Origin of the sequence: Streptomyces sp. NPDC079141, assembly GCF_040686775.1 — a bacterium.
Classification (GTDB): domain Bacteria; phylum Actinomycetota; class Actinomycetes; order Streptomycetales; family Streptomycetaceae; genus Streptomyces.
The window spans coordinates 170,801-216,855 of the sequence record NZ_JBFBLP010000017.1 but is presented as its reverse complement, the minus strand read 5'-3'; the positions used below and the strand labels follow the sequence as shown (position 1 = coordinate 216,855).

Sequence of the window (46,055 nt, the reverse complement as noted above, 5' to 3'; positions counted from 1 at the left end):
CCCTGGGCCTCCATGACCGCCAGCGGAGCGAAGTTCTCCGAGGCGATCATTTCGAGCGTGGACTGCTGACGGTCCAGCTCGGCGTCGACCGCGGCCGCGATCTCGGGATCGAGCTCGTGCAGGGACGTGTTCAGGACGGACATGCGTCTACGACTCCTCAGCCGGCGGTGAAGGCGGTGTACTCGTCGGCGGAGAGCAGCTCGGCCGGCTCCTCCACCACGCGTACCTTGAACAGCCAGCCGCCCTCGAAGGGGGCGGAGTTCACCAGTGACGGGTCGTTGACGACGTCCTCGTTGACCTCGGTGACCTCGCCGTTGACCGGCGAGTACAGGTCGGAGACCGACTTGGTCGACTCCAGCTCACCGCAGGACTCGCCCGCGGTCACCGAGTCGCCGACCTCCGGGAGCTGGACGAAGACGACATCGCCGAGCGCGTTGGCCGCGTGCTCAGTGATGCCGACCGTCGAGACGCCGTCCTCGGCGCCCGACAGCCACTCGTGCTCCTTGCTGTAGCGCAGCTGCTGGGGGTTGCTCATGGCCTGAATTCTCCTGTACGCGGGGGAGTGCTGATGAATGGGGGACTGCTGGAGGCGTGCGTGAGCAGCGGAAATGTGCGCAGCGTCACGCGCCGCGGCTACTTCTGACGCTTGTAGAAGGGCAGCGCCACGACCTCGTACGGCTCGTGGCTGCCCCGGATGTCGACGCCGACCCCGGCCGTGCCCGGCGCGGCATGCGCGGCGTCGACGTAGGCCATGGCGATCGGCTTGCCCAGCGTGGGGGAGGGGGCGCCGGAGGTGACCTCGCCGATGACCTCGCCGCCCGCGACGACCTGGTAGCCGGCGCGCGGGACGCGGCGGCCCTCGGCGACCAGGCCGACCAGGACACGCGGCGGGTTGGTCTCCGCGCGGGCGGCGGCCTCGGCGAGCGCCTCGCGCCCGACGAAGTCGCCCTCCTTCTCGAACTTCACGACGCGGCCGAGACCGGCGTCGAAGGGGGTGAGCCCGGTGGTCAGCTCGTGCCCGTACAGCGGCATGCCCGCCTCCAGGCGCAGCGTGTCCCGGCAGGACAGTCCGCAGGGGACCAGGCCGACGCCCTCGCCGGCCTTGGTGAGGGCCTGCCACAGCTCGACCGCGTGCTCGGGCTTCACGAACAGCTCGAAGCCGTCCTCGCCGGTGTAGCCGGTGCGGGCGATCAGCGCGGGGACGCCGGCGACCGTGCCCGGCAGGCCGGCGTAGTACTTCAGGCCGTCGAGGTCGGCGTCGGTGAGGGAGGCGAGGATCCCGGGGGACTCGGGGCCCTGCACGGCGATCAGCGCGTACGCGTCCCGGTCGTCGCGGACCTCGGCGTCGAAGCCGTCGGCGCGCTCGGTGAGTGCGTCCAGCACGACCTGGGCGTTGGAGGCGTTGGCGACGACCATGTACTCGGTCTCGGCGAGCCGGTAGACGATCAGGTCGTCGAGGATGCCGCCGTCGGCCCGGCAGATCATGGTGTAGCGGGCGCGGCCGACGCCGACGGAGGCGATGTTGCCGACCAGGGCGTGGTTCAGCAGGGCCGCGGCCTGCGGGCCGGTGACCGTGATCTCGCCCATGTGGGAGAGGTCGAAGAGACCGGCCTTGGTGCGCACGGCGTTGTGCTCGTCGCGCTCGGAGCCGTAGCGCAGCGGCATGTCCCAGCCGGCGAAGTCGGTCATCGTCGCGCCCAGCGAACGATGCAGGGCATCGAGGGCGGTACGGCGGGGTTCGGTACTGCTCATCGGACGGTCGTCTCCCAAGGCATGACGGGCGAGGTCGTTCCTCCCCATCTGTCATCGGAACCTGAGAGGTTCGTCATGACCGCGCGGGGGCATGACTTGCACCTTGGGTGGGACCACCGGAAGGGCGGCCCGCTTTTCAGATGTGCCTCGCCCGCGCGGTAACGGGGCCTGAGAGATTCAAGGGAGGGACTTGCTCCTTCGGCGCCCCAGCCGAGGGCTGGGAACTCTCCCGCGCGGATTCAAGCGGCCGGTATGCAGTTGGCGGGCACATCATTGCACGCCCGGCCCGATCACGGCAGACCGCATCTGTAACCGGCTTGTGGCGGTACGCGAACAAAAACGCTAGGCATTCGGCATTACCTTCTCTTTACGCTCAATGGGCAGGTGCTCAACCTGACCCAGGGGAGGACGATCACGGTGAACAGGACCACGGCGTACGCGACCACCACGGGCATCGCGGTGCCCAGGCAGCCCGCCGCCCCCGCGCTGGAGGCGCGCCCGGCCCCGGTCGTCCGGGACCTGCGCGCCCGCGACGGCCGCAGCCCGCACGCCCTCCTCTTCGGCCCCGAGGACCTCGTCGTGATCACGGGACTGCCCGGCAGCGGCAAGTCCACGCTGATGCGCCGGGCCGTGCACGGCATCCGCATCGACTCCCAGGACACCCGCGACCGCTGGGACGCCCGTATGCCGGGCCTCCTGCCGTACGCGCTCTACCGCCCGCTCGTCCGCCTCGCCCACTACGCCGGCCTGCGCCGAGCCCTGCGCAGTGGCAAGGGCGTCGTCGTGCACGACTGCGGCACGCAGGCCTGGGTGCGCGCCTGGCTGGCCCGCGAGGCCCGCCGCCGCGGCGGCACCCTGCACCTGCTCCTCCTCGACGTCACCCCGGACCAGGCCCTGGACGGCCAGCGCAAGCGCGGCCGAGGAGTCTCCCGCTACGCCTTCCTCCGCCACCGCAGGGCAGCCGACCACCTCCTGCAATCAGTCGAGAAGGGCAACCTGCCCACAGGCTGCGGCTCGGCAGTCCTACTGGACCGCTCCGCGGCGGGCGTGCTGCGCCGGATCGGCTTCACGGGCTGACTCCGGCCTGGGCTGCCGTGCCGCGGTGGGTCGCTTTCGTCGGCTGGCCCGGCTTTGGCTTCGTGCTGCGTTCGGCGGTCCTGTTGGAGCGGTCTGCGGCAGATCGGTTTCACGGGCTGACCCGGTCTGGGCTGCTGTGCTGCGGCGGATTGGCTTGACGGGCTGACTCCGGTCTCGGCCGGCGTGCTGTGCGGGTTCGGTTTCGCGGGCTGCCCCGGGCTTCTCCGCCGTGCTGCGGCTCGGCGGTGCTGTTGGACAGTTCCGCGGCGGGTCGGCTTACGGGCGGGCTCCGGCCTCGGCCGGCGCGCCGTGCTGGATCAGCCTTACGGGGCGGCCCGGCCCTTGTCCGCCGCGCCGCCCCGCATCGGCTTCGCCGGCCGTCCCCGGCCCGGCCGCCGTACGCGTTAGCCTTTTCAGCCACATCAGTGGTTCACGGCAGGCGGTCAGACAGATGGACTTCCCGGCGGATCTCCCCGCGGACTTTCCGGCGCAGGCGCACCCCCATCCGCACGGTGGATGGCCCGGCAACGAGCTGGAGGAGGTGCTCTCCGCCTCGCTCGGCGTGCCCTCGGCCGGGGGCCGGATCATCGAGGTGCTCGGCCGCAGCTTCGTGTGGGTGCCGCTGCCGGCCGGTGGCGGTCCGGACAGTGGTCCGCTGGATCTGCCCACGCTGATGATCGAGGGCCAGGCCTTTGTGCCGGTCTTCAGTTCCGAGGAGCAGTTCCGCCAGGTCGCCGGCGCGCACATGGCGTACACGATCGCCCCGGCCGTGGAGTTCGCGCGCGGTCTGCCCCCGCAGGTCGGCATCGCGGTGAACCCGGACGGCGTGGTCGGTGTCCCGCTCCCGCCCGCGGCCGTCGCCGAGCTGTGCCGGGTGGGTCGTACCCCGCTGGACGGCCCCGCGAGCGGTGGTCGGGTCCGCCTGTACGAGCCGGACTGGCAGGACGACCCGGTGGACTTCCTCGCCGCGGCCTCGGCCGAGTTCGCCGCCACCGGCGTGGTCACCACGGCCCGCCGCTGCCTGGCGGCCATCGAGACGGCCGACCCGGTCATGTTCGTAGGCGTGGAACTCTCCAACTGGGAGGGCGACCTGCGCACTCTCCCCATGGACGCCCTGGGCAGGGCCCTGGGCAAGGTCCCCACCAAGTGGCCGGTCAACCTGATCCTCCTGGACATGGCGGCCCAGGATCCGGTGGCCGAATGGATGCGCCGAAAGGTACGGCCCTTCTATACCCAGGGTCAGTAACTTCAGGGGCGCGGGGAACTGCGCGAGAAGCCACCACGCGGCCGCACTCGCGAGACCACGGCAAGTCCCGAGCTCGCAGGCGGCCTTAAGCTAGGGTCACGGCTCGGTCGACGAAGAGATGAGGGGCGGTACAGGTGAGCGCCAGCGGCATCGCGGCCGGGCAGGTCGAGCACATGCTGCGCCAGGTCACGCCCGGGCGGTACGACGCCTACGAGGCGTTGCTGCGCGCGCTCGCGACCCCGTCCTCCGGCCAGGTCTGGATGCTGCTGTGGCACGGCCAGGCGGGCTCCCCGGACGCCCAGTACGGGAACATGGAGGTCGACGGCTACGGCTACGCCCCCTGTGTCACCTCCGCGCAGGAACTTTCCGCCAGCGGCTGGAACCGCTCGTACGAGGTCGTCGACGGAGTCGATGTCGCCCGCACCCTCTACCCCGACCACTTCGGCCTGTGGCTGAACCCGCACGCCCCGGGCGGCGGCGTCGGCATCCCGTGGCTCGACCTGCGCCGCATCGCCACAGGCCTGGACCGCCAGCCCGCGGGCCCGCTGCGCCTGTCGGAACCCGGCATCGAGATCCCGCAGTTCTACGGCCTGCTCACGCAGAACGCCCACCGCACCCCGGCCCTGCGCGCCCTGCGCCGCGCCTGGGTGCAGCCCGCGCTGGGGGCGCCGTATCTCGCCATCGGCCTGGATGTGTACGACACCAGCCCGCCCGCCGTGGACTCGGTACGGGCGATGATGCAGCAGTCGATCGGCGCGGTGCCGGACGGCCTGCCGGTGTCGACGGTGGCGATGTCCGACGAGTACGACCCCGTCGCGCTGTGGATGCGGGCCAACGCCCGCCCGTTCTACGACCGTGAGGCGCACGCGGCGCAGGCACCCGCCGCCGGCTACGGGTACCCGCCGGCCCGATACTGACCGAGTGACGGGCCGCCGCCGCCCCTTCACGCACCCGACACATTTCTGCGCGCGTAGATGACGCCGAAGGTCACCGAACGCCCGATGTGTCCGAACTCCCCCACGTCCGGCGTTCGTTGCCCGCTGTTCGGATAACGGAATCCCCAGTGCATCATCACGGTTGCGCATACTTTCTTCGCCAGACCTGGCGGGTGATCGTGACGACGCTGAAGACTCCCGAGTCAGACACGGGATCGGTCGATCCTGTGATCGAGTGCAAGTCGACAAAGCCGTAATCCACGGCGGGTTAAGGCCGGTCACCACCGGCGAGAGGGGTCAGGTCACTGTGACCGCACCGATCGAGACCACCGGAGCGCAAGCCGAGGCGCAGCCCGAGGCTGTCCTTGCCGGCGCCGAGAAGGGGCAGATCGAGGGCCGTTCCCTGGGGCAGATCGCCTGGTCCCGATTCAAGAAGGACAAGGTCGCCGTGGCCGGCGGCATCATCGTGATCCTGCTGGTGCTGCTCGCGATCCTGTCCCGCCCCATCCAGGCCCTGTTCGGCCTCGACCCCAACGCCTTCAACCAGGACCTGATCGACCCCAACACCTCGCTGCCCACCGGGGACTTCGGCGGGATGAGCGTGGACCACCCGCTGGGTGTCGAGCCCAAGTTCGGGCGGGACATCGCCACCCGCATCCTGGAGGGCTCCTGGGTGTCGCTGGTCGTGGCGTTCGGGGCCACGATCCTGTCCAACACGATCGGCACGGTCCTCGGTGTGATGGCCGGCTACTACGGAGGGCGGGTGGACACGATCATCAGCCGTCTGATGGACACCTTCCTCGCCTTCCCGCTGCTGCTGTTCGCGATCGCCATCTCCGCGACGCTCCAGGGCGGTGCCTTCGGCCTGGAGGGCCTGCCGCTGCACATCAGCGTGCTGATCTTCATCATCGGCTTCTTCAACTGGCCGTATCTGGGCCGCATCGTCCGCGGTCAGACCCTGGCCCTCAAGGAGCGCGAGTTCATCGACGCCTCCCGGGGCATGGGCGCCAAGGGACCGTACATCCTCTTCCGGGAGCTGCTCCCGAACCTGGTCGGCCCGATCATCGTCTACTCGACGCTGCTCATCCCGACGAACATCCTTTTCGAGGCCAGCCTGAGCTTCCTCGGCGTCGGCATCCAGCCCCCGCAGGCGTCGTGGGGCGGCATGCTCAGCGAGGCGGTCAACTTCTACAAGGTCGATCCGCAGTTCATGATCGTGCCGGGCCTCGCCATCTTCGTCACCGTCCTGGCGTTCAACCTGCTCGGCGACGGACTCCGTGACGCTCTCGACCCGCGCAGTAGCCGCTGACATGCGGCCGCGTCGAGAGCCCATCAAGTTTCCAACTATGGAGGGGAAGCAGACCATCATGCGAAGGTCAGCGCTGGCCGCCATCGCGGCCATCGGCACTGTCAGCCTGGTGCTTACGGGTTGCAGCAAGGCCGATGACAACAACGACAATGGCGACGGCAAGGAAAAGTCGGCCGGTGCCAACGCCGCGACCAAGGGTGTCGTCAACGCCTCCGACGCGAAGGGGGGCACGGTCACCTACGAGTACTCGGACGTGCCGGACTCCTTCGACCCGGGTAACACGTACTACGCGTACATGTACAACCTCAGCCGGCTGTACGCCCGCCCGCTGATGACCTTCAAGCCCGCTGCCGGCGACGCCGGCAACGAGCTGGTCCCGGACCTCGCGGCCGCGCCGGGCGAGTCCAGCGACGGCGGCAAGACCTGGACGTACAAGCTGCGTGAGGGCCTCAAGTACGAGGACGGCACGCCGATCACGTCCAAGGACGTCAAGTACGCCGTCGAGCGCTCGAACTTCGCGCGTGACGTGCTCTCCCTCGGCCCCAACTACTTCCAGCAGTTCCTTGAGGGCGGCGAGAAGTACAAGGGCCCGTACAAGGACAAGAAGGGCCTGGCGTCGATCGAGACGCCGGACGACACCACGATCGTCTTCAAGCTCAACCGCGCCTTCCAGGAGTTCGACTACCTGGTCGCCACCCCGCAGACGGCTCCGGTGCCGGAGGCCAAGGACACCGGCGTCGACTACGTCAAGGACATCGTGTCCTCGGGCTCGTACAAGTTCGAGAGCTACGCGGAGGGCAAGGAAGCCGTCCTCGTCCGCAACGAGAACTGGGACGCCGCGACCGACCCGCTGCGCAAGCAGTACCCGGACAAGATCGTCGTCAAGCTGAAGGTCAACGCCGAGACGATCGACCAGGACGTCCGGGCCGGCAAGGCGATCGACCTCGGTGGCACCGGTGTCCAGGCCGCGACGCAGGCGGAGGTCGTCAACGACCCCGACCTCAAGGCCAACACCGACAACACCTTCGGTGGCCGTCTGGTCTACATGGCGATCAACACCAAGCTTGCGCCGTTCGACAAGCTGGAGTGCCGCAAGGCCGTGCAGTACGCGGTCGACAAGACCTCGGTGCAGACCGCGCTCGGTGGCCCGATCCGCGGTGACATCGCCACCACGGTCCTGCCGCCGGACATCCCGGGCTACCAGAAGTCCGACCTGTACGCCACCACGGACAACAAGGGTGACGTCGCCAAGGCCAAGGAGCAGCTGAAGGCCTGCGGCAAGAGCTCGATCAAGACCAACATCTCGGCGCGCAGCGACCGCCCGCAGGAGATCGCCGCGGCCACCGCCATCATCAACTCGCTGAAGGCGGCGGGCATCGACGCCACCCTCAAGCAGTACCCGTCGGGCAAGTACTTCACCGACTCCGCGGGTGTGCCGACGTTCAACAAGAAGCAGAACATCGGTCTGCACATGATGCAGTGGGGTTCCGACTGGCCCTCCGGCTACGGCTTCGAGCAGCAGATCCTGCACGGTGACGCGATCGGCGAGTCCGGCAACACCAACCTGTCGCAGCTCGACAACGCCGACGTCAACTCCATGCTGGAGGAGGCGATCGGTGACGAGGACCAGAGCAAGCGCGAGTCGCTCTACGCCGAGGTCGACAAGAAGACGATGGAGGAGGCGGCCCTCGTTCCGCTGACCTACTTCAAGGTCCTGCTGTACCGCCCGGCCGGCTTCACCAACCTGGTCTCGACGGCGGCCTTCAGCGGTCAGTACGACTACCTCAACATCGGCACGACCAAGAAGTAGCCCCGGAAGGCAGGTGAAGGCATTGATGCCCGCGGGCTTCGCGGCCCGCGGGCATCAGCGCCGATCCCCGTGATCTCGTATATCCTCCGCCGGACGGTCGCGGCAGTGATCCTGCTGCTGGTCGTCACCGCGGTCACCTTCGCGATTTTCTTCCTGCTGCCCCGGCTCGCCGGCCAGACGGCCGACCAGCTGGCCCAGCAGTACATCGGGAAGAGCCCCTCGAAGGCCGACATCGCAGCGGTCAAGCAGAACCTCGGTCTCGACCAGCCCGTATACGTCCAGTACTGGGACTTCATCAAGGGGATCGTCTCCGGCGCCACCTATGACCTCGGCCCCACCACGGCGCAGTGCAACGCGCCCTGCTTCGGCTACTCCTTCAAGACCCACGTCGAGGTCTGGCCGCAGCTCACCGACCGGATGCCGGTGACCATCTCGCTGGCCGCCGGTGCCGCCGTCATGTGGCTGCTGGGCGGTGTGACGGCGGGCGTGATCTCCGCGCTCAAGCCGCGGTCGTTCGCCGACCGGACGTTCATGGGCATCGCCCTGGCCGGTGTTTCGCTGCCCATGTTCTTCACGGGCCAGCTCGCGCTGTTCCTCTTCACCTTCAAGTGGCCGATCTTCGGCCGTGAGTACGTCCCCTTCTTCGAGAACCCCTCGCAGTGGGCCAACACACTGTTCCCGGCGTGGTGTTCACTCGCCCTGCTGTACTCCGCCATCTACGCCCGGCTCACCCGCTCGGGCATGCTGGAGACGATGAGCGAGGACTTCATCCGCACGGCCCGCGCCAAGGGCCTGCGCGAGCGGAACGTCGTGGCCAAGCACGGACTGCGGGCCGCGCTGACCCCGATCATCACCGTCTTCGGCATGGACCTCGGACTGCTGCTGGGCGGTGCCGTGATCACCGAGACGGTCTTCTCCCTGCACGGCATCGGTGAGTACGCGGTGCAGTCCATCCGGGACAACGACCTGCCCCCGATCCTCGGCGTCACCCTGCTCGCCGCCTTCTTCGTCGTGATCGCAAACTTCCTGGTGGACCTGCTGTACGCCGCCGCCGACCCGCGGGTGAGGCTCTCGTGACCGAACTCTCCAAGACCGGTGCCGCAGTGGGGGAGCCCGTCAAGGCCCCCTCCGACGCGCCCACCGCGTTCCTCGAAGTCCGCGACCTCAAGGTGCACTTCCCGACCGACGACGGCCTGGTCAAGTCCGTCGACGGGCTCAGCTTCCAGCTGGAGAAGGGCAAGACCCTCTGCATCGTGGGCGAGTCGGGCTCCGGCAAGTCCGTCACCTCGCTTGCGGTCATGGGCCTGCACCGGCTCGGCGCGCGCGGCAAGCACGTCCAGATGTCCGGCGAGATCTGGCTGGACGGCAAGGAGCTGGTCTCCGCCGACCCGGACGAGGTGCGCCGGCTGCGCGGCCGCGAGATGGCGATGATCTTCCAGGATCCGCTGTCCGCGATGCACCCGTACTACACGATCGGCAACCAGATCGTGGAGGCGTACCGCGTCCACCACGACGTCAGCAAGAAGGTCGCGCGCAAGCGGGCCATCGAGATGCTCGACCGGGTCGGCATCCCCGAGCCCGCCAAGCGTGTCGACGGCTACCCGCACGAGTTCTCCGGCGGTATGCGCCAGCGCGCGATGATCGCCATGGCGCTGGTCAACAACCCCGAACTGCTCATCGCGGACGAGCCGACGACCGCCCTGGACGTGACCGTCCAGGCGCAGATCCTCGACCTCATCCGGGACCTGCAGAAGGAGTTCGGCTCCGCGGTCGTCCTCATCACCCACGACCTCGGCGTGGTCGCCGAGATCGCCGACGACGTCCTGGTGATGTACGGCGGCCGGTGCGTGGAGCGCGGGTCCGTCGACGATGTCTTCGAGCGGCCGCAGCACCCCTACACCTGGGGCCTGCTCGGCTCGATGCCGCGCATCGACCGCGAGACCTCCGACCGGCTCATCCCGGTCAAGGGCCAGCCGCCGAGCCTCATCAACGTCCCCTCGGGCTGCGCCTTCCACCCCCGCTGCCCGTACGCGGACGTCCCCAAGGGCAATGTCACCCGCACCGTGCGCCCCGAGCTGACCCAGGTCGGCACCGGACACTTCTCCGCCTGCCACCTCTCGCCCGAGGACCGGACGCGGATCTGGACCGAAGAGATTGCGCCGAAGCTGTGAGCGAAACGAAGAAATCGGACGTGACCGTCCCGGCGCAGGCGTCGGCTCCCGCTGACGAGCGCGAGGTGCTGCTCAAGGTCGAGGGCCTGCAGAAGCACTTCCCGATCCGCAAGGGCGTGCTCCAGCGTCAGGTCGGCGCGGTCAAGGCCGTCGACGGCATCGACTTCGAGGTGCGCAAGGGCGAGACCCTGGGCGTGGTCGGCGAGTCGGGCTGCGGCAAGTCGACGATGGGCCGGGTCATCACCCGTCTCCAGGACCCGACGGGCGGCTCGATCCACTTCGAGGGCAAGGACATCACCCGGCTGAACACGGCCGGGATGCGCCCGCTGCGGCGGGACATCCAGATGATCTTCCAGGACCCGTACGGCTCCCTGAACCCCCGGCACACCATCGGCTCGATCGTCTCGGCGCCCTTCCGGCTCCAGGGCGTCGAGCCCGAGGGCGGGGTGAAGAAGGAGGTCCAGCGGCTGCTGTCGCTCGTCGGTCTGAGCCCCGAGCACTACAACCGCTACCCGCACGAGTTCTCCGGCGGTCAGCGCCAGCGCATCGGCATCGCCCGCGCGCTCGCGCTGAAGCCGAAGCTGGTCGTGGCGGACGAGCCGGTCTCCGCCCTCGACGTGTCGATCCAGGCGCAGGTCGTGAACCTGATGGACGACCTCCAGAAGGAGCTCGGCCTCACCTACGTGATCATCGCGCACGACCTCTCCGTCGTCCGCCATGTCTCGGACCGCATCGCGGTGATGTACCTCGGCAAGATCGTCGAGCTCGCCGACCGCACCTCGCTGTACGAGTCCCCGATGCACCCGTACACCAAGGCCCTGATGTCGGCCGTGCCGGTGCCGGACCCCAAGCGCCGGGGCGCCAAGAGCGAGCGCATCCTGCTCCGCGGTGACGTGCCCTCGCCGATCGCGCCGCCGAGCGGGTGCCGTTTCCACACGCGGTGCTGGAAGGCGACGGAGATCTGCAAGACCACCGAGCCGCCGCTGCTGGAGCTGCGGCCCGGCCAGCGGGTGGCCTGCCACCACCCGGAGAACTTCGAGGACCAGGCCCCGCAGGACACGGTGCTGCTGACCGCCGCGAAGGCGGCGGCGGAGCTGGTGGCCGACGAGGTCCTGGCGGAGTCGGCGGAGACGTCGGCGGCAGTGGCCGCGGAGGTGGAGGCGGCTGCGGAGGCCGCGGAGTCGGCTGACGAGGCCGGCGAGTTCGAAGCCACTGCTGAGGAGGCCGGCGAGCCCGAGGCCACCGCTGAGGAGGCCACCTCTGAGGAGGCTGCCGAGGCTGAGGCCACCCCCGAGGAGGCTGCCGAGGCCGAGTCGACCTCTGACGAGACCACCGACAAGCAGGCCTAGTACCCCAAGCCTGACCGAGCCCCCGCCTTGCAATGTAAGGCGGGGGCTCGTCGGCAGGTGAGAATGTCAGGGTGTTCCAGCAACTCTTCACCCCGTCCGTCCAGCACACGCTCGACCTGATCGGCATTTTCGTCTTCGCCATCTCCGGCGCCCTGCTGGCCGTCCGGAAGAACTTCGACATCTTCGGCATCGCCGTCCTCGCCGAGGTCACCGCGCTGGGCGGAGGGCTGTTCCGTGACCTGATCATCGGCGCCGTACCGCCCGCCGCCTTCACGGACCTGGGGTACTTCATGACCCCCATGTGCGCCGCTCTCCTCGTCTTCTTCCTCCACCCGCAGGTGGAGCGCATCCAGGTCGGCGTGAACGTCTTCGACGCGGCCGGCCTCGGCCTCTTCTGCGTCACCGGCACGACCAAGGCGTACGACTACGGCCTCGGCCTCACCGCCTCCGCGGCCCTCGGCCTCGCGACCGCCGTGGGCGGCGGTGTGCTGCGCGACGTACTCGCCAACGAGGTGCCGTCGCTGCTGCGCTGGGACCGCGACCTGTACGCGGTCCCGGCGATCGTCGGCGCCGCGATGGTCGTCGTATGCATCCGGTTCGACATCCTGAACCCGGTCACGAGCGGACTCGCGGTGGTCACGGCCTTCGTGCTGCGGCTGTTCGCGATGAAGTTCCACTGGCGGGCGCCGCGGGCGTGGAACCGGCGGTCGACGGTACGGGAGGAGTAGCGCGGCATCGGGGTCCGGGAAAAGCTACCGCTTAGTAGTTACTTGTTGTACCGTTCACCCATGCCAGAAGCAGCCTCCGCGCCTGCCACCCGGGCCACGATCGGCGACAGCGAGTTCGACCGCGACACCGCGCTCACCCGGCGCGAGCCCGGCGTCTACGACATCGACCTCTCCGCCGGCTGGACGATCATCAGTGCCGTCAACGGCGGCTACCTGCTGGCAGTCCTCGGCCGCGCGCTCGCGGACGCCCTGCCGCACGCCGACCCCTTCACCATCTCGGCGCACTACCTCACGGCGTCCCAGCCCGGCCCCGCGGTCGTCCGCACGGACGTCGTCCGCACCGGCCGCACCCTGTCGACCGGCCAGGCCTCACTGTTCCAGTACGACGACCAGGGCCGGGAGGTCGAGCGCATCCGCGTCCTCGCCTCCTACGGCGACCTGGACGCCCTCCCCGACGATGTGCGCACGACCGCAGAGCCGCCCGCCATCCCGCCGATGGAGGCGTGTTTCGGCCCCGAGGACGGACCCGCGCCGGTTCCCGGCAGCTCGGCCATCACCGACCGCCTGATGATCAAGCTCGACCCCGCCACCTTGGGCTGGGCCCTCGGCGCCCCCTCCGGCAAGGGTGAGATGCGGGCCTGGTTCGGTCTGGCGGACGGCCGCGACGCCGACCCCTTCTCCCTGCTCCTGGCGGTCGACGCCCTCCCGCCCACGGCCTTCGAACTCGGCATCAAGGGCTGGGTCCCGACCGTGGAACTGACCGTCCACGTCCGCTGCCGCCCCGCCCCCGGCCCCCTGAGGGTCTCGATCACCACCCGCAACCTGGCCGGCGGCTTCCTGGAGGAGGACGCGGAGGTCTGGGACAGCGAGGACCGCTTGGTGGCGCAGTCGAGGCAATTGGCAAGGGTCCGTCTGGGCTGACTGCACGGGGACGCAGGCCAGGGGCGGCAGGCCCGGCGGCAGGGCCGACGGCGGGGGTCAGTCCAGCCAGTGATGGCGGCCGATGCTGATCAGGCGCATCCGGCGGGTCGCGATCCGGACGACGTGTGCGCGCTCCTCCTCCGTGGCCTCCAGCGCGTCCAGGAACAGTGAGGCCGTCATCAGCATCTGGTCGACGTAGAGGTTGGCCAGCATCAGCAGGTCGTCGTCGCTCCAGCCGGCGGACACGGGGTCCTTGGCGAGCTCGTGCTTCACCTCCTCGCCGAAACGGGCGAGTTGGCCCTGGATGGCCTGCCGCACCGGCTGGACCCCGCCGTGCCGCTCACGCGCGATGAACCGGACGTGGGCCGGATACCTCGCCACATGACCGGAGATCAACTCGACGGCGCGCGCTATGCGTTCGTCCGGGTCGCCGTCCGCGGACACGGTGATCCGGATCATCGGGTGCAGGCTGCCGAGCGCCTCCTCGACCAGGGCGACGCCGAGGTCCGCGGTCGAGCGGAAGTGGCGGTAGAAGGCCGTGGGGGCGACGCCGACGGCGCGGGTGACCTCGCGCAGGCCCAGGCTGCTCAGGCTCTGCTCCTCCAGCAGGGTCAACGCCGCGTCCAGGAGCGCCTGTCGGGTCTTCTGCTTCTGGGCCTGCCGGATACCGAGGGTGTGACTCATGCCATGCAGTTAACAACTGTTCTCTGGAATTGAAAAGCCGTAAGGCGCGCTAGACTCAGAAGTCAGTGAACAAGTGTTACTACAACCGTTCACCGAAACGTAACGAGACGCATCTCGGAGGGGGATCCCATCCCATGCTGTTCCTCGTCGCCGCACTTCTGCTGCTGGGCGTCGTCATGGGCACCGTGGCCCACGCACCGCTCGGCTTCACCGCCATCGCCGCCGTCGTGATCGCCGCCTGGCTGGGCATCTTCGCGCTCCGCGAGCGCCACGCCCGCCGCCACTGACCTCTTCCAGGGAGTTGACCCACCATGCAACTCACCGCACCCACCACCCCCCGCACCGTCACCCGCGACGCCGACGGCATGGCCGTCGCCTCCTTCATCCTCGGCCTCGTGGGCCTCCTCGTCCTCAACGTCTTCCTCGGCCCGATCGCCGTGACCCTGGCAGCCGTGTCCCTGTGGCGCGGCACGACCCGCCGTGGCCGCGCGTACCTGGGCCTGGGCCTGGGAGTCGCCGACCTGCTGGTGCTGCTGGCGTTCATGCAGGCGGACGGCACCGTGTCCTGGAGCTTCTGAGCCCGCGTCGGCTCACCCGGCGCATCACCACGGCACCCCACCACCGACGTCAACTGCACACAGGACGCCCGTACCCGGGCCGGCCATGCAGCCCCGTAGAATCGGGCTCACCATGGCTTACCTCGACCACGCCGCGACGACTCCGATGCTCCCGGAGGCGGCAGAGGCACTCACCGCGCTCCTCACCGTCACCGGCAACGCCTCCTCCCTCCACGCGGCCGGCCGGCAGGCCCGCCGCACTGTCGAGGAGTCCCGCGAAGCCCTCGCGGAAGCGCTCGGCGCCCGCCCGAGCGAGGTCGTGTTCACCTCCGGCGGCACCGAGGCCGACAACCTCGCTGTCAAGGGCCTGTACTGGTCCCGACGCGACGCCGACCCGGCCCGCACCCGGGTCCTGGCGTCCCCGGTCGAGCACCACGCCGTCCTCGACGCCGTCCACTGGCTCGGCGAACACGAGGGCGCCACGGTCGAGTACCTCCCGGTCGACGAGTACGGCCGCGTCCACCCGGACGCTCTGCGCGAGGCCATCGCCCGCAACCCCGACGACGTCGCCCTGGCCACCGTCATGTGGGCCAACAACGAGATCGGCACGATCCTGCCGGTCCGCGAACTCGCCGACGTCGCCGCCGAGTTCGGCATCCCGCTGCACGCCGACGCCGTCCAGGCCTTCGGTCAGATCCCCGTCGACTTCGCCGCCTCCGGCCTCGCCGCCATGACCGTCTCCGGCCACAAGATCGGCGGCCCGTACGGCATCGGCGCGCTGATCCTCGGCCGCGACCACACCCCCGTACCCGTGCTGCACGGCGGCGGCCAGGAGCGCCAGGTCCGCTCCGGCACCCTCGACGTCCCCGCCGTCGCCTCCTTCGCGGTCGCCGGCCGGCTCGCCGCCGAACAGCGCGAGTGGTTCGCGCGCGAGATCGGCGCCCTGCGCGACGACCTGATCACGGCCGTCCAAGCCGCGGTCCCGGACGCGATCCTCGGCGGCGACCCCGTGGACCGCCTGCCGGCCAACGCCCACTTCATGTTCCCCGGCTGCGAGGGCGACTCCCTGCTGCTCCTGCTGGACGCCCAGGGCATCGAGTGCTCCACCGGCTCCGCCTGCACCGCGGGCATCGCCCAGCCCAGCCACGTCCTCCTCGCCACCGGCACCGACCCGAACCTGGCCCGCGGCACCCTGCGCTTCTCCCTCGGGCACACCTCCACGGAGGCCGATGTGGAAGCGGTCGCGAAGGCGATCGGCCCGGCGGTCGAGCGGGCCCGCGCGGCGGGCCTGACGTAGCTCACGCCACCGCGGTGCGCTCCCGCCGTACGAGCTTCATGTACCGGTCCCAGTCCCAGTGCTCGCCGGGGTCCGTGTGGTCCGTGCCCGGGACCTCCACATGGCCGATGATGTGCTCGCGGTCGACGGGTATGTCGTAGCGGGCGCATATCCGGGCCGTGAGCCGTGCCGAGGCGGCGTACATCTCGTCGGTGAAGTCCTCGGGACGGTCCACGAAGCCCTCGTGCTCGATGCCGACGCTCCGCTCGTTGTAGTCGCGGTTGCCCGCGTGGTACGCCACGTCCAGCTCGCGGATCATCTGCGCGATGTGCCCGTCCTTGCCGACGATGTAGTGCGAGGCCGCGCCGTGCCCCGGGTCCTGGAACACCTTCACCGCGCTGTCGAAGCTGCCCTGGGTGACATGGATGACCACCATGTCGATGCCGTAGTCGTCGGGCCGGTCGGCCCGACGCCAGTTCGCGTCCGACGCCGCCAGCCACCGGGCGCCCGCGTAGTCGACCTCGCCCTCCTTGCGCGGTTTCTCCACGCCCGGCAGCCGCCACCACAGCCGCCCCAGCTCGTCGCGCGCCAGCACGGCCGTGCCCACGGCCGCCGCCGCGCCGCCGACCAGCAGCGCCCGCCGTCCGATGCGCCGGTCGCTGTCCTTGGATGCCTTTCTCGCCCCCATGTGATCGTCAACGGATACTCGTGGGCTCCGGTTCCCGCGGACCCGTACTCTTGAAGGGCTATGACTGACACCCCGCAGCGCCCCCTTCGTGTACTCGCCGCCATGTCCGGAGGCGTGGACTCCGCCGTTGCCGCCGCTCGCGCCGCGGAAGCCGGCCACGACGTGACCGGCGTCCACCTGGCGCTCTCCGCGAACCCGCAGTCGTTCCGCACGGGCGCGCGCGGCTGCTGCACCATCGAGGACTCGCGCGACGCCCGCCGCGCCGCGGACGTCATCGGCATCCCCTTCTACGTGTGGGACCTCGCCGACCGCTTCCGCGAGGACGTCGTCGAGGACTTCGTCGCCGAGTACGAGGCCGGCCGCACTCCGAACCCCTGTCTGCGCTGCAACGAGAAGATCAAGTTCGCCGCGCTCCTGGACAAGGCGCTCGCCCTCGGCTTCGACGCCGTCTGCACCGGTCACTACGCGAAGGTGATCGTGGGCGAGGACGGTAGCCGCGAGCTGCACCGCGCCTCCGACATGGCCAAGGACCAGTCGTACGTCCTCGGCGTGCTGGACGACAAGCAGCTCGCCCACGCCCTGTTCCCGCTCGGCGACACGGTCACCACCAAGGAGGAGATCCGCGCGGAGGCCGAGCGCAGGGGACTCGCGGTGGCCAAGAAGCCCGACTCCCACGACATCTGCTTCATCGCCGACGGCGACACCCAGGGCTTCCTGGCCAAGCGGCTCGGCAAGGCCGAGGGCGACATCGTCGACGAGTCCGGCGCCAAGCTGGGCACGCACGAGGGCGCCTACGGCTTCACCATCGGCCAGCGCAAGGGCCTGCGCATCGGCACCCCGGCCGCCGACGGCAAGCCGCGCTACGTCCTCGACATCTCCCCGGTCGACAACACCGTCACGGTCGGCCCGGCCGCCGCCCTCGACGTCACCGCCCTGCGGGCCATCAAGCCCCGCTGGTGCGGCGCCGCCCCCACCGGCCCCGGCACCTACACCGCCCAGCTGCGCGCCCACGGCGGCGAGACCGAGGTGACGGCGGAACTGGTGGACGGGGAGCTCCAGGTGTCCTTCTCGGAGCCGGTTCGCGGCGTGGCCCCCGGCCAGGCGATCGTGCTGTACGACGGCACGCGTGTGGTCGGCTCGGCGACGATCTCGGCCACTACGCGCGCGACGGCCGGCGTGGCCTGAACACCTAGGCCCCGAAGAACTCCGCCAGGACCGGCCCCAGGACCTGCGGCTCCACCATGTGCGTCTGACCCTCCAGCACCCGGTACGTGCCTTCGGGCGCCGACTCCGCCACCATGCGCGCCGCCTCGCGCATCCAGGCCGGGCTCGCGCCGCCCGCGACGGCCAGCACCGGGACCGTGACCGACGCCAGCCGGGCCCGGGGCACCCCGCCGTCGCCGAGCACGGCCGCGTCGTGGGCGAGGCTCGGCGCGATGGTCTCCATGCCGGCCCACATGGGGGAGGTGCGGGCGCCGCGGATCATCTCCTCGGCCAGGCCCGTGAGCCGCAGGAACAGCTCGACCGCGTCACCGTTCCGCCCCTGACCGAGCGCCTCGGTCAGCCGCCCGGTGTACTCGGCCCACGCCGCCTTCCCACCCTCGTACACGCTGAACGGCGTCTCGTACACGGCCACCTGACGCACCGCCAGCCCGCTCGCCGCCGCCTCCAGCGCCAGCGCGCCGCCCGACGAGACGCCGCACAACGCCGCCTCGCCGCCCGCCGCGTCGATCAGCGCCGCGAGGTCCTCGACCTCGCGGGCGACCTCGTACGGCTCGGTCTCACCGCTTCCGCCGCGGCCACGGCGGTCGTACGTCACGGCGGTGAACCGGTCCGCGAGTACCTCGGCCAGGGGCGCCAGAGTGGCGCCCGTCGACATCGCGCCGCTGACGAGGATGACCGCGGGCCCGTGCCCGACGCGCTCGTACGCGAGAGAGGTGCCGTCACGCGAAATGGTCTTGTGTCCCATGCCCGTACAGACTGCCACCGGGCGGCGGACTAATCGGTCACAACACTTCTACTTCGTAGAAGCAGAGGTGGTCCTTGATCTCGGCCACGTCCGGCTTCGGGTCGGGATACGACCACACCAGGTCCGTGGCGTCCGGCAGCGACCAGTAGGAGGCCGTGCCCTTGAAGGGGCAGTACGTATGCGTGTCGGAGGGGGTCAGCAGGTCGAGTCGTACGTCCTCGGCCGGGATGTAGTAGCGCACGGGACAGCCGGTCTCCCGCAGGACGAGCGGCCGTTCGCTCTCCGCCAGGACGGCGCCCCCGTGGACGACCCGTACGCGCTGCGTGCCCTGCTCGATTGTGATCGTGTGTCCATCAGCCATACCGGAAGAGCGCTCACGGGTCCCCGGTTCTTCCCGCGTACGGTGGCTCCATGCGAATCTGCGTCTTCCTCTCCGCGGCCGATCTCGACGAGCGCTACACCCGCCCCGCGCGCGAGTTCGCGAAACTGCTGGGCAAGGGCGGTCACACGCTGGTGTGGGGCGGCTCCGACGTCGGCCTGATGAAGGTCGTCGCCGACGGCGTGCAGGAGGCGGGCGGCCGGCTCGTCGGCGTCTCCGTGGAGTTCCTGGCCGCCAAGGTCCGCCCGGGCGTCGACGAGATGGTGATCGCGAAGGACCTCGCCGAGCGCAAGAGGCTGCTCCTGGAGAAGGCCGACGCCGTGGTGATCATGGTGGGCGGTACCGGCACCCTCGACGAGGCGACGGAGATCCTGGAACTGAAGAAGCACGGCCACACCGACAAGCCGGTGGTCCTGCTCAACACGGCGGGCTTCTACGACGGTCTCCAGGAGCAGTTCCGTCGCATGGAGGACGAGGGATTCCTGCCCCGGCCGCTGGCCGACCTGGTGTTCTTCGCGGAGGAGCCGGCGGGGGCGCTGGCGTACCTGGAGGAGAGCCGCGGCCTGGAGTGATGCGACCATGGCGGGCATGGCTACTCATGTGATCACCGGGGCCGGTTCCGGCATCGGCGCGGCCGTGGCCCGCCGGCTGCACGCGCGCGGGGACGAGCTCGTGCTGCACGCGCGCGACGCCGGGCGTGCGAAGGAGCTGGCGGCGGAGTTCCCGGGGGCGAAGACCCTGGTCGGCGATCTTGCCGATCCCGACAAGCTGTCCTGGGCCTTCTCCCACCAGTCGCTGCCGGACCGGGTGGACTCCCTGCTGCACATCGCCGGTGTGGTGGACCTGGGCCCGGTCGGCGACCTGACCCCCAAGTCCTGGCGCCACCAGCTGAACGTCAACCTGATCTCGCCTGCCGAGTTGACCCGTCACTTCCTGCCGCAACTCCGGGCCGCCCGTGGGCACGTGGTCTTCGTGAACTCGGGTGCCGGTCTCAACGCCCACGCGGACTGGTCGGCGTACGCCGCGTCCAAGCACGGTCTGAAGGCCCTCGCGGACTCGCTCCGCCACGAGGAGCACGCCAACGGCGTCCGCGTCACCTCCGTCTACCCCGGGCGTACGGCCAGCCCCATGCAGGCCAAGGTCCACCAGCAGGAGGGCAAGGAGTACGACGCCTCCCGCTGGATCGACCCGGAGTCGGTCGCGACGACCATCCTCATGGCGATCGACCTCCCGAGGGACGCGGAAATCAACGACGTGACGGTGCGGCCGGGCCGCTGACGTGTGTGTTTCGCCCCCGCCGCCCCTACCCATTCCCGTCCCCTGGGGGCTGCGCCCCCAGACCCCCGCTTCGGCCCTGAACGGGCCTCGTCCTCAAACGCCGGACGGGCTGAATTGCCTGGACCGGCGTTCAGAAAATTCAGCCCTCCGGCGTTTGAGGAGCGGGGGTCCAGGGGGCAGCGCCCCCTGGGCGGGGTCGAAGGGGCGGCAGCCCCTGGAGGACGGGAACGGGTAGGGGCGGCGGGGGCGAGAAAAGTTCCGCCACCCACACCTACGTAGGCTTCCCCACGTGAACGCAAACTTCGCCCCCGCCACCGGCATCGGGTCCATGCCCGGTGGCGACGCCCGTGAGGCCGCCAAGACCGTGACCGGCAGCTTCGAGGACTTCCCGCACCTCGCCGAGCTCCCCGCCCGCGGCCCCGGCGCCGACATGATCGGCCGCACCGCAGGCATGCTCGTAGAGCTGTACGCGCGCGTGGAGCCCAGTGGATGGCGGATCGGCGACCGCCCGGGCCGGGACACCAAGCGCGCGAGGTCCTGGCTCGGCGAGGACCTCGACGCGCTGGAGGAGTTCACCCAGGGCTACGAGGGCCAGGTGAAGGTGCAGGCCGTGGGCCCGTGGACCCTCGCCGCCGCACTCGAACTGAGGAACGGCGAGTCCGCCCTCTCCGACCCCGGCGCCTGCCGCGACCTCGCCGCCTCCCTCGCCGAAGGCCTGCGCCAGCATCTCGCGGAGGTCCAGCACCGCATCCCCGGCGCCCAACTCGTCCTCCAGCTCGACGAGCCCTCCCTCATCGCCGTACTGCGCGGCCAGGTCAGGACCGCCAGCGGCTACCGCACCCACGGCGCCGTGGACCGCCAGCTCGTCGAGGCAACGCTCCGCGATGTCATCGGGGTTCACGGCGACGGTCCGGTCGTGGTCCACTCGTGCGCACCGGACGTCCCGTTCGCGCTCCTGAGGAGGGCGGGCGCGACTGCGGTCTCCTTCGACTTCTCGCTCCTCACCGAGCGTGACGACGACGTGATCGGAGAGGCGGTGGAAGCGGGCACCCGGCTCTTCGCAGGTGTCGTCCCGGGCACGGACGGCCGATTGTCAGACCCTGCCGGTAGCGTCATGGGTGTCAGGACGCTGTGGCGCAGGCTGGGGCTGTCTCCGGGGCTTCTCGCGGAGGCGGTAACGGTCACCCCGGCATGCGGACTCGCGGGGGCCTCCCCGGAGTACGCGCGCCGGGCTCTCGCCCACTGCGCCCGGGCGGCGAGATCCCTCGCGGACAACCCTGAGTAACGGGAGGACAACACGGTGGCCGGCGACAAGCAGGCGGAGACGACGGTGCCCGTCGAGGCACGGGAGCAGCACGCGCAGCTCGCTGAGCAGATCGAGGAGCACCGCTTCCGGTACTACGTGAAGGACGCTCCGGTCGTCAGCGACGCGGAGTTCGACAAGCTGCTGCGGTCCCTCGAAGCGCTGGAGGAGGAGCACCCCGAGCTGCGCACCCCCGAGTCGCCGACCCAGAAGGTCGCGGGGGCGTACGAGACGGAGTTCACGGCGGTCGAGCACCGCCAGCGCATGCTGTCGCTGGACAACGCCTTCGACGACCTGGAGCTGGCGGCCTGGGCCGAGCGCGTCCACAAGGACGTCGGCGCCTCCGCCTACCACTTCCTGTGCGAGCTCAAGGTCGACGGCCTCGCGGTGAACCTGACGTACGAGCACGGACGGCTCACGCGCGCGGCGACCCGCGGCGACGGCCGCACCGGCGAGGACATCACCCCCAATGTCCGTACGATCGCGGAGATTCCGGACCGTCTGAAGGGCGACCGCATCCCGGACCTCGTGGAGATCCGCGGTGAGGTCTACTTCCCGATGGAGAAGTTCGAGGAGCTCAACGCCCGTCTGGTCGGGGCCGGCGACAAGCCGTTCGCCAACCCGCGCAACGCGGCGGCCGGTTCGCTGCGCCAGAAGGACCCGCGCGTCACCGCCACCCGCCCGCTGCACATGGTCGTCCACGGCATCGGGGCCCTGGAGGGCTTCGACGGCATGACGCGCCTGTCCCAGGCGTATGACCTCCTCAAGACCTGGGGCCTGCCCACCGCCGCGTACAACAAGGTGGTCGGCGACCTCGACGGCGTACGGCAGTTCATCGCGTACTACGGCGAGAACCGCCACTCCGTGGAGCACGAGATCGACGGCGTGGTCGTCAAGCTCGACGAGATCCCGCTCCAGGGCCGCCTCGGCTCCACCTCCCGCGCCCCGCGCTGGGCGATCGCGTACAAGTACGCGCCGGAGGAGGTCAACACCAAGCTGGTCAACATCCGCGTGGGCGTGGGCCGTACGGGCCGGGTCACGCCGTACGCGCAGGTCGAGCCGGTGACGGTGGCGGGCTCGGAGGTCGAGTTCGCGACCCTGCACAACCAGGACGTGGTCAAGGCCAAGGGTGTCCTGATCGGCGACACCGTGGTGCTGCGCAAGGCCGGTGACGTCATCCCGGAGATCCTCGGCCCCGTGGTCGACCTGCGCGACGGCAGCGAGCGCGAGTTCGTGATGCCGGCCGAGTGCCCCGAGTGCGGTACGGCGCTCAGGCCCATGAAGGAGGGCGACGTCGACCTGCGTTGCCCGAACGCCCGCACCTGTCCGGCCCAGTTGCGCGAGCGCCTGTTCTACCTCGCGGGCCGCAAGTCGCTGGACATCGAGCACTTCGGCTACGTCGCCGCGGCCGCCCTCACCAAGCCGCTGGAGCCCGAGGACCCGCCACTGGCCGACGAGGGCGACCTGTTCGACCTCACCATCGAGCAGCTGCTGCCCATCAAGGCGTACGTCCTCGACCAGGACAGCGGTCTGCCCAAGCGGGACCCGAAGACCGGCGAGGAGAAGATCGCCACGGTCTTCGCCAACCAGCAGGGCGAGCCCAAGAAGAACGCGGTTGCCATGCTGGAGAACATCCGGGCGGCCAAGGAGCGTCCGCTCGCCCGCGTCCTCACCGGTCTGTCGATCCGTCATGTCGGTCCGGTCGCGGCCGAGGCGCTGGCCCGGGAGTTCCGGTCCATCGAGCGCATCGAACAGGCGACCGAGGAAGAGCTCACCGCGGTCGACGGCGTGGGCGCGATCGTCGCCGAGGCGCTCAAGGAGTGGTTCGCCGAGGAGTGGCACCAGGAGATCATCCGTAAGTGGAAGGCCGCCGGCGTCCGCATGGAGGAGCAGGGCTCCGGCGAGGACGAGGGGCCGCGCCCGCTCGAAGGCCTCACCGTCGTCGTGACCGGAACCCTGGAGCACTTCACCCGGGACGGCGCCAAGGAGGCGCTGCAGACCCGTGGAGCGAAAGTGACCGGTTCGGTTTCGAAGAAGACGTCCTTCGTGGTTGTGGGTGACAATCCTGGATCGAAGTACGACAAGGCGATGCAGCTCAAGGTGCCTGTTCTGAACGAGGACGGCTTCACGGTCCTGCTGGAACAGGGGCCCGAGGCGGCGGCCGAAGTCGCTCTTCCGACCGAGGAGTAGTGAGCAGTGGCGGTTGAAGGCCACCCGATCGGCGCATACCAGATGCATACGGGTGGCCGGGGCGCATTCGGGCAACCGTCGACGACCGCTGCCCGTGGAAGCCTTCTGCGGCCTACTGTTGAGATGTGCGCCTGCCGTGCCCAGCTGCGGTTGGGGCATTCCCTTGCTCTTGATGAGCTGGGGGAAGGGTTTTCCAACGCGGTGCCGTTGAAGGTTGTCGGGCATCGGGCCGCGTGGCGTGGGCACCGCCGGCTGTGAGAGGGACGGGAATGGAACCGACCGAGAGCGCCGCCCCGGACTCACGGCTGCGCCTGCGCCGGGTCACCGGCGCATGGCGGGCGTGGTCCGGGCGGTCCGCCGGGCGTCCGGGCGCGGAGGGGCGTACCACCGGACCGCTGAGCGGACCGCTCACCGGGGCGGACGGCCGAGGCGTCGCGCAGCTCACCGCCAACCACGTGCCCGGCCTGACGGGCCCCGAGGCGGAACACCACCTGTCCTGGCCGGCGCTGCCCGCCGCGGTCGTCGCGGCGGCCGGCTTCGTCCTGGGCGCCGGCTTCTACCGGGCCTTCGCCGGCGACCACGCCCTCTTCCCGTCCGGCACCGTCGGCTGGTCGCTGGCCGTGCTCACCGGCATCATCGTCGGCCACCTGGTCGCCCTCGGCCGCGCCCGCTGGTGGGGCGGCACCGGCTCCGGCGCCGCCCTCACCCTCGCCGTACTGATGCTGTACGGCTGGGTGCCCGCAGGCATGGTCAGCCTCACCGTCGTCGTCCTGGTCGGCATAGCCCGCCGCCACCGCTGGCGGCAGGGCGTCCTGCACGGCTCGGTGGACATCCTCGGCATCGCCGCCGGCGCCCTCGTCCTGGCCGCCTTCGGCCGGGTTCCGTCCGTCGAGGACCCCTGGGACCCCGGCACCTGGACGCTCTACACCGTCCCCGAGGTGGTGCTGGTCGCCTCCGCCTACCTCCTGGTCACCCGCACCCTGCTGTGGTACCTGCACGCCCCCCGCGCAGGTGGCCGGCTGCCCACCGTCGCCCGCACCGCCCTGGCCAGACAGGGCCTGGTCGCGGTCGCGCTGCTCGGCATCGCCCCGCTGGTCTGCGTGGTCGCCTTCGCCCAACCGGTGCTGCTGCCGCTGTTCTCCATCCCGCTGATCGCCCTCGACTCCACCCTGTGGATAGCCCGGGCCCGCGCCGAGGAGCAGCTGCGTGATCCGCTGACCGGGCTCCCCAACCGGCAGTGGCTGCTGGAACGCATCTGGACCGCCCTCGACGACGCCGAACGCATCGGCGCCCGGTCCGCCCTGATGCTGATCGACCTGGACCGTTTCCGCTCCGTCAACGACACCCTCGGACACCTGGCCGGTGACCGGCTGCTGTTGCAGATAGCGGACCGGCTGCGCGTGGCGCTGCCGAGGGGCGCGGAGGCCGCGCGCCTGGGCGGTGACGAGTTCGCCGTCTTACTGCCGGTGGCCGACTCCACCACCTCCGCGACCCGGGTCGCCCGCAACCTGGTCGCCGACCTCAGCTCCCCGCTCGACCTCGACGGCCTCACCCTGGTCCTGGAGGCCAGCGCCGGCGTCGCCGTCTTCCCGGACCACGCCCTGGACGCCGAGGGCATGCTGCGCCGCGCGGACGTGGCGATGTACCAGGCGAAGCGCGACCGCACCGGCGTCGAGGTCTACGAGTCCAAGCGGGACTCCAACACCCCCGACCGGCTGGGACTGCTGGGGGACCTCAGAAGGGCCCTCGACGCGCACGAGGTACAGCTGCACTACCAGCCCAAGGTCCGATTCGACGGCCAGGTGGCCGGCCTCGAAGCACTGGTGCGCTGGGTGCATCCCGAGCGCGGCAAGGTGCCGCCGGACGAGTTCATAGCCATCGCCGAGTCCTCCGGGCTGATGCCCCACCTCACCGAGTACGTGCTGGAGACGGCGCTCGGCCAGGTCGCCCGCTGGCGGGCCCAGGGCCTGCACGTGCCGGTGGCCGTCAATGTCTCCCCGCGCGACGTGCACACCCCCGGCTTCGCCGGTTCCGTCGCCGCCCGGCTGGCCCGCCACGGCGTCCCCGCCGGCTCGCTCCAGCTGGAGATAACCGAACACGTCCTGCTGGAGGACCCGCAGCGCGCCGCCGACACCCTCGCCGGGCTGACCGGGCACGGCGTGAAGATGTCCCTGGACGACTTCGGCACCGGCTACTCCTCCCTCGTCCATCTGCGGCGCCTGCCCGTCAGCGAGCTGAAGATCGACCGCTCGTTCGTGGCCCGGCTGGCCGTCGACGCCGAGGACGCGGAGATCGTGCGCTGCACCGTGGACCTCGCGCACTCGCTGGGCCTCCTCGTGGTCGCCGAGGGCGTCGAGGACGACGAGACCTGGGAGCGGCTGCGCGACCTCGGCTGCGACGCCGTACAGGGCTGGCTCGTCGCGGCGGCCATGCCGGCGGAGGAGACCACGGCCTGGCTGCGGGCGCGGGGCTCCCGCGGCTGGCAGCGCCCGGCAGCGGCCCTGCCGGCGGCGGCCGCGGACGACCCCGGCCGGGTCGGCTAGGACCGCCTGAGATCATTCACCCCTGAGTCATGTCTCCAGGGGGTCCGGAAGTGTCGCTGTTCATACCGACGTTCGAAGAGACCGTGGTCGTCCGGGACGCGGACGCCGAGCTCATCGAGGCGGGTCCCGTCGCCGCGAAGCTGCTGGCCGACAGCAGCGCGTCCGGCGGTGCGCTGTCCGCCGTGCGCGTCACCCTCGGCGAAGGAGCCGACGGCGCCCGCCCGCATCTGCACCACCACTCCGCAGAGATGTTCTTCCTGCTCGACGGCGAGGCACAGCTCCTGTCCGGGGACGACGTCGTCACCGCCGAGCGCGGCGACCTCGTCATCGTCCCGCCCGGCAGACCGCACGCCTTCGCCGCCGCCCCCGGCTCCACCGCCGACCTCCTCGTCGTCATCACCCCGGGCGTCGAACGCTTCGAGTACTTCCGCCATCTGCGGCGCATCCGCCTCGGCGAGGTCACCCCGGAGAGCCTGCTGGAGGTGCAGGAGCTCTACGACAACCACTTCCTGAGCAGCGAGGTCTGGGACACCCGCCGCTAAGGCTCCGGGAAACCGTTTCACGGGCATGGGCCCCCGCCCCATAGGATTGGGGCTAGTCGTCACATTCCCGTCTGCCGCGCGACGCCCGGCACGCACGCTCGCCGCGTTGCCCGCCCTTCGGGCGGACGACGGGAATGCGACGACTAGCCCCGGCCCCAAACCACACACACTCACCCCAGAGGATCGCTGCATGCCTGGCATCACGCGCGAGGAGGTCGCCCACCTCGCCCGGCTGGCGCGTCTGGAGCTGAAGCCCGAAGAGCTTGATCACTTCGCCGGCCAGCTGGACGACATCATCGGCGCGGTGGCCCGCGTCAGCGAGGTCGCCGACCAAGACGTACCGCCGACCTCCCACCCGCTTCCGCTGACGAACGTCATGCGGGCGGACGAGGTCCGTCCGTCGCTCACCCCCGAGCAGGCGCTCTCCAGCGCCCCGGCCCAGGAGCAGCAGCGTTTCAAGGTGCCGCAGATCCTGGGGGAGGACTAACAGCCATGACGGACATCATCAAGCTCACGGCCGCCGAGACCGCCGCGAAGATCGCCTCCGGCGAGCTCACGGCCGTCGAGGTCACCGAGGCCCACCTGGCCCGTATCGAGGCCGTCGACGAGAAGGTCCACGCCTTCCTGCACGTCGACCGCGAGGGCGCCCTCGCGCAGGCCCGCGCCGTCGACGAGAAGCGCGAGCGCGGCGAGAAGCTCGGCCCGCTGGCCGGCGTCCCGCTCGCGCTCAAGGACATCTTCACCACCGAGGGCGTGCCCACGACCGTCGGTTCGAAGATCCTTGAGGGCTGGATCCCGCCGTACGACGCGACCCTCACCAAGAAGCTGAAGGCCGCCGACGTCGTCATCCTCGGCAAGACCAACATGGACGAGTTCGCCATGGGGTCGTCGACGGAGAACAGCGCCTACGGGCCGACCGGCAACCCCTGGGACCTGACCAAGATCCCCGGCGGTTCCGGCGGTGGGTCGAGCGCCGCGCTCGCCTCCTTCCAGGCGCCGCTCGCCATCGGCACCGACACCGGCGGCTCCATCCGCCAGCCGGCCTCCGTGACCGGCACGGTCGGTGTGAAGCCGACGTACGGCGCCGTGTCCCGTTACGGCATGGTGGCGTTCTCCAGCTCCCTCGACCAGGGCGGCCCCTGTGCCCGTACGGTCCTGGACGCGGCGCTGCTGCACGAGGTCATCGCCGGGCACGACCCGATGGACTCCACGTCCATCGACGCCCCGGTCCCGCCGGTCGTCGAGGCCGCCCGCAACGGCAGCGTCGAGGGCATGCGCGTCGGCGTCGTCAAGCAGTTCCGTGGCGAGGGCTACCAGGCCGGCGTCATCCAGCGGTTCGACGAGTCCGTCGAGCTGCTGAAGGAGCTGGGCGCCGAGATCGTCGAGCTGGACTGCCCGTCCTTCGACCTCGCCCTGTCGGCGTACTACCTGATCGCCCCCTCGGAGTGCTCCTCCAACCTCGCCCGCTTCGACGGCCTGCGCTACGGCCTGCGGACCGGCGACGACGGCACGCACTCCGCCGAGGAGGTCACCTCGCTCACCCGTGAGGCGGGCTTCGGCCCCGAGGTCAAGCGCCGCATCATGCTCGGCACGTACGCCCTGAGCTCCGGCTACTACGACGCGTACTACGGCAGCGCCCAGAAGGTCCGCACGCTCATCACGCGCGACTTCGAGAAGGCCTTCGAGCAGGTCGACGTCATCGTCTCGCCGACGACGCCGACCACCGCCTTCCCGATCGGCGAGCGTGCCGACGACCCGATGGCGATGTACCTGGCCGACCTGTGCACCATCCCGACCAACCTGGCGGGCAACGCGGCCATGTCGCTGCCCTGCGGTCTCGCCCCGGAGGACAACCTTCCGGTGGGCCTGCAGATCATCGCCCCGGCGTTGAAGGACGACAGGCTCTACAAGGTCGGCGCAGCCGTCGAGGCCGCCTTCGTGGAAAAGTGGGGGCACCCGCTTCTTGAGGAGGCTCCGTCGCTGTGAGCAAGCTGTCCAAGGCCAAGGACTTCAAGAAGTCCAAGTCCGGTACGTACCTGTCGATTGCGACCACCGCGTTCGGCGCGATTGGTGTCGCCAAGCAGATCAAGAAGGCCCGTGCCGAGCAGGACACGCTGCGGCTGATCGACGCCACCGTCTCCGCGGTCGCGATCGTCACCGGCCTCGCCATCCTGTACCGCGAACTGAAGCGGCTGGGCGACGACGACGTCCTGCTGGGCTGAGAGGGAAGTTTCACCGTGACCACCACGACCGACCTGGTGTCGTACGAGGACGCGCTGGCGTCGTACGACCCCGTCATGGGCCTTGAGGTCCATGTCGAACTCGGCACCAAGACCAAGATGTTCTGCGGCTGTTCGACCGCTCTCGGTCAGGACGCCAACACGCAGACCTGTCCCGTCTGCCTCGGCCTGCCCGGCGCGCTCCCGGTCGTCAACGCGACCGGCGTCGAGTCGGCGATCAAGATCGGTCTCGCGCTGAACTGCGAGATCGCCGAGTGGTGCCGCTTCGCCCGGAAGAACTACTTCTATCCGGACATGCCGAAGAACTTCCAGACCTCCCAGTACGACGAGCCGATCGCCTTCAACGGCTACCTCGACGTACAGCTGGAGGACGGCGAGACCTTCCGCGTCCAGATCGAGCGCGCCCACATGGAGGAGGACACCGGCAAGTCGACGCACGTCGGCGGCGCCACGGGCCGAATCCACGGCGCGCAGCACTCCCTGCTCGACTACAACCGCGCCGGCATCCCGCTCATCGAGATCGTCACCAAGCCGATCGAGGGTGCGGGCGAGCGTGCTCCCGAGGTCGCGCGGGCCTACGTCCGTGAGCTGCGCGAACTCATCAAGGCGCTCGGCGTCTCCGAGGCCCGTATGGAGATGGGCCAGATGCGCTGCGACGTGAACCTGTCGCTGCGCCCGAACGGCACCGAGAAGTTCGGCACGCGTTCGGAGACGAAGAACGTCAACTCGCTGCGTTCCGTGGAGCGTGCGGCCCGCTTCGAGATCATGCGGCACGCGGCCGTGCTGTCGTCCGGCGGCACGATCATCCAGGAGACCCGCCACTTCCACGAGGACACGGGGTCGACGACCTCGGGCCGAGTGAAGGAGGAGGCCGAGGACTACCGGTACTTCCCGGAGCCCGACCTCGTCCCGGTGGCGCCCTCGCGTGAGTGGGTCGAGCAGATCCGCGCGGCGCTGCCCGAGATGCCGCTGGCCCGTCGCACCCGGCTGCTGGCCGAGTGGGGCATCTCCGCCACCGACATGCAGGCGATCCTCAACGCCGGTGCGCTGGACCCGATCGTCGCCACGATCGACGCCGGTGCCGACGCGGCCTCCGCCCGCAAGTGGTGGATGGGCGAGCTGGCGCGCAGCGCCAACGAGTCCGGGACCTCGCTCGACGAGCTGGCCATCACGCCGGCCCAGGTCGCCCGGGTCACCGAGCTCGTCTCGAAGGGCGACCTCAACGACAAGCTGGCCCGCCAGGTCATCGAGGGCGTGCTCGCGGGCGAAGGCACCCCGGACGAGGTCGTCGACAAGCGCGGTCTGAAGGTCGTCTCCGACGAGGGTGCCCTGGGTGCCGCCGTTGACGAGGCCATCGCCGGCAACCCGGGTATCGCCGACAAGATCCGCTCCGGCAAGGTCGCCGCGGCCGGTGCCCTGGTCGGCGCGGTCATGAAGGCCACCCGCGGCCAGGCCGACGCGGCCCGCGTCAAGGAGCTGATCCTGGAGAAGCTCGGCGTCAGCGAGGGCTGAGGCAGGACCGAGAACGGCCCCGGAGGTGCGTACCTCCGGGGCCGTTCTCGTACGTCCTTACCTACGGCGCCCTACGAGTCGTACGAAACCCAGCGCGCGGCCCTCGTCGGTGCGCACCATCTCGCCGACCTCGCGGGACATCGTCCGGTGGAACTCCTCCGGACTCTCCTCGGCGACCACCTCGCACCACAGCAGCCAGTCCCGCCAGCCGTCGTCCAGCCACTCGGCCGTCTCGACGTCGACGGCCCCGCTGCGCGTCCACTGGCGTCGCCACCAGTCGGCGGAGTGGAACGCCCAGAAATCGGGGTCCCAGAAGGGTTTGAGGTGCTCGGGAGGTTCGGCCCCCGTCACCTCCTCCCGCAGCGCGGGCACGACGACGCCGATCCGCCCGCCGGGCTTGAGCAGCCGGGTCAGGGTGGGCAGATAGAGGTCGTTCGTGCCGAAGTACTGGTACGCGTCGATGCTCACGATCGCGTCGAAGCTCGCCTCGGCGAAGGGCAGGTCGTGCGCCTCGGCGTGCACGGGCAGCACCCGGTCGGCGAAACCGGACTCGGCGATGCGCCGGGCGTTGTCGTCGGGTGCGATCCACAGGTCGGCCGCGGTGACCTGGGCGTCGTACTCCCTGGCGAGGAAGACCGAGGTCATTGCCCGGCCGCAGCCGAGGTCGAGGACGCGTGCGCCGGGGCGCAGTTCCTCCAGGCCCAGGGCGGGGGCCAGCCACTCCAGCAGCCACAGGGCGTTGGGGCCCATCTGGTTGTCGACGACCCAGCGGGCGTCGTAGCCGTTGCTGCGCGGGTAGCGGGGGTGGATCAGGCGCTCATCGAGGCCTTGGTGCGGGGTGCTCGGGTTGATGTCTGGCATGGGTGAACGGGCTCCTTGAGTCCTTGACGGCGGACATGGGTACGCAGGAGCTCGGTCGGACCTTCAAACAATGCACCTCATCCGGTCGGTGTCCGGTCGGCGAACCTTCGCAGCCAACCACCCCGCACCAGGCCCCCGCATCCGTTTTTCTCAGCGGAACCCGCTACGCTCGCCCGCCATGAGTGGACGCGCTGATTCCGACACCCCCGCGGACATAGCCGAGGTGCACGAGGCGCGCCGGGCCCGCTGGACCGCGGTCACGACCGGGGCGCTGCTGACCCTCGCCGGACTCGCCGCCTCGACACTGCGCGCCACCGGCTCGGCGCCGGTGCTCGTCCCCGCCGCGTACGCCCTCGGTGCCGCGGTCTGCGCCCTCGCGGCCGTCCTCGGCTCCCGCGGCCGTACCCGGCGGGCCCTGTGGCTGCTGATAGCCGGGGTGACGGTGATGGCGGTCGGAGACCAGTTCGACTGAGGTGACAGTGCGGCCGTTACTGTCCTGTGATCTGCCTCGCACTCCTGTGAATAAGCCCACGAACGTCTTAAAGGATCACTTTCACCTGTAAGAGTGGTCCTCGCATTGCTCATGCGTTCTTTGCGGGCTGTTCACCTCATGAACGACTGTTCCCGGCCAAAGATCCATAAATCGCCATCCCTGGGAGCATGTTCGTGGCAGCACTCGCACGCTGGTGTGTCCAGCGCCGCCTCGTCGCCGTTCTGCTGTGGCTCCTCGCCTTCGGCGGGGTGACCGCGGCCGCCGCCGTCGCCGGATCGGCGTACTCGAACGACTACGAGGTCCCCGGCACCGAGTCGGGCCGCGCCACCCAGCTGCTCCAGGACGGCTTCCCGGGCCTCGGCGGCGACAGCGACACGGTCGTCTGGCACACCGACTCCGGCACCGTCCGCGCCGCCGACGTGCAGCAGACGATGAACCGCACCCTGGAGGAGATCGCCGACCTGCCCGGCGTCGCCGCGGTGTCGGGCCCCTACGACGACCAGGGCGCCGCCCAGGTCAGCGCGGACGGACGTACCGCCTACGCCACCGTCGTCTTCGAGGACTCGGCCGAGAACATCGACCAGGCCGAGGCACAGACCGTCGTCGACACCGCGAAGGCCGCCGGGACGGACGGGCTCCAGGTGGAGCTGGGCGGAAGCGCCGTCGCGCTCACCGAGTCCTCGGGCGGGCATCTCGCCGAAGTGGTCGGCGTGGCCGTGGCCGCCGTCGTCCTGTTCCTCGCCTTCGGCTCGCTCGCCGCCTCGCTGCTGCCCATCGCCACCGCCCTGGTCAGCGTCGGCACCGCCTACGCCGGCATCGTCCTGCTCGGGCACGCCATGACCGTCGCCGACTTCGCCCCCATGCTCGGCATGCTCATCGGCCTCGGCGTCGGCATCGACTACGCGCTGTTCATCGTGACCAGACACCGGCGCGGTCTGAAGCGTGGACTGCCAGTCGGCGAGTCGATCGCGAGTGCCGTCGCGACCACCGGACGAGCGGTCGTCTTCGCAGGTGCCACCGTTTGCATCGCCCTGCTGGGCATGCTGATCCTGCGGCTGAGCTTCCTCAACGGCGTCGCCATCGCCGCCTCGCTGACCGTGGTGCTCACCGTCGCGGCCTCGGTGACCCTGCTGCCCGCCCTGCTGTCCTTCATCGGCATGCGTGCCCTGAGCCGCCGCGAGCGGCGCAGGCTCGCCGAGCACGGGCCCGAACCCGAGCTGCCGACCGGGTTCGCCGCACGCTGGTCGGCGTTCGTGGAGCGTCACCCCAAGCTGCTCGGCGCCCTCGCCCTGGTCGTCATCACCGTCCTCGCGCTGCCCACCCTCGGCCTCCGCCTCGGCACCTCCGACCAGGGCAACAATCCGGACACCGCCACCACCCGCCAGGCCTACGACCTCCTCGCGGACGGCTTCGGCCCGGGCGTGAACGGCCCGCTGACCCTGGTGACGCAGGTCGACGGCGCCGACGACAAGCTCGCCCTGGACAACCTCGACGCCACCCTGCGCGCCACCGAAGGCGTCGCGTCGGTGACTCCGGTGACCTACAGCTCGGGCGGCGAGACCGCCTACCTCACCCTCGTGCCCGAGTCCTCGCCGCAGTCCGACAGGACGAGTGATCTGGTGGAGCGGCTGCGCTCCGACGTGCTGCCGCGCGCCGAGACCGGCACCTCGCTCGACCTCCAGGTCGGCGGCATGACGGCCGGCTACGACGACTTCGCCGACGTCATCGTCGGCAAGCTGCCGCTCTTCGTCGGCGTCGTCGTCGGCCTCGGCTGCGTCCTGCTGCTGCTCGCCTTCCGGTCCGTCGGCATCCCGCTGAAGGCCGCCGCGATGAACATCGCCGCCGTCGCCGCCGCGTTCGGTGTGGTCGTCGCGATCTTCCAGTGGGGCTGGGGCAGCGAGCTCCTGGGGCTGGGCCGCGCCGGGCCGATCGAACCCTTCCTCCCCGTGATCATGGTGTCGGTCCTCTTCGGGCTCTCCATGGACTACCAGGTCTTCCTCGTCAGCCGGATGTACGAGGAGTGGCTGGAAACCGGCGACAACCGGCGTGCCGTGCGGATCGGCCTCGCCGAGACCAGCCGGGTGATCAACTCCGCCGCGGTCATCATGATCTCGGTCTTCCTCGCCTTCGTCCTCAGCGGCGACCGTGTGATCGCCATGTTCGGCATCGCGCTCGCCGCCGCCGTCGCCCTGGACGCCTTCGTCCTGCGCACGCTCCTCGTCCCCGCCCTCATGCACCTCCTCGGCGGCGCCAACTGGTGGCTGCCGCGCTGGCTGGACGCCCGGCTGCCGCGGATCAGCATCGAGCCGCCCGAGTCGCGCGCCGCCCATGAGAGGCTGGCCGACGTTGTGGAGGAGCTGGAGAAGGAGCGGCGGGAAGATGTACGCGATATCGCTGGGTGACGACGGAGCCGTACTGCGGCCCCTGGAGCCGTGGCACGCCGAGGAGTTCCTGGCCCATCTGGAGCGCGGCCGGGAGTTCATCAACCAGTACGTGCCGTTCGCCTCCAAGGCCCAGGACGTCCCCAGTGCGCGCACGGTCCTCCAGCGGTACGCCGACATGCGCGCCGCCGACACCGGCTCCCTGCACGGACTGTGGCTGGACGGCAAGCTCGTCGGCGGAGTGCTCTTCCTGAACTTCGACGCGGAGGCCCGCAACTGCGAGGTCGGGTGCTGGCTGGAACCCGCCGGAACCGGCCGCGGCCTTGTCACGCGCGCGATGCGGGTGCTCCTGGACTGGGCGTTCGGCGAGCGCGCCATGCACCGCGTGGAGTGGCACGCGGCATCGGCCAACGAACCCAGCATCAACGTGGCACGACGGCTCGGCATGAGCCGCGAGGGCGTGCTGCGGGAGAACTGGCCCCACCGCGGTGTACGTCATGACACCGAGGTGTGGGCGGTGCTCGCCTCCGAGTGGCACGCGGCACGCGCGCGTACCGCTCACAACGATCATTAAGCAACCTCTCAGACAGCGTCCGTACGGTGCGAGGCATGGGAACGAAGACAGTGGACGAGACCGAGGCCAACGTGAAGACCGATGAGGAGTCGGTGGACGTCGATGCCACCGACGTCGATGCCATCGACACCGACGAGGTGACGGAGGCGGAAACGGAGAAGGACGAAGCCAGGGAAGAAGGCCCCACCTTCGTCGGCCAGGGCGCGGGCGCGGTCGTCTCCGCGGCGCTCGGCCTCGTCTCGCTGACCGGTGGCTGGATCGGTACGGTCGCCTCCGCGCGCGAGACCCTCATCGGCCAGCTGGAGACCTCGTCGAACGCGAGCGTCGCCAAGCAGGTGGACGCGATTTACGGCGACGCCTGGCAGGCCAGCGCCCTGTGGGCCGGCCTGTTCGCGCTGGTCTCCCTGGTCGTCGGCGTCGTCGTGCTCGCCCGGCCCGCGTTCGGCGTGCCCGGCAAGGCGCAGCCCGTGTGGATCAAGTCGGTCGCCTGGGCGGGCGTCGCCCTCGGTGTCATCGGCCTGCTGATGGCCGTACTCAAGTACACCGACGTGCTGCTCGGCCTGCCCTCGACCAGCTGACCTGGACCCGAATCACCGCAGGTCCTGAGGGGTCTTAGGCCCTCCGTAAGCACCTTACGGAGGGACTGAGGCCCCTTACGCGCGTCTAAGGCCCCGCCCGCCGCCGAAGATGCGGAACTCTCCCGATGTGACCGACCCCCCTGGGAAACGAAAGTAGAGGCATCGCAGAAAGCGAAGCCGAAAACCAACTCTCAGCAGGGGACACCATGTTCGAGTACGAGCTCCACCACCTCCGTTCCGCCGAGCTGATCCGTGCGGCCCAGGACGAGCGGCTGGCCCGCGAGGCCGTCCGCAGCCGCCGCGCCGCCCGCCGGGAAACCGCACGACGCGCCGCCGAGGGCGAGGTGCATACCTCCCGCCTCGGTCGGCTCCGGTCCGCCGCCCGGACCGCGTGAACGCCAAAGGGCCGACGGACGTCTTCCCGGTGAAAACCGGTGCCCCGCTGTCGGAGCCGCATGCGATGCTCTGGCCTGTGGAAACCCAGTCCGTCAGCCCGGTGTTCGTCGGTCGCGCCGATGAATTGCAGATCCTGAACGACGCGCTCGCCCGCGCTGCCGCGGGCGAGCCGCAGGCGTTGCTGATCGGCGGTGAGGCCGGCGTCGGCAAGACCCGCCTGGTCGAGGAGTTCGCGGACGGCGCCGCCCGCGAGGGAGCGGTCGTCGCGCTCGGCGGCTGCGTCGAGATCGGCGCCGACGGGCTGCCCTTCGCCCCGTTCTCCACCGCACTGCGCGCCCTGCGCCGCGTCCTGCCGGACGAACTGGCCGCCGCTGCCGCGGGCCAGGAGGAGGAACTCGCCCGGCTGCTGCCCGAACTCGGCGAGACCGGCCCGGGACGGCACGACGAGGAGAGCATGGCCCGCCTCTTCGAACTCACCGCCCGCCTGCTGGAGCGCGTCGCCGCCGACCGCACGGTCGTCATCGCCCTGGAGGACCTCCACTGGGCCGACGCCTCCACCCGGCACCTCCTCGCCTACCTCGTCCGCACCCTGCGCACCGGCCGCCTGGTCGTCCTCGCCACCTACCGCTCCGACGACATCCACCGCCGTCATCCGCTGCGCCCCCTGCTCGCCGAACTGGACCGGCTGCGCACGGTCCGCCGGATCGAACTCGGCCGCTTCAGCCGCGCCGAGGTCGGCCGCCAGATGGCCGGCATCCTCGCCGCCGAGCCCGACCCGGCCCAGGTGGACGAGGTCTTCGAACGCTCCGACGGCAACGCCTTCTTCGTCGAGGAACTCGCCGTCGCCGCCCACGAGGGCTGCTGCACCGGACTCACCGACTCCCTGCGCGATCTGCTCCTGGTCCGCGTCGAGGCGCTGCCCGACAGCGCCCAGAAGGTCGCCCGGATCGTCGCCGAGGGCGGCTCCACCGTGGAGCACCGGCTGCTCGCCGCCGTCGCCCGGCTCGCCGAGGACGACCTCATCGAGGCACTGCGGGCCGCCGTGCACGCCAGCATCCTGCTGCCCGCGCCCGACGGCGACGGCTACCGCTTCCGCCACTCCCTGGTCCGCGAGGCCGTCGGCGACGACCTGCTGCCCGGCGAACGCTCCCGCCTCAACCGCGGCTACGCCGAGGCCCTGGAGGCGGATCCGAGCCTGGTCCCCGCCGACGCCCGCGTCATGCGCCTGGCCAGCTACTGGTACCACGCCCATGACGCGGCCAAGGCCCTGCCCGCCGTCCTCGACGCCTCCGTCGTGGCCCGCCGCCGGCACGCCTACTCCGAGCAACTGCGGTTGCTGGAACGGGCGATGGAACTGTGGGACACCGCCCCCGACGAGGTCCGAGCCGGACTGCGCCCTGTCGACTACACCGAGGTCTATCCCCCCTGCGGCTGCGACCCGGCGACCACCCCCCTGCGCTACCTCGACCTGATGGCCGAGGCCGCCGTCGCCGGACGGCTCTGCGGGGAGCGCGAACGCGCCCTGAAGACCACCAAACGGGCGCTGCACCTGCTCGCCGACGAGGACGACCCGCTGCGCGCCGCATGGTTCTGGATCCAGCGCTCCCGCCTCATCCAGGCGCAGGCCCGCGGCGACGGCTGGCAGGAGATCGCCACCGCGCAGGACCTGGTGCGCGGCCTGCCGCCGTCCGAGGTGCACGCCGAGGTGCTGGCCACGGCCGCCTCCTGGGCCATGACCCACGACCCGGGCCCGGAGGCCGTCACCGCCGCGGAACGCGCCGTCGAGTACGCGCGCATGGTCGGCGCCACCCACATCGAACTCAACGCACAGCTCACCCTTGGCGCACTCCTGGCCGACGCCGGGGACATCGAGACCGGACTCGGCCTGATGTACGAGGCGAAGGACCAGGCGGCCACCCGCGGGCACACCACCGTGCTGAGCCGCGGCCACATCAACCTGCCGTCCGTCCTCGAAGGCCTCGGCCGCTCCGAGGACGCGGTGGGCATCCTGCGCGAGGGTCTGCGCCTCACCCAGGAACGGGGCCTCAGGGAGTCCCAGGCCTGGGTCTGGGCCAACCTCGCCGAGTCACTGACCTCCCTCGGCCACTGGGACGAGGCGGCCGAGGCCGCGCTCAAGGCCCAGGGCGGCGCCGGACAGGTCGCCAAGCCGCGCGGCTGCGGCTCCAACTGCCTCACCTTCCTGGCGCTCGCGCGCGGCCAGGCCGACGAGGCCGCCCGCCACCTGGCCGAGAGCCGCGCCGCCTACGGCAGCCACGACCCCATGCCGCAGAACAACCTCCCCATATCCCGGCTCACCATCGAGCTCGCCGCCGCCGAGGGCCGCATCCTCGACGCCCGCGCCGAACTCCTGCGCACCCTGGACACCGGCTTCCAGCCCGGCACCCAGCGCTACGCCTGGCCCCTGCTGCGGGCCGCCGCCACCGCCGAGGCCGACGCCCGGACCCTGCCCGCCGCCGACGAGGGCCGCGCCGACGCCCTCGACCGCCTCTTCCGGGCCGTCAAGACCCTCACCACCGACGCCCCCATCTGGCTCGCCCACGAGATGTGGGTACGCGCCGAACTCCAGCGCGCCGAGGGCTGCACGCCTCTCGACCTCTGGTCGGAGACGGTCGCCGCCTTCGAACACCTGCAACGCCCCTACGACCTCGCCCGCCTCCGCCTGCGCCTGGCCGAGGCCCTCCTCACGACCGGCGGCGAGGACGAACGGGCCCGCGCCTCGGAACTGCTCCGCCTGGCCGGCGCCGTCGCGGACCATCTGGGCGCCCGCCCCCTGGCCGAGGCCGTCACACTGCTCGCCCAGCGCGGCCGCCTCGCGCTGACCCCCGGCCCCCGACAGCCGTCCGCCGCCCAGGACCCCGTCGAGTCCCTCGGCCTCACCACCCGCGAACGCGACGTCCTGCGCCTGGTCTCGGCCGGCCGCACCAACCGCCAGATCGCCGAGGAACTCTTCATCTCCCCGAAGACGGCCAGCGTCCATGTGTCCAACATCCTGGCCAAGCTCGGCGTCGCGGGGCGGGGAGAGGCGGCGGCGGTGGCGCATCGGCTGGCACTGTTCCCCTCCGATCCGCTCGACGCCTCTACGGCCGGGTGAGGCCGTACGCTGAAAGGGACCGGCAGGGAGGCGCCGTGTTCAACATGTTCGAGGAACTGTTCGCACCGGGCCGCAAGCACACCCGTGACGAGCAGAACCGCCTGGAGCTCACCCGGGAGGACGTCGGGGACGGCGATCCCGGGCGCGGGCCGATAGATCTGGCGTCCGGGAAAGTCGTCGTACGACGTCCTGAGCCCTCGCCCCATGAGCACGACGGGGAGGAATGAGGGCCCTCAGCCCACCTGCACCTCCAGAATCCGGTCGTCCCCGTCCTCGGGGTCGCCCCTGCCGTCGGTGTTGCTCGTCGTCAGCCACAGCTTGTCGCCGCCCGCCGCGACCACCGTGCGCAGCCGGCCGTACTCGCCCTCCAGGAAGGCCTGCGGGTCGGCCGAGGCCTCCGTGCCCTTCAGGGGGACGCGCCACAGGCGCTCGCCCCTGAGCCCCGCCATCCAGATCGAGCCCTCGGCGTAGGCGATGCCGCTGGGCGAGGCCTCGTCCGTGCCCCACTGGGCTATCGGATTGTGGAACGCCGGATCGTCCGACCTGCCCTCTGCCTCCGGCCAGCCGTAGTTGTCACCCGGCTTGATCGCGTTGAGCTCGTCCCAGGTGTCCTGGCCGAACTCGGCGGCGAACAGGCGCTGTTTGGAGTCCCAGGCCAGGCCCTGCACATTGCGGTGGCCGTAGGAGTACACGGGCGAGTCCGGGAACGGGTTGCCCGGCGCGGGCTCGCCCTCGGGGGTCAGCCGCAGGATCTTGCCGCCCAGGGACTCCTTGTCCTGGGACAGACCCTCCTCGCCGCTCTCGCCCGTGCCCGCGTACAGCATTCTGTCCGGGCCGAAGGCGATCCGGCCGCCGTTGTGCACAAAGCCCTTGGGGATGCCCCTGAAGATCGTGTCCGGGGCGCCCAGTTGCTCGCCGGTGGGCCTGTCCTCGTCGTAGAGCATGCGGACGATGCGGTTGTCCGACGCCGAGGTGAAGTAGGCGTAGACCATGTGGTCCGAGGCGTAGTCCGGGGAGAGTGCGAGGCCCATCAGACCGCCCTCGCCGGCCGGGGAGACCCCGGGCACCTCGCCCAGCTCGGTCTTCTTGCCGGTCTCCGTGTCGACCCGGGTGATCGTGGCCTCGTCGCGGGAGGAGACAAGGAGGTCGCCGTCGGGGAGCGGGGCCAGACCCCAGGGGGTGCTCAGGCCCTCGGCGACCGTGCGCGTCACCTTGGCCGAGCCCTTCGCCGGCGGTGCCTCCTCGGTCGCCTGCTGCGAGGGCGGCGCACCGGACGTCGTACCGCTCGGTGTCGTGCCGTCACCGCCGCCGGACGACCCGCCTCCGTCGTCGGAGGAGCAGCCGGCCGTCAGCAGGAGCGCGGCGGTGGCCAATACGGCCGACACAGCTCGACGTTGCACGATCATGGTCCCTTCGACGGCGGTCCCCAGCGCGGGCTCTACTTGTCTTACACCGCTCGCGCCTCACAGGTTCCCGATCACCCGAACCCGAAGCGTGCCCGGGAAGATCACGCCCGCCGGGTCAGTCCCATGACCCCAGCGCCCCCGGCAGCTCCGCCACCTCCGTCAGGTCCTGCGCCGTCAGCCGCAGCTCTGCCGCCGCCGCGTTCTCGGCCGCCCAGCGCTCCTGCTTGGCGCCCGGCACCGGAACCACGTGCCGGCCCTGCGCCAGCACCCATGCCAGGGCCACCTGGGCCGGCGTGACGTCCTCGCCGTGCCGGTGCGCGATCCGGCGCAGCCCGGCGACGATCGGCTGGTTCGCCGCCATCATCTCCGCGGTGAAGCGGGGATGACGGGCACGGACGTCGTCCGGTTCGAAGCCCTCGCCCGGCGTCAGCGTGCCGGTGAGGAAGCCGTTGCCCAGCGGCATCGCCGACAGGAAGCCGATGCCGCGCGCCTCGCACCACGGCAGCAGTGACTCCAGCGCCTCCGGCGACCACACCGACAGCTCCGCCTGCACCGCGCTCACCGGGAACACCTGCTGCACCCGCTGCAACTGGCGGATCGTCGCGTCGTGCAGCCGCGTCCCGGACCGGCGGCCGCCCCGAGCGCCCATCGCGCACACGCCCAACGCCCGTACCTTCCCCGCCCGGACGAGCTCCGCCATCGCCCCCCAGGTCTCCTCCACCGGAACCTCGGGGTCGGCGCGGTGCAGCTGGTAGAGGTCGATGACATCCGTCTGCAGGCGGCGCAGCGACGCGTCGCACGCCCGCTTCACATAGCCGGGGCGGCCGTTGGCCACGATGTGCTGCTCGCCGACCAGCAGTCCGACCTTGGTCGACACGAAGGCGTCCTGCCGACGCTCCTTCAACACCCGCCCCACCAACAGCTCGTTGGTGAACGGGCCGTACATGTCGGCCGTGTCCAGCAGCGTCGAGCCGGCGTCGAGCGCCCGGTGCACGGCCCTCAGCGACTCGTCACCGCGCTGCCGTGACCCGCTGTACGCCCAGCTCATCGGCATGCACCCGAGTCCGACAGCCCCCACCGCGAGCGCCGCCGCGCCGATCGTCCTGCGCTCCACCTGCTCGTGACCCTCCCTCTTCCGGCTCCCCAACCTAACCTCTGCCGTCCCGCGCGCCTGACATAGCCTCCTGGCCATGACTGCTGACGTGTGGCTTCCCATCCCGCCGGAAGAGATCGAGGGGCTCCCCGAAGGGCCGAACTACCGCTACTGGGACGGCGCCGAGGACTTCCCCGCGGACCCGGCCGACTGCGCGTTCTACGTCGTCCCCTACATGAAGGCCCCCGAGCTCGGACAGCGCCCGCTGCCCGGGATGAGCAACGTGCAGGTCGTACAGACGCTGTCCGCCGGCATCGACCACGTGGAGCCGGGCCTGAAGCACCTGCGCCCGGGCGTGACGCTGTGCAACGCGCGCGGGGTGCACGAGGCGAGCACCGGCGAGCTCACCCTCGCGCTGATCCTCGCCTCGCTGCGCGGCATCCCCGACTTCGTGCGCGCCCAGGACAAGGGGGAGTGGCAGGGCGGGTTCCGGCCCGCGCTCGCCGACAAGAACGTCCTCATCGTGGGGTACGGCTCGATCGGCGCCGCCATCGAGGACCGGCTCACTCCGTTCGAGGTTGCGCGGGTGGCGCGCGTCGCGCGCTCCGCGCGCACCACGGCGCGCGGGCCGGTGCATCCACTCACCGAACTGCACGCCCTGCTCCCCGAAGCGGACATCGTCATCCTGTCCACGCCGCTCACCGAAACCACCCGCCACCTGGTCGACTCCGACTTCCTGGCCCGTATGAAGGACGGCGCGCTGCTGGTCAACGTCGCCCGCGGCGGCGTCGTCGACACCAAGGCGCTCCTTGCCGAACTGGAGCACGGCCGTATCACCGCCGCCCTCGATGTCACCGACCCCGAGCCACTGCCCCCGGGCCACCCCCTGTGGCATGCGCCGGGCGTGCTCATCAGTCCGCACGTGGGCGGGCCGACGTCCGCGTTCCTGCCGCGCGCCAAGCGGCTGCTGGTGGACCAGTTGAGCCGATTCGTGAACCGGGAGCCCCTGCGCAACGTGATCCTTACGACGGGTGCCACCAGCGCCCGGGACACGGACACAGCAGGCGCGTAATCCACTTCGGGCACCCTCCGCAACCCCCTGGACGCGGACCGTGCCCGCATCCCGCTGATCGTCACGGAGCGTAGAGAACCTATGTCCCTGAGTGACGAGACTGGTGTATCGTCCCGACAGGGGCTGCGCCGCGCACCGTTCGGCGCCGGGGATGGACATTTCAGACTGTGAGGGGGGCGACGGGCGATGCACGGCCTATGGACGAACGATCCGACGCGGCGGGGCCGCCGACGGCGACCCTGGCGCACGGCCGCGCGCAGACGCGGCCACCACGGCAATCACGGCGGACATCACAACCATCACCGCAGGCACAGCAGCCGCAGGAGGCATGCCCACCCAGCGCACCGGGACCCGCGGGACGCGGGAGCGGCGCGGACCGGGAGGGTCCGGTGAACTCGCCGCCGCCTCCCACGACCGCGCTCCGCGGAGCGCCGCGGGCCGAGCCCTCGTCGGGGACGCTGCTGCCCCGGCCGCCGTTCGGGAGCGGCGGGTCCGCCCTGGTCCCCCAACTCGTACTGGCCCTGTTGTGCGCGGGATACGCCGTCGGTTCCGCGCTCGGCTGGGGTTCGGACGAAGTCGCCCTGATCATGGGTGACTTCGGGCTGAGTCTGGCGGCGGGCACGGCCGCCGTCTCCTGCTTCCTCTACGCCCGAAGCCGCCGCATCCGCTTTCGACCGGCCTGGCTGCTGTTCGCCTTCTCCTCCGCGATGGCGGCCCTGGGCAACCTGGTCTGGGGCTGGTACGAGGTCGTCCTGGAACGGCCGGTGCCCAGCCCCAGTTACGCGGACGGGTTCTTCCTCTGCTTCGCGCCGCCCGCCATCGTGGGACTGCTGGTGCTCGCCAAGCGCCCGGTGACGAAGGCCGGTTGGGTCTGCCTCGCGCTGGACGCCTGGCTGATCGGCGGCTCGCTGCTCACCCTGTCGTGGAGCCTCGCCCTGGCCCAGACGGCGGCCGAGTCCGGGGCGTCGAGCGTGGCGCACACCGCGCTGTCGCTGGCCTACCCGCTGCTCGACATCGCTCTGGTCAGCATGGTGCTCGCGCTGCACTTCCGGCGCTCGTCGGTGAACCGCACCGCGGTGAACACCGCGATCGGCGCCCTGGCCCTGACCGTGATGTGCGACGCCCTGTTCACCTCGCCGCTGATGCACAACAACTACCGTTCCGGCCAACTCCTCGACGCGGGCTGGTTCGCCGGCTCGCTGCTGCTGGCCTACGCCCCCTGGGCGGCTCCCCGGCACGGCGACCCGGAGCGGCAGGAGAGCAACGGGTACACGCGCGTGGTGCGCGAGCACCTGCCGGGCAAGCGCGGCAGCCACCACCCCCTGCCCGTGCAGGGAGGTGATCACAGCCGGTATCCGGTCGCCCGGCCGATCGCCGGTTCCCTGGCCGCCCTCACGCCCTATCTCGCCGCCGCCGTCTGCACCCTGGGCATCCTCTACAACGTCCTCAACGGCCGCAGCGTCGACCGCGTCGTGCTCATCACCGGCGGCACCGTCGTGCTCGCCCTCGTGATGCGCCAGGGCATCATGCTGCTCGACAACATCACCCTCACCCAGGAACTCGCGCAGAAGGAGAACCACTTCCGCTCCCTGGTGCAGGGCTCCAGCGACGTCATCATGATCGCCGCGCCCAACGGCATCCTCCGCTATGTCTCCCCGGCCGCAGCCGGCGTCTACGGCCGCGCCGCGGAGGAGCTGGTGGGTACGGAACTGGCCAATCTCATCCACCCGGAGGACCTGGGCTGCGTGGTGCACGAGGTGCGCCGCTTCCTCGCCGCCAGCCCACTTGAGGAACCCACTACGCGCATCGAGTGCCGGTTCCGGTCCGGCGGTGGGGGAGGCTGGCTGAACGTCGAGTCGACCGTCAACCGCCACCACGGCGGCCTCATCTTCAACAGCCGGGACGTGACCGAAAGAGTGCGCCTGCAGGCGCAGCTCCAGCACAACGCCGAGCACGACCCGCTCACCGACCTGCCCAACCGCGCCCTGTTCACCAAGCGCGTCCAGCAGGCCCTGTCCGGCCGCCGCGCCTCCGACCGCGGCGCCGCCCTGCGCGGCACGGCCGTCCTCTTCATCGACCTCGACGGCTTCAAGGCCGTCAACGACACGATCGGGCACCAGGCCGGGGACGAACTGCTCGTCCAGGCCGCCCGCAGACTCCAGGAGGCGGTCCGGCACGGCGACACCGCCTCCAGACTGGGCGGTGACGAGTTCGCCGCCCTCATCGTCGGGGACGGCACCCGTGACCGCGCCGCTCGCGAACGCCACATCCTGGAGCTCGCCGACCGCCTCAGGATCACGCTCTCGCAGCCGTACGTCATCGACGGCAACGATGTCCGGGTCGCCGCCTCCATCGGCGTCGCCTTCGCCGAGCCCGGCCTCGGCGCGGGGGAGCTGCTGCGCAACGCCGACCTGGCGATGTACCGCGCCAAGGCGTCCGGCAAGGGCCGCGTCGAGCTGTACAAGCCGCAGATGCAGCAGGACGTCGTACGCAAGGCGGAGCTGGCGACGCGGCTGCGGGCCGCGCTGCACGACGGCGAGTTCGCGCTGCTGCACCAGCCGGTGGTGTGTCTGGAGGACGGCCGGATCGCATCGGTCGCCGCCCAGGCGCGCTGGCGGTCCTCGCAGGGTGTGCTGTTCACCCCGGCCGAGTTCCTGCGGGTGGCCGAGGACAGCGACAAGACCGCCGAGCTGGGCCGCTGGATGCTGGAGGAGGCCGTCGAGCAGGCCGCCGAGCGCACCGCGACCGGGCTCGCCGTCCCCGTCGCGGTCCGGATGAGCGCGCGCCGGCTGCTGGACCGCTCGATGCCGCTCGGTTCGATCGAGGCCCTGCTGACCCGGCACGGGCTGCCCTCGGGCTCCCTGGTCATCGAGCTGTCCGACACCGATCCGCGCGTCTCGCTGGACGAGCTGGAGCGGCGGCTGAGCGCCCTGCGCAGGCTGGGCGTCCGGATCGCCCTGGACGGCTTCGGCAGCGGCTACGCGGCGATCACCGCCCTGCGCAGGCTTCCGGCCGACGTCCTCAAGCTCGACCGCAGCCTGGTCGAGGGTGTCGTGGAGTCCGCACGGCTGTACAAGATCACCAGCGGGCTGCTGCGGATCGCCACCGATCTGGGGCTGCAGTCCGTGGCCGACGGTGTGGACCTGCCCGAGCAGGTCGTCGCGTTGCGCGCGATGGGCTGCACCCATGGGCAGGGCATGGCGTTCGCCGGTCCGCTGGACGAGTACCGGCTGCGCCGGGCGCTCGGTTCCGGCCAATATCCGGTGCCGCACGGACCGGCCGAGCCCGCGTTCGCGGGGGGTGTGCGGGAGGCGAAGGACCGCGTCGGACTCGATGGCGGGGCAGTGCGCAGGTCCGGGGTGTACACAGGAGGTGTAGCCGCTGTTCTCGGAGGCGGAAGTGCCCTTCGTTCACATAATGAGACTCCCGTCCCACCCACTTGACAGTGAGTGCGTGCCGGGGGGAGGGTCAGTGCCATGCGCACCCGAATTCTCGTACTTGGAAAGCGCGTCGGCTGAAGCTGGTGACCTCCGGACGGACCCGGAACTCCCAGCGACCACTCCCGGCGCGCTCCCCTCGCTTGCCTTATGGCACGAGGGGTTTTTTGTTGCACAGGCACCAGTAGTGCAA

At 70.7% G+C, this 46,055-nt stretch carries 42 protein-coding genes, 1 pseudogene and 1 riboswitch; of the genes and pseudogenes, 33 read left to right on the top strand and 10 right to left on the bottom strand.

Annotation, left to right across the window (positions count from 1 at the left end; translation table 11 throughout):
- The 3 genes and pseudogenes from AB0Q90_RS34570 to gcvT all read right to left on the bottom strand — a co-directional run.
- A pseudogene (locus AB0Q90_RS34570) lies at positions 1-143 on the bottom strand (serine hydroxymethyltransferase); the annotation flags it as partial.
- Positions 144-157: 14 nt separating this feature from the next.
- On the bottom strand, positions 158-535 hold the full coding sequence (gene gcvH, locus AB0Q90_RS34565; RefSeq protein ID WP_363162484.1) for a glycine cleavage system protein GcvH: 378 nt from the start codon (positions 533-535) through the stop codon (positions 158-160).
- 98 nt (positions 536-633) lie between these two features.
- Positions 634-1,752 (bottom strand): glycine cleavage system aminomethyltransferase GcvT, encoded by a 1,119-nt coding sequence (gcvT, locus tag AB0Q90_RS34560; protein ID WP_363162483.1) that lies wholly within the window; start codon positions 1,750-1,752, stop codon positions 634-636.
- A gap of 146 nt (positions 1,753-1,898) precedes the next feature.
- A riboswitch (glycine riboswitch) is annotated at positions 1,899-1,994 on the bottom strand.
- Between the two features lie 169 nt (positions 1,995-2,163).
- Here gcvT and AB0Q90_RS34555 point away from each other — a divergent pair.
- The 10 genes from AB0Q90_RS34555 to AB0Q90_RS34510 all read left to right on the top strand — a co-directional run bounded on the left by AB0Q90_RS34555 (position 2,164) and on the right by AB0Q90_RS34510 (position 13,298).
- A complete protein-coding gene (locus tag AB0Q90_RS34555; protein ID WP_363162488.1) occupies positions 2,164-2,829 on the top strand; it encodes an AAA family ATPase in 666 nt (221 codons plus the stop codon).
- 451 nt (positions 2,830-3,280) lie between these two features.
- Positions 3,281-4,075, top strand: a complete 795-nt coding sequence (locus AB0Q90_RS34550) for an enhanced serine sensitivity protein SseB (RefSeq protein WP_363162482.1) — start codon at positions 3,281-3,283, stop codon at positions 4,073-4,075.
- Between the two features lie 134 nt (positions 4,076-4,209).
- Complete coding sequence (locus AB0Q90_RS34545) at positions 4,210-4,992, top strand: enhanced serine sensitivity protein SseB C-terminal domain-containing protein (RefSeq protein ID WP_363162481.1); 783 nt, start codon at positions 4,210-4,212, stop codon at positions 4,990-4,992.
- Positions 4,993-5,317: 325 nt separating this feature from the next.
- Positions 5,318-6,319, top strand: a complete 1,002-nt coding sequence (locus AB0Q90_RS34540) for an ABC transporter permease (protein ID WP_363162480.1) — start codon at positions 5,318-5,320, stop codon at positions 6,317-6,319.
- A gap of 37 nt (positions 6,320-6,356) precedes the next feature.
- The gene (locus AB0Q90_RS34535) at positions 6,357-8,129 is read left to right on the top strand and encodes an ABC transporter substrate-binding protein (protein WP_363162479.1); all 1,773 of its coding nucleotides are present in this window, start codon (positions 6,357-6,359) and stop codon (positions 8,127-8,129) included.
- A gap of 69 nt (positions 8,130-8,198) precedes the next feature.
- On the top strand, positions 8,199-9,206 hold the full coding sequence (locus AB0Q90_RS34530; RefSeq protein WP_363162478.1) for an ABC transporter permease: 1,008 nt from the start codon (positions 8,199-8,201) through the stop codon (positions 9,204-9,206).
- Entirely contained in the window at positions 9,203-10,300 is a 1,098-nt protein-coding gene (locus AB0Q90_RS34525) for an ABC transporter ATP-binding protein (RefSeq protein ID WP_363162477.1), read from the top strand. Before AB0Q90_RS34530 ends, AB0Q90_RS34525 begins: the two co-directional genes overlap by 4 nt.
- On the top strand, positions 10,297-11,649 hold the full coding sequence (locus AB0Q90_RS34520; RefSeq protein ID WP_363162476.1) for a dipeptide ABC transporter ATP-binding protein: 1,353 nt from the start codon (positions 10,297-10,299) through the stop codon (positions 11,647-11,649). Before AB0Q90_RS34525 ends, AB0Q90_RS34520 begins: the two co-directional genes overlap by 4 nt.
- A 71-nt stretch (positions 11,650-11,720) precedes the next feature.
- Complete coding sequence (locus AB0Q90_RS34515) at positions 11,721-12,377, top strand: trimeric intracellular cation channel family protein (RefSeq protein WP_363162475.1); 657 nt, start codon at positions 11,721-11,723, stop codon at positions 12,375-12,377.
- A 60-nt stretch (positions 12,378-12,437) separates the two neighbouring features.
- Entirely contained in the window at positions 12,438-13,298 is an 861-nt protein-coding gene (locus AB0Q90_RS34510) for a thioesterase family protein (RefSeq protein WP_363162474.1), read from the top strand.
- Between the two features lie 57 nt (positions 13,299-13,355).
- Here AB0Q90_RS34510 and AB0Q90_RS34505 read toward each other — a convergent pair whose 3' ends face one another.
- On the bottom strand, positions 13,356-13,982 hold the full coding sequence (locus AB0Q90_RS34505; protein WP_363162473.1) for a TetR family transcriptional regulator: 627 nt from the start codon (positions 13,980-13,982) through the stop codon (positions 13,356-13,358).
- 134 nt (positions 13,983-14,116) lie between these two features.
- Here AB0Q90_RS34505 and AB0Q90_RS34500 point away from each other — a divergent pair, with 134 nt between their 5' ends.
- The 3 genes from AB0Q90_RS34500 (at position 14,117) to AB0Q90_RS34490 (ending at position 15,836) form a co-directional block, all read left to right on the top strand.
- Positions 14,117-14,269: a hypothetical protein gene (locus AB0Q90_RS34500; RefSeq protein WP_363162472.1), complete on the top strand. Its 153-nt coding sequence runs from the start codon at positions 14,117-14,119 to the stop codon at positions 14,267-14,269.
- Positions 14,270-14,293: 24 nt separating this feature from the next.
- Entirely contained in the window at positions 14,294-14,560 is a 267-nt protein-coding gene (locus tag AB0Q90_RS34495) for a DUF4190 domain-containing protein (protein WP_363162471.1), read from the top strand.
- Between the two features lie 112 nt (positions 14,561-14,672).
- Positions 14,673-15,836, top strand: coding sequence for a cysteine desulfurase family protein (locus AB0Q90_RS34490; RefSeq protein WP_363162470.1), 1,164 nt, complete (start codon positions 14,673-14,675; stop codon positions 15,834-15,836).
- Position 15,837: 1 nt separating this feature from the next.
- Here the strand turns inward: AB0Q90_RS34490 and AB0Q90_RS34485 are convergent, their stop codons facing one another.
- Complete coding sequence (locus AB0Q90_RS34485) at positions 15,838-16,503, bottom strand: peptidoglycan recognition family protein (protein ID WP_363162469.1); 666 nt, start codon at positions 16,501-16,503, stop codon at positions 15,838-15,840.
- Positions 16,504-16,563: 60 nt separating this feature from the next.
- On the opposite strand from AB0Q90_RS34485, the gene mnmA reads away from it, so the two are divergent.
- On the top strand, positions 16,564-17,688 hold the full coding sequence (gene mnmA / locus AB0Q90_RS34480; protein WP_363162468.1) for a tRNA 2-thiouridine(34) synthase MnmA: 1,125 nt from the start codon (positions 16,564-16,566) through the stop codon (positions 17,686-17,688).
- Positions 17,689-17,692: 4 nt separating this feature from the next.
- Here mnmA and AB0Q90_RS34475 read toward each other — a convergent pair whose 3' ends face one another.
- Together AB0Q90_RS34475 and AB0Q90_RS34470 are read right to left on the bottom strand one after the other, a co-directional pair.
- The gene (locus AB0Q90_RS34475) at positions 17,693-18,472 is read right to left on the bottom strand and encodes an alpha/beta hydrolase (RefSeq protein ID WP_363162467.1); all 780 of its coding nucleotides are present in this window, start codon (positions 18,470-18,472) and stop codon (positions 17,693-17,695) included.
- A gap of 37 nt (positions 18,473-18,509) precedes the next feature.
- The gene (locus AB0Q90_RS34470) at positions 18,510-18,833 is read right to left on the bottom strand and encodes a DUF427 domain-containing protein (RefSeq protein ID WP_363162466.1); all 324 of its coding nucleotides are present in this window, start codon (positions 18,831-18,833) and stop codon (positions 18,510-18,512) included.
- 50 nt (positions 18,834-18,883) lie between these two features.
- Between AB0Q90_RS34470 and AB0Q90_RS34465 the strand changes: the two genes are divergently transcribed.
- The 10 genes from AB0Q90_RS34465 to gatB all read left to right on the top strand — a co-directional run bounded on the left by AB0Q90_RS34465 (position 18,884) and on the right by gatB (position 30,459).
- Positions 18,884-19,423 (top strand): TIGR00730 family Rossman fold protein, encoded by a 540-nt coding sequence (locus AB0Q90_RS34465; RefSeq protein WP_363162465.1) that lies wholly within the window; start codon positions 18,884-18,886, stop codon positions 19,421-19,423.
- Between the two features lie 7 nt (positions 19,424-19,430).
- Positions 19,431-20,129, top strand: a complete 699-nt coding sequence (locus tag AB0Q90_RS34460; protein ID WP_363162464.1) for an SDR family oxidoreductase — start codon at positions 19,431-19,433, stop codon at positions 20,127-20,129.
- A gap of 289 nt (positions 20,130-20,418) precedes the next feature.
- A complete protein-coding gene (locus AB0Q90_RS34455) occupies positions 20,419-21,414 on the top strand; it encodes a methionine synthase (RefSeq protein WP_363162463.1) in 996 nt (331 codons plus the stop codon).
- A 15-nt stretch (positions 21,415-21,429) separates the two neighbouring features.
- Positions 21,430-23,622, top strand: coding sequence for an NAD-dependent DNA ligase LigA (gene ligA / locus AB0Q90_RS34450; protein WP_363162462.1), 2,193 nt, complete (start codon positions 21,430-21,432; stop codon positions 23,620-23,622).
- Positions 23,623-23,891: 269 nt separating this feature from the next.
- Entirely contained in the window at positions 23,892-26,165 is a 2,274-nt protein-coding gene (locus AB0Q90_RS34445; RefSeq protein ID WP_363162461.1) for a bifunctional diguanylate cyclase/phosphodiesterase, read from the top strand.
- A 50-nt stretch (positions 26,166-26,215) separates the two neighbouring features.
- Positions 26,216-26,707, top strand: a complete 492-nt coding sequence (locus AB0Q90_RS34440; RefSeq protein ID WP_363162460.1) for a cupin domain-containing protein — start codon at positions 26,216-26,218, stop codon at positions 26,705-26,707.
- 190 nt (positions 26,708-26,897) lie between these two features.
- Positions 26,898-27,194, top strand: coding sequence for an Asp-tRNA(Asn)/Glu-tRNA(Gln) amidotransferase subunit GatC (gene gatC, locus AB0Q90_RS34435; protein ID WP_363162459.1), 297 nt, complete (start codon positions 26,898-26,900; stop codon positions 27,192-27,194).
- A gap of 5 nt (positions 27,195-27,199) precedes the next feature.
- The gene (gatA, locus tag AB0Q90_RS34430) at positions 27,200-28,693 is read left to right on the top strand and encodes an Asp-tRNA(Asn)/Glu-tRNA(Gln) amidotransferase subunit GatA (protein ID WP_363162458.1); all 1,494 of its coding nucleotides are present in this window, start codon (positions 27,200-27,202) and stop codon (positions 28,691-28,693) included.
- A complete protein-coding gene (locus AB0Q90_RS34425) occupies positions 28,690-28,929 on the top strand; it encodes a hypothetical protein (protein ID WP_363162457.1) in 240 nt (79 codons plus the stop codon). Before gatA ends, AB0Q90_RS34425 begins: the two co-directional genes overlap by 4 nt.
- A gap of 15 nt (positions 28,930-28,944) precedes the next feature.
- Entirely contained in the window at positions 28,945-30,459 is a 1,515-nt protein-coding gene (gatB, locus tag AB0Q90_RS34420; protein WP_363162456.1) for an Asp-tRNA(Asn)/Glu-tRNA(Gln) amidotransferase subunit GatB, read from the top strand.
- A 57-nt stretch (positions 30,460-30,516) separates the two neighbouring features.
- On the opposite strand, the gene AB0Q90_RS34415 is transcribed toward gatB, so the two are convergent.
- Complete coding sequence (locus tag AB0Q90_RS34415) at positions 30,517-31,320, bottom strand: methyltransferase domain-containing protein (RefSeq protein ID WP_363162455.1); 804 nt, start codon at positions 31,318-31,320, stop codon at positions 30,517-30,519.
- A gap of 178 nt (positions 31,321-31,498) precedes the next feature.
- Here AB0Q90_RS34415 and AB0Q90_RS34410 point away from each other — a divergent pair, with 178 nt between their 5' ends.
- The 7 genes from AB0Q90_RS34410 (at position 31,499) to AB0Q90_RS34380 (ending at position 39,081) form a co-directional block, all read left to right on the top strand.
- The gene (locus AB0Q90_RS34410) at positions 31,499-31,792 is read left to right on the top strand and encodes a hypothetical protein (protein ID WP_363162454.1); all 294 of its coding nucleotides are present in this window, start codon (positions 31,499-31,501) and stop codon (positions 31,790-31,792) included.
- Positions 31,793-31,986: 194 nt separating this feature from the next.
- A complete protein-coding gene (locus AB0Q90_RS34405; RefSeq protein ID WP_363162453.1) occupies positions 31,987-34,215 on the top strand; it encodes an MMPL family transporter in 2,229 nt (742 codons plus the stop codon).
- Positions 34,193-34,768 (top strand): GNAT family protein, encoded by a 576-nt coding sequence (locus tag AB0Q90_RS34400; RefSeq protein WP_363162452.1) that lies wholly within the window; start codon positions 34,193-34,195, stop codon positions 34,766-34,768. Before AB0Q90_RS34405 ends, AB0Q90_RS34400 begins: the two co-directional genes overlap by 23 nt.
- A gap of 35 nt (positions 34,769-34,803) precedes the next feature.
- A complete protein-coding gene (locus AB0Q90_RS34395; RefSeq protein ID WP_363162451.1) occupies positions 34,804-35,346 on the top strand; it encodes a hypothetical protein in 543 nt (180 codons plus the stop codon).
- Positions 35,347-35,552: 206 nt separating this feature from the next.
- The gene (locus tag AB0Q90_RS34390) at positions 35,553-35,741 is read left to right on the top strand and encodes a hypothetical protein (RefSeq protein WP_363162450.1); all 189 of its coding nucleotides are present in this window, start codon (positions 35,553-35,555) and stop codon (positions 35,739-35,741) included.
- A 65-nt stretch (positions 35,742-35,806) separates the two neighbouring features.
- Positions 35,807-38,854, top strand: a complete 3,048-nt coding sequence (locus AB0Q90_RS34385) for an AAA family ATPase (RefSeq protein WP_363162449.1) — start codon at positions 35,807-35,809, stop codon at positions 38,852-38,854.
- 44 nt (positions 38,855-38,898) lie between these two features.
- Positions 38,899-39,081, top strand: a complete 183-nt coding sequence (locus AB0Q90_RS34380; protein WP_363162487.1) for a DUF6191 domain-containing protein — start codon at positions 38,899-38,901, stop codon at positions 39,079-39,081.
- 6 nt (positions 39,082-39,087) lie between these two features.
- On the opposite strand, the gene AB0Q90_RS34375 is transcribed toward AB0Q90_RS34380, so the two are convergent.
- Complete coding sequence (locus tag AB0Q90_RS34375; protein WP_363162448.1) at positions 39,088-40,260, bottom strand: PQQ-dependent sugar dehydrogenase; 1,173 nt, start codon at positions 40,258-40,260, stop codon at positions 39,088-39,090.
- Positions 40,261-40,375: 115 nt separating this feature from the next.
- A complete protein-coding gene (locus AB0Q90_RS34370) occupies positions 40,376-41,374 on the bottom strand; it encodes an aldo/keto reductase (protein WP_363162447.1) in 999 nt (332 codons plus the stop codon).
- A gap of 76 nt (positions 41,375-41,450) precedes the next feature.
- Here AB0Q90_RS34370 and AB0Q90_RS34365 point away from each other — a divergent pair, with 76 nt between their 5' ends.
- Positions 41,451-42,425, top strand: coding sequence for a 2-hydroxyacid dehydrogenase (locus AB0Q90_RS34365; RefSeq protein WP_363162446.1), 975 nt, complete (start codon positions 41,451-41,453; stop codon positions 42,423-42,425).
- A gap of 389 nt (positions 42,426-42,814) precedes the next feature.
- Positions 42,815-45,868, top strand: a complete 3,054-nt coding sequence (locus AB0Q90_RS34360; protein ID WP_363162445.1) for an EAL domain-containing protein — start codon at positions 42,815-42,817, stop codon at positions 45,866-45,868.
- Positions 45,869-46,055: the final 187 nt, after the last annotated feature.

Bases quoted from the DNA above. Each gene is read 5' to 3' on its own strand.
- gcvH (WP_363162484.1), bottom strand. From the start codon at position 535: ATGAGCAACCCCCAGCAGCTGCGCTACAGCAAGGAGCACGAGTGGCTG.
- gcvT (WP_363162483.1), bottom strand. From the start codon at position 1,752: ATGAGCAGTACCGAACCCCGCCGTACCGCCCTCGATGCCCTGCATCGT.
- AB0Q90_RS34550 (WP_363162482.1), top strand. From the start codon at position 3,281: ATGGACTTCCCGGCGGATCTCCCCGCGGACTTTCCGGCGCAGGCGCAC.
- AB0Q90_RS34535 (WP_363162479.1), top strand. From the start codon at position 6,357: ATGGAGGGGAAGCAGACCATCATGCGAAGGTCAGCGCTGGCCGCCATC.
- AB0Q90_RS34510 (WP_363162474.1), top strand. From the start codon at position 12,438: ATGCCAGAAGCAGCCTCCGCGCCTGCCACCCGGGCCACGATCGGCGAC.
- AB0Q90_RS34505 (WP_363162473.1), bottom strand. From the start codon at position 13,982: ATGAGTCACACCCTCGGTATCCGGCAGGCCCAGAAGCAGAAGACCCGA.
- AB0Q90_RS34500 (WP_363162472.1), top strand. From the start codon at position 14,117: ATGCTGTTCCTCGTCGCCGCACTTCTGCTGCTGGGCGTCGTCATGGGC.
- AB0Q90_RS34495 (WP_363162471.1), top strand. From the start codon at position 14,294: ATGCAACTCACCGCACCCACCACCCCCCGCACCGTCACCCGCGACGCC.
- AB0Q90_RS34490 (WP_363162470.1), top strand. From the start codon at position 14,673: ATGGCTTACCTCGACCACGCCGCGACGACTCCGATGCTCCCGGAGGCG.
- AB0Q90_RS34485 (WP_363162469.1), bottom strand. From the start codon at position 16,503: ATGGGGGCGAGAAAGGCATCCAAGGACAGCGACCGGCGCATCGGACGG.
- mnmA (WP_363162468.1), top strand. From the start codon at position 16,564: ATGACTGACACCCCGCAGCGCCCCCTTCGTGTACTCGCCGCCATGTCC.
- AB0Q90_RS34475 (WP_363162467.1), bottom strand. From the start codon at position 18,472: ATGGGACACAAGACCATTTCGCGTGACGGCACCTCTCTCGCGTACGAG.
- AB0Q90_RS34470 (WP_363162466.1), bottom strand. From the start codon at position 18,833: ATGGCTGATGGACACACGATCACAATCGAGCAGGGCACGCAGCGCGTA.
- AB0Q90_RS34465 (WP_363162465.1), top strand. From the start codon at position 18,884: ATGCGAATCTGCGTCTTCCTCTCCGCGGCCGATCTCGACGAGCGCTAC.
- AB0Q90_RS34460 (WP_363162464.1), top strand. From the start codon at position 19,431: ATGGCGGGCATGGCTACTCATGTGATCACCGGGGCCGGTTCCGGCATC.
- AB0Q90_RS34445 (WP_363162461.1), top strand. From the start codon at position 23,892: ATGGAACCGACCGAGAGCGCCGCCCCGGACTCACGGCTGCGCCTGCGC.
- gatC (WP_363162459.1), top strand. From the start codon at position 26,898: ATGCCTGGCATCACGCGCGAGGAGGTCGCCCACCTCGCCCGGCTGGCG.
- gatA (WP_363162458.1), top strand. From the start codon at position 27,200: ATGACGGACATCATCAAGCTCACGGCCGCCGAGACCGCCGCGAAGATC.
- AB0Q90_RS34415 (WP_363162455.1), bottom strand. From the start codon at position 31,320: ATGCCAGACATCAACCCGAGCACCCCGCACCAAGGCCTCGATGAGCGC.
- AB0Q90_RS34410 (WP_363162454.1), top strand. From the start codon at position 31,499: ATGAGTGGACGCGCTGATTCCGACACCCCCGCGGACATAGCCGAGGTG.
- AB0Q90_RS34400 (WP_363162452.1), top strand. From the start codon at position 34,193: ATGTACGCGATATCGCTGGGTGACGACGGAGCCGTACTGCGGCCCCTG.
- AB0Q90_RS34395 (WP_363162451.1), top strand. From the start codon at position 34,804: ATGGGAACGAAGACAGTGGACGAGACCGAGGCCAACGTGAAGACCGAT.
- AB0Q90_RS34390 (WP_363162450.1), top strand. From the start codon at position 35,553: ATGTTCGAGTACGAGCTCCACCACCTCCGTTCCGCCGAGCTGATCCGT.
- AB0Q90_RS34385 (WP_363162449.1), top strand. From the start codon at position 35,807: ATGCTCTGGCCTGTGGAAACCCAGTCCGTCAGCCCGGTGTTCGTCGGT.
- AB0Q90_RS34380 (WP_363162487.1), top strand. From the start codon at position 38,899: ATGTTCGAGGAACTGTTCGCACCGGGCCGCAAGCACACCCGTGACGAG.
- AB0Q90_RS34375 (WP_363162448.1), bottom strand. From the start codon at position 40,260: ATGATCGTGCAACGTCGAGCTGTGTCGGCCGTATTGGCCACCGCCGCG.
- AB0Q90_RS34365 (WP_363162446.1), top strand. From the start codon at position 41,451: ATGACTGCTGACGTGTGGCTTCCCATCCCGCCGGAAGAGATCGAGGGG.